The organism is Bifidobacterium tsurumiense, assembly GCF_000741765.1.
GTDB lineage: Bacteria > Actinomycetota > Actinomycetes > Actinomycetales > Bifidobacteriaceae > Bifidobacterium > Bifidobacterium tsurumiense.
Window position 1 is genome coordinate 1 of record NZ_JGZU01000005.1, and the last position, 57671, is coordinate 57671.

Here is a 57671-nt window from a genome sequence, read left to right on the forward strand (position 1 = left end):
CGGAGGTCTTCCCGTTCTTCTTCATCGTTCCGTGGCATTCGGGGCAAAGTGGGGTTCTCATACCATTCAGACAACCACATTCAAACGGCTCCCAGGCCTTGCCCCGCAACGCGCCACGTCCCGTTCCGGACACACATTCTGGCCGACCTCGAAAGTCCCCACCGCCACATTCAAACACCTCTCAGACCTTGCAGCACAAGGCATGAGAGGCGATTTCAGACACACATTCTGGCCAATAACCCTAATGCGGCGTGTCAAAGTGGCCGTCCCGTCCATCCTTTACTGGTGCCGAAACCGCCCTCCTATGCATCGACCTCTGGCACGGGCCGTTGCGCATCCGTCCGGTTCGCGTCTGCGTGGACAACGGGAGGCCGCGCAGCCGGGGGTGTTCGCCACCATAGGTCGGGGGTGACGAACCGTTCCTGCCTCGGGTCAGCGGTCTTCATGTAGAGCACCCATTCGCAGCAGCGTCTCATGCCCTCCTCGCCAAGCCCGCGATGCGAGTGCAGGATCCGCTTGATGTCGGCGTTGACGCCCCCCCCAGAGCACACATTCGTCGTGGTCGGTGCGTCGCTGTGTTCCACGTACGCGAACAGGGGTCCCCTGCCTGTTCAGCCTTGCCAAACGGAAGTAGGTATATCCACATGGACACTGCAACACTCACCGGGAGCAAGATCCCAGACCAATTCCGCGGCCTGTTCACACTCGGGCTAACCACTCTCATGTCGATGCTGGGCGACGGCATCGTTACCCAGCCCGGCGGGGATTATAGTTAGGCTGCACTCCCCCCCCCCCAGGCCTGCTCGCCAGCTTCGGCGTTGCCCAAGGCATCTACGGCCTGCTCAAGCCCGCCGTTCCCGGCACACCACAGATCGATGTCAATGGTCTCATCAAACAGGTCGAAATATCAGCTGCCTCGGTCAAAGCCATTACGACCACGACTCCCGTACAATCCACTCCTACCACAGGCAAGCAGGCCGCCAGCGAGGTCAAGGCCAACACGGCCACCGCCTGATCGATTGATGCTATCCGCTGTTCCTGCGGGAAATTTTGCAACCAGATATTAACTCCGCATTCTACTTGATATTTATATCATTACGCATGGCTTTTAAGAACAAGCTTCTTTGTTTGTTTAAGCGATGCTGCAAGTTATTCCACTTGACTGATTTGAACTTGCCTTCATTTTCGTTCATTACCTTATTGAAGAAATCTTCAATAGTGCGCTGGTACTGTCTAGGAGCATCCGAAACGTTTGGATCTGCAACCAAATCCATTCGAAGAGCTTCTTCGTTCAACGACGTTCTGGTATGTACGATCATGTCTATCACCTTGACTCCGAACTGATCCTTCTCTTGAGCAGATGATGCGGAATCTTCCTTGGTGATAATAGCTTGTGGCAACTTACGCAAATTATCGTCGATCATGTTAGTTATACGGATTACTTGGAAATATTCATTTCTACGTACAATCCGGAGTTCGTCCGACTTGCTCAAGGATCTCTGCAATATCACACTCACAACGTTGGCAACAATGGCTATGAGCGCACCCAATATCGTTCCCATAGACCCAGACATATTATTTAAAGCATTCAAGAGTCCCACGATTCCAATCCTTTATAAACCGTGAATACATAGCGAATCCTAGCGAATCAATTATTGCCATCATCGTTTCATGAATCCCGATGACATCACCCAGCGCCCCACTACTCACCCCGGCGAGGGCCAAACTACGAGAGCACGCACCTAGACCCGCATCCTCCTCGAGAAACGCAAGGGCCCGCTATTGGATGCGATGAGCCAGGGCACTCCAGTATTCCGCCGCCGCGCACCACTGCTCACCGAAATCAAGACCGACATAGCCGCAATCTACATGAGCAGCGACCTGTATCTGATTGATAAGATATGCAAGATATGGGAGAAAAGGGAATAAACTACCCCTTCCACTCGATCCGCTGGAGGTCAAGAGGTTTTCCATTGTCTCCATCGCATGCATCAGTTCCGTTGTATTGATGTGCCGGTAGTGTTCGACCATGGCTATGCTGCTATGGCCTACTATCTGCTGGATGATCGAGTGATCCACTCCCATCAACGACAGTTGCGATACGGTGCCGTGCCGAGTTCCATTGCCGAATCGCTCCCGTGAATTTTCTATACCAACCGATTTCACGAGGTCTCGAAACCCCTGTCCGTCGTCAACCGGGCCGATGGGGTTGTACTCTGGAGTGTGAAAGATCAGCCAATATGGGTTCGGCTGCCCCTCGGTCACTTCCAGATACCGTTTTATTACCTTTGTCAATAGTGGGCTGATGGGGACGACCCTGCTGGTCTTGGATTTCGGCCTAGTCAGGCACCACATGCCGGTCAAGTGCGTCATGTCATAGCCCTCTGGCACGCGCACCACAGATAGCCTGTGGAAAGTACGCGCTACGCTGCTTGCTGCACGGGTATTTGCCGTTGACCGGTTTTGCCGTAACCGTGGTCACGTGGCACATAGGGATTGGCTGTGGTTGTTTGGACGGTCCGATGAGGGACTGTTCTACGAGATTGGAGACCCGCGATGGCCGATCCGAATCATCCGCGTCATTTCGAGGAATCGTTCAAGAGGCAGATCGTGCGGCTGTACGGGGCGGGCAAGCCCGCCCGCGAGATCAGGGCGGGATGCGACATCTGCCATTCCACGCCGCGCCGGTGGGTGCAGGGAATCTGCAACGGCGGCTCCACCAGGGCCGAGGACAACCGCACGCCCGAGCAGAACGAGCTGATCGAACCGGGGAAGCTCAACAGACAGCGGGATGGAGGTCGACGTTTAAAACAAGCGGCGCCGGTATTCGCATGAAAGCAGGCGTGATACGGGCCAACGCCGGCCACTGCCCGGTATCGGCGCAATGCAGGATACTGGGCGTTCCCCGTTCCACCTACTACTGGATGGTGGAACATCCGGAAACGGAGAGGGTCGATCCGATCGCGGATGACGTGCGGGCGGCCTGGCGCGACAGCCGCGAACGCCATGGGGTCAGGAAGACCGAGGCCGCTCTGGCCGGAAGGGGCGTGGTCGCCTCCAGGCGCAGGATCGGCAACATCATGAAACGGCACGGCATGGCAAGCGCCTACGCGCGCAGGACATCGTTCAGGCCATGCAAACAGGATGTCAACGAGGCGGGGCTGGCGAACCTCCTGGACCGAGAGTTCTCGGGCTACCGGCCGCATACCCATCTGGCGAGCGGACCTGACGTACGTGGAGGGTCGGGGGCGGATGGGGCGTACGTGTGCCTGCCCATGGACCTGGCGAACCGGGCGATCGCGGGCCATTGCACGGGAACGAACCGTACCGCGGACCTGGTGCTGGCCGCGTTCGCCACGCTCGAATTTCCCCTGACGGATGTGGAGGTCTTCCACACCGACAGGGCAGCGAGTTCGACAACGCCAGGATCGACGAACTGCTCGAACGTTCGACATACGACGCTCCCTGTCCCGCAAGGGGAACCCTACGACAACGCCGTGGTCGAAACGACCAACCGGCTCCTGAAAAAGGAACTCATATACCGAAACCACTACTCCACGATCGAACGGCTGAGAAGCGACCCCGACGGCTACGTGTGGTGGTTCAACAACCAACGGCTCCACTCCACCCTCGGATACCGGAGCCCCAACGAATTCACGCAACAAGGACTCGTCCTCCAAGAAACCGTCCAACACACCGTTGCCAATCCAAGTCGTACACACCACCCTTCGCGGACGGACTGCAGAGCGAGCTGGAGAAGGACGGCATCAGATTCGGTATCCTCACCCTAGAGTCGTTCACTAACCTGCGTATAGTGGAGAATGGCGAGACCGCCGAAAAGCTGTTTGGTTTCGCGAACTCCCAAACCCAGTACGAGCATCTCGCGGCGAACAAGCTCGTGGATGACAAGAGCTCGATCCAACCCGAACTCAAACGTCAGGTGGAGACGCACGAACTTGAGCTGCCCGAAGACTTTGAGGTCATCGCCCACAAGGCCGTGAATCTGCAGATCAAGGACAAGGCCGACAAGGTGGAAGTGCGACTCAATCCGGACGCCGCGCAGAACGAAACATTCAAGAAACTATGGAGGCGCATCAGGCCGCGCACCAAGTTCGAGCTGCATGTGGACAGTGACAAACTCGTGGAGGAATCCATCAGGTTCATCGGCGAGATGGAGCGGATACGCCCCATCGAGATTCACGGTTACCGCGCCGGACTGAACATCGACGAGTCAGGCATTTCTGATGGTGACGAGCATATGTCCGTAGTCGGAACCTCACGGGTATAAGGTACGATCTGCCGGATCCGATCGCAGAGCTGCAGGACGTGGTCGGCTTGACACATGACACACTGAAGCGCATCCTCGAGGACTGCGGCAGACTGGATGAGTTCACGGTCGATCCGGCTGCCTTCATCTCGCAGGTAGCTGCCTGCATCCAGAAAGTGAAGCGCATTGTTCCTGCCCAAGGTACCACCTATACCATGCTGCCTGAGGCGGAGTGGTACAAGACCAGTATGCTGTCGCCACACAGCATGAAGGGATACAGGGGTTAGAATGCCTTCCAGCCCAGCCATCTGGAGAAATAGCTCTACGATTACGTGATATACAATTCAACGACTGTGGAACGGCCGTACGCCAGACAACTCGACCGTTCCTGCGGTGTGCTGTTCTGTGCCAAGTTGCCCGACAGCTTCGTCATAGACACTTCCCTCGGCTCGTACAATCCAGACTGGGCATACGTGGAGGACCAAGACAATGGCGAGCAGCGCGTAAACTTTCGTGGTGGAGACTAAGGACAGCAAGAACGGTCTAGCCAACACACGTCACGAGGAACAGTCGAAGATCGATTGTGCAAAGATCCACTTCGCCGAGTTCTCCAAGGAGTTCCCCGACCTTGACTGCGAGGTCGGTACCGTGTATGACAAGGTGATGGGATGGTAGCTGAGAGCGGCAATACTCTTGAGCCGGGTACCACTCGTGTCGGCACGTTATATACGGAAGATGAAAAAGTTCCTGAGGTCGAAGCCCAACTTGCTTTGTCCGATAATGGTATTGAAGTAACAGTGGCTTGGAGTAAAGGACTCTTCTCTCCATTGGGGCGGTGGTTTGCTGGATCTGGAGGTGTGTATCATGACGACCCTGATCGCACAAAGTACAGGTACAACCCGCCCTTTCAGATGTGGTTTTCGGATCCAAACGGAATAATCGAATTATTGGGTTGCCGCGCAGGAAGATAAAAGTCTCTTGTCCCAAGCAAACCTCCGAGCAAAAAGCATGCTGGAAGAATTCGTGAAGAGCGTATGCAAAGAGATCGGTGAGGACAATGTGATTGTTGAATACGAGGATGTGTAGGCATTGCGCTGCTGCTGACTGAAATTTACGCAATCTGTGTCGACTCAAGCCCGGAATTCTTTTGGATTCCGGGCTCCCTGATTTTTGGCGATAGCTAAGAAAAGGTGATGTAGTAGCGATATTTGACCCATGACCCCGATATTTGGTAATTGAATATTAAGAAGCGAGATCGAGAAAGGCGCTGACTTTGAAAAGCCGAAATATAACCATCAGAACCGCCACGCTAGCGGACCTCGATGTGGTTGCCGCAGTCGAAGCCCAATGTTTCCCAAACGCAGAAGCCGCAACCCGTGAGGAATTTCAAGATCGCATCAACCATTATGGCTATCATTTCTGGTTGATGTTTGACGAAGATCGACTCATAGCTTTTGTTGATGGCTTGGTCACCGATGAGCCGGATCTCACTGACCTTATGTACGAAGATGCGGCCATGCATAACGAAAACGGCGCGTGGCAGATGATTTTCGGTGTGAATACCATACCCGATTACCGCAAACACGGGTATGCAGGGCAACTCCTGAATCGAGCTATCGAGGATGCAAAGCGGCAGGGGAGGAAAGGGCTCGTGCTCACCTGCAAAGATGCATTAGTTCATTACTATGCGAAATTCGGGTTCAAAGACGAAGGCATCACCTCGAAATCCACGCATGGCAACGTCCAATGGCATCAGATGCGCCTCGTATTCGAAAACACGATCATGTGACCCAAGTCACTTGTTTCGCCGCCCGTTCACCTGCTTGACCCCTCAGATACCCCAACCGTTCACTTTGCAACCGTATTGTCCACAGTGGTGCATCGCGCAATGAGAGAGCGCGAACACTTCTATTGCCAGGGTGCAGAGGAACGGAGAAGACATGGGTAGTCGTATGCGCGGCAGAATCGTGGCCGGCGTAATTTCAAGTATCGCATTATGCGCGATGGCATCAACCATTGCGCTACCGGCAGCGAGCGCTGCGGAAGGCACATATTACAGCAGCAAACAACCATATCGTGAGCCATCACAGCAAGTCCTGCAATCATATTCTGCAGCTCCGCAAGGTTATGAAACCATCTCCACGCAAGTTGTTGCACGGCACGGATCCCGCGGTCTTTCGAGCTATAAATATGACGCACTCCTGTTGAAGATGGGCGAAACAGCCCAGGCAGAAGGCGGTTTTGTCAGTGATGAGATCGGCGAGGAATTCATGGCGAATATTCGCGCCATAATCGCCGCCAATGTGGAAAACGGCTATGGCATGCTCACCGGTCAGGGAGCAACCCAGCATCAGGGCATCGGCGAGCGTGCCTATGAGCGCAATAAGGCTTATTCGACAGCGCAGCTGCTCAAGGCCAGTCAATCGCATACGAGAGCTCAGGCGAATCACGTGCCACGGAATCGGGAGAGAACTTCAAGCTTGGTTTCGATAGCGCATCGGGCAATGCTCTCGCAAATTCGGTACTGAAAGCAAACAATCCTGCTGGCTCTGGCGCCGCTTCCGTATTTGAAAAATCCCCTGACACGCTGTATTTCCATAAGGTGAAGAACCCTGATGGGAGTACCAAACACGGCCTGGTCTACGATATCGCCCAGCAATACACGGATTTCATCGACGGTGCCGATGGTGAGGGAAATGCCATCATCGGCGCAGCGATGGATTACATCGAAAGCAAGGGCGAGGACGTTTCCAGAGCATTGCTCAGTCAGATTTTCACTACCGAATTCCTGGACAATATCGGTAAGGACAAGGGCCAGTACTCTTGGTACAACACCTCTGACGGCAAGAAGCACGCCGACAAGGACGGCGACGGACTTGACGACAAGAGTGGACAGGATATCAACCTATTCTGGAATGATGCACCTGGTGCAGATATTTCGAAGGACAAGAACGCCCGCGGTGATATGGGCAAGAAGATCACCTCTGAAGTCGATGCAGCCATGGATCTCTACAACCTGTACATCATCGCTGCAGATATGCAGGAGGAAAACACTGGGTCCCACACCTTCGACTTTGATCAGTATTTCGAGCATCTCGATGCCAATACGGCGAATGTGTTTGCATGGATTCTCGACGCCGAGGACTTCTATGAAAAGGGTCCCGGATATGAGGGCCAGAGCCAAACCTATTCCATAGCTCAACCGCTTTTGGACGATTTCTTCGCGTCCATAGATGAGCGCGTGGCAGGCGGCACCACGGCGGCCACATTCAGATTCGCCCATGCCGAAACCATAATGCCATTTGCTGCCTTGATCAAGCAGCCGGTTCGGAGCAGCAAGCACCTGCCGTCGCCGATCCGCAAAGCGACAACGATGTGTTCACCTATCAGAACAATGCATGGCGCGGCGAGAATGTCACGCCTATGGCAGCCAACATCCAATGGGATGTCGCGGCACGTTCAGGAACCGATCCGAGCACCGGAAAAGCGTATACACCGGTGGTTCGCATGCTCTACAACGAGCAGGAAATCACCTTCCATGACGGTTGCGTGCCTGTTGCCGACGGTTCCTACTGGTACAAGGAAAGCGAACTCAAGCGTTGCCTCGGCATGAACTCGGTGAGCACATCCGAAGATCCACGCATAGTCGTGGACACCAATATCGATAACGGCCAAGGCCAGAACAACTCCGAAAATGACGGACAGACTACGCAGGGCAATGCGTCGAACACGACTGCTTCGGATGCAAAAGCAGGGCAGCATAAAGGCCGCCCAAGCTCGCGCCTTGCTGATACGGGAGCTGCGGTTTCCATCATGGTCAGCATTCTCGTCACCGCATGCATCGCTGGGGCTATGCTTATGGCTGTGCAGTGTCGGGTTCATGGCAGCGAATCAACAAGGCATTGATTACTGATGCTTGGTATGTAGCGCGAATCAACGATTTGCAGCAATCAAAGGGTATGCATCGCTCAGGTGATGCATACCCTTCTCGTATGCTTGAAAACCGCCACAGCCCGTAGCGACCAAAGTCACTCAGGCGAGGCGTATCTTCCTCGTAAGCTTGAGTATTCCGGCAAGACCTAGGACTTGCTGGTTTTCGTGTGGTTTCGTAACGGTGATGCGCAGATGCGCCATGCTGACATGTCGAATAACCGGATTGATGGGTTAGACTGGTGGAATATTCCCGTCAGAAAGGTTTGGGACATTGTCTCAGGTGAACAGCACTCAAGATGTGTTCGAACATTCGGCAGACAAGATGCGCGAGCACGGTCTGAGTGAAGTGGCAATAACGCAGTTCCGCAGATTGTATGATGTGTGGCGCAACGAAGAGGCGAGTAGCTGGATTCGTGAGGATGCCATAGAACCGGTCACTGATGTTCCAAGCTTCCATGAAGTGTATGAAACGATCGATCATGATGAGGCAGTCGGCGCATTCGCCAAAACCGCGTTCCTGAAGCTCAATGGCGGATTGGGCACGTCGATGGGATTGGAACAGGCCAAATCGCTGCTCATGGTTCGTCGCCATAAGGCGAGGAAAATGCGCTTTCTGGACATCATCATCGGGCAGGTGCTCACCGCTCGAACCCGTCTTGGCGTTCCGCTGCCTCTGACCTTCATGAATTCCTTCCGCACTGCTGACGATACGATGCGCGTGCTGCATCAGAACCGTCATTTCAAGCAGGAAGAGATTCCGACCCAAATAATCCAACACCAAGAGCCGAAGATCGTTGAGTCCACAGGCGAGCCAGTCTCGTATCCGAAAAATACTGCATTGGAATGGTGTCCACCAGGGCATGGCGATCTGTTCTCTACGATCTGGGAATCGGGTTTGCTGGACAAGCTGAGCGAACGCGGCTTTGAATACCTGTTCATATCGAATTCGGATAATCTTGGTGCCCGCCCTTCCCGAACCCTGGCACAGCATTTTGAAAATACCGGTGCACCCTTCATGGCAGAAGTCGCCACACGAACCTATGCGGATCGCAAAGGCGGCCATATCGTTCGTGACACGGCTACCGGAAGGCTGATGCTGCGCGAGATGAGCCAGGTGCATCCCGATGACAAGTCTGCCGCGCAGAGCATCACGCGTCATCCATACTTCAATACCAACAGCATCTGGATTCGCATCGACGCACTGCGTGAGAAGCTGCAGCAATATGACGGCGTGCTGCCTTTGCCGGTGATTCGCAACCGCAAAACCGTCGATCCAACCGATCCGGAGACGGAACACGTCGTGCAATTGGAAACGGCCATGGGCGCTGCAATCGGTCTATTCGATGGCGCGATATGCGTTCAGGTCGACCGCATGCGATTCCTGCCGGTGAAAACCACCAATGATCTGTTCATCATGCGATCTGATCGCTTCCATCTGACGGATTCCTATGAGATGGAAGATGGCAATTACATTTTCCCCGATGTTGATTTGGATCCTCGATATTATCGTAATATCAACGATTTCAATGAGCGTTTCCCATATTCTGTGCCGTCTTTGGCAGCTGCAAAATCGGTGACGATTCGAGGAGATTGGACTTTTGGTCAAAATACGGCCATGTTCGCGGATGCCGTATTGGAAGATCAAGGGGAGCCGAGTTATGTGCCAAACGGCGAATTCATAGGCCCTCAGGGGGTCGAACCAGACGGGTGGTTGTGAGCGCAAGTTTCAGCCATACAGGAAAAACAGGCGCTTTTTCGGGAAAACGGGCACGAGCGTGCCAAAAAAGCTCTAGGATATAATGAGCATGTGTGTGGATTGATGCACACTTATGAGTAACGGTAATGATACGTGAGGACTAATGGCAGAAGGAAGCAACGGTAGGCGGCGTTTTTCCGACAAATGGGGCAAGCACGAGCTGGATGTGTTGGCTGTATTGTCATCCGCATTCCCGCAATGGCTCACTTCACGTCAGATCGCACAACGTGTGAAAGCGTATGCCGATTCCTATGGCGAGCTTGCGGATCAGGCGGCCAAGGCGGCATTTGCAAAGCAATTCCAACGTGATCGCGCCAAGTTGGCGGCGATGGGCATTGCCATCGAATCAAGGCAACCTGAATATTCATCCAAGTCTGAGGGACAGGATTTTGCATCCTACAGACTTCAGCTTGGAGACGAACCTCGAGTGCGACTTCGTTTTGAACAAGAGGATCTTCCCGTTTTGGCCACTGCCAACTATTTGGCACGGTCTATGTCGATTTCCTCTTCTTCTCAGCAGCAGGTTCAGCAGACTTCTCGTACGGCACCTCGCGTGCCGCAGACTCCGATTCCGGGACTTGGCTTGGATTCGATCGCCCCGGGTTTGGGAACGCAGACCATCCCTGACAATTTGGTCAAGGTGATTGATTCGCGTAGGTTTGCCGCCACGGTGGACGTCGATGGCGAGCATATCAACGTGGCATACACCGATTCGGATGATTTGGCCATGTTCGTTCTCGAGCATCCAGGCGCGACCATTGTCAGCCCTCAGGAAGCGGTGGATGCCTTCCATCGTCGTTTGGATGCCGCGACACGATTTGTCTTGGCGGACTCTTCGCGCAATGATGTCGATCAGAATGAGCAGAGTGAGCAAGGCGATCAGCCCAGCGAACCGGGAGATCCCGAATTCCTTGACTCCCAGCAGAAGAAGCCTTCGGCATTCCAGACCGGCAGTGAGGTTGACCGTCGTCTCCGATTGATGCTGTTCCTTTCTGCACATCTCGGCGAGGAATTCTCCTTGGCTGAGTTGGCCGAGCGTTTCATAGGCCACGCCAAGTCAGAGGACGAGCTGAAGAAGTACGTCACGGTGATTCACAAGGACATCAACACCTTGACCACGGTGTCGGATGACGGTGAGATGGCGGGAAGCCAGTTCTTCGATATCGATTGGTCGCTTTTGGATGCCGAGGGCATTGTTTCGGCGACCAATTCGCTTGGATTGGAACGCTTGGCAGGTATCTCACAGCAATATCTGAGCATGCTCACCGCTTCGATGAGCTATTTGGCTCATGCTCCATTGCTGCCAGACAAGGAACGCTCGCAGGCCCAGTCGCTGTATCTGCGTCTACGTCAGCATGTGAAGCCGGGGGAGACCCCTTGGCTGAGCTTGACTGGTTATGAAACCGAACCACGCAGTTTCTCAGTGGTGCGTCGTGCCATTTCCACCTCTTCGCTTTTGGATATGGAATACACGGATGGCGCAGGTCGGACACGTCGCAAGCTTGTGGCTCCTGCGAAGATTTTCGTGGATGAGGGTGTCTACTACGTTGCCGTATGGACCGATGTGGAATCGGCTGCACCTGAGGATCTGGCTCGTTTTGTGGCCAAGGATACGACCATCAACAAGGCCACTGGCAAGCCGAGGATTTGGCAGGTACTGCGCCTGGCTCGCATTGAGCATGCGGATTTGGTCGAGCCCACGAACCCTGTCGAGATTCCGGATGCTCCAGTCAGCGAATTGCGCCAGTGGAGTTTTGACAATGGAACCGCCGCGGTATTCATCACTGACCAAGAGGATCTGAATTTTGTCAAGGCATTGCAGGGAGCCAAAGTGGAGCCTTGCGGTGAGGGCGAAAAGGTTCATCTCACCGTGGTCTCTGACTCGTGGTTCGTGGCCTTCTGCATTGCCCACGCACGTCATATCACAGCTGTCGCACCAGAAACCTTGCGTTCCATGATTACCGTGAGAGCGGAGCGCGAGCTCAGCTTGGGGCACGACAACGTAGAGGACTGAAAGAGAGGAAACCCATGCCTTGGTGGATTTGGCTGGTCTTGACCATAGCCATGATTGCCTCGCTAGCCGCAGGCACCGTGTATGCCATCAAGCATGGGCTTCGGGCTCTGCACACCGTCGGCAAAGTGAGCGCTCAGTTCAGCAAGAGGTTCGAGGCCATGGCGGAGCCTGTCGAATCGGATCCTGACCAGCCGGCCGTATTTACGCAACCCTTGCGTGTTGCGGCCCAGCGATATAGCGATGCCCATGTGGATGTGATCAAGCGCGACAATCGCAAGCGGAATCGTCATGTCCGCCAGTGGGCTCGCTGGGATAGATTCAATAATCCCGAGGTTCCCGCACAGGAGTGAATCTGCTCGGCCAGGAAACCATGGCTGCAAAGCTTGGCATATCGCCATGTATCCCAAATGTGAGCCGGCTCATTATGAGCGGCTATGAATACCAGCTCAGTCAAGCTCAGATATACGCCGGCAGCGTGGTATGGCTGGTTGACTTTGTAGGATGGGGACAGGTCTCCAACTGATGGTAAATAGGAAGAGAGACTGTGTCTTCATCATCTGGCAAACGCCGTGCACAACGTCACAGCGACCAAGCAAATGAATCATTGTCGCCGGCTCAACGATACGCAGCATTCAAAAAACAGAAGGCATATCGTGCAACAGCGGCCTCACAATTCGCTCAATCACTTCCATTCGAGCTTGATGATTTCCAGAAACAGGCCATCGATGCGCTTGAAAATGGAAACAACGTTTTGGTCGCGGCACCGACAGGGGCGGGCAAAACCGTCATCGCCGATTTTGCCATGTTCTTGGCGCAAAATCGCAATGTCAAGGCCTTTTACACCACCCCGATCAAAGCGTTGAGCAACCAGAAATACCATGATTTGGTCGATCTCTACGGCTCGGATCGAGTGGGTCTGCTTACAGGCGATATATCAGTGAATTCAGAGGCTGATATCGTGGTGATGACCACAGAGGTGCTGCGCAATATGCTGTATGAGCACTCTTCGACTCTGAATGCTCTTCGATACGTGATACTTGATGAAGTTCATTATCTTGCTGATCGATTCCGTGGACCAGTATGGGAGGAGGTCATCATTCATCTGCCGTCGTCGGTGCGTATCGTGGGCCTTTCCGCAACGGTTTCCAATGTCGAGGATTTCTCTCAATGGATCGCCTCCGTTCGCGGTGATACCAAATTGGTTGTCTCCGAGCATCGACCGGTGCCCTTGGAACAGCATGTTTTGGTGCAGGCCGATGAGAATAGCGAGCCTGAACTCTATGACCTCTATCGTCATGACAACAACGGCAAGCAGACCGATAAGCTGAATGCGCATTTGGCTAGCAGGCTTGATCAGCTGGATAGGCAGGCTTTGAGGCGACGAGGACAGCATGCCTCCTCATATGGCAGAAAGTCCGGCAAACGGCATGTCGAGCGTCAGCATCCTGTGAGGTATATGCCACGGCGTTGGGCGGTCGTTGATGAGCTGCAATATCTGGATATGCTGCCGGGGATTTTCTTCATATTTTCCCGCAATGGCTGCGATCAGGCCGTGGAACAGTGCATCAACGCGGGTCTTGAGCTCACCAGTCATGAAGAGTCACTGAAGATCCGCCAGATTGTCGACGAAATGGTTGAAGGGCAAATGTCGAAGGATGATCTGAAGGCTTTGCACTTCAGCCAGTTCCGCTTTGCCCTCGAAGAGGGGTTCGCGGCCCACCATGCCGGCATGGTCGCTTTGTATCGCCATATCGTGGAGCGTCTGTTCTCCGAAGGCTTGGTCAAGGTGGTTTTCGCCACGGAGACATTGGCCTTGGGCATCAATATGCCTGCGCGAAGTGTCGTTGTGGAAAAACTCGAGAAATATGACGGCACAGGTCATGTGGGACTGACCCCAGGCGAATTCACCCAGCTGACCGGTCGAGCCGGGAGGCGTGGCATCGATAGCATTGGCCATGCGGTGGTCGTGGATCACCGCGATTTTGTGCCAGCGACTGCTGCTGCTCTGTCAAGCAAGCGCGTATACCCTCTGCATTCAAGTTTCAGACCGACTTTCAATATGGCCGTGAATCTGTTGAATTCCAGCGATTATGAAACGGCTCGTATCACATTGGACCATTCATTCGCGCAGTGGGAGGCAAACGCCTCTGCATGGCAACTCGAGTCGCAAATGACGACTCTGGAGCAGGCATTGCAGGGCTATGAGCAGGCCTTCGCATGTGAATACGGGGATTTTGCGCAATTGCTCAAGATTCGCATGGAGCTGAGCGAAGCTCAAAAGGATGAGCGCAAACGCATCAAGCACCGCGTATTCGCCACGGAGTCCGAGCGTAAACGGGCCTTCAAGGAGCTCGATGAGCGGATCGCACGTCTTCGCGAACAGGATGCCAACCATCCCTGCAGGCAATGCCCTGATTTGCAACAGCATATGGTGTGGGGACACAGATGGACCCGCGAATATAAGGAGTTGAGACGAATTCGGCATCGTTTCGATTCGCGTACGGGATCCGTGGCACGGCAATTCGACGGTATTTGCGGAATTTTGCATGATTTCGGTTACTTGTCGATCTCTGCACAGAACAAAGCATCCGAGAAGCCGGAATCTCATGGAAGAGCCTCAGAGCTTGGAAATATCGCAGAACGCCGCCAATCCAAGGATTATCAACTGACCGAGCACGGACAGCTGCTGCGCAGACTCTACAGCGAACAGGATCTTGTGCTTGCTCAGGCAATATACAGCGGTGTTTTGGATGAGTTGACGCCTGTGCAACTGGCTTCGACACTGAGCACTCTGGTGGTGGAGTCACGCAGGGGAGGCGGGGGAGAGCCACGCCATTACCCCGGTGGCCCTGAAGGCGCTGTGGCGGTTGCCGCCCAGCAGATGCGGCGGATCCATACGCAAGTCAATGTGCTTCGCGATGATGCCGGCCTGGAAGAATTGATGCCACTGGATGTGTCTTTGGTCGATGTGTTCTATGACTGGGCATGCGGGGACGACCTCTCCAGCGTGCTGCGCAATACTGAGCTGACAGGCGGCGATTTTGTGCGCAATGCCAAGCGTTTGGCCGATGTATTGCAGCAAATCGCTGTGGCCAAGCCATATCTTGGCGATCATGCTCAATTGGCAGAGGTCGCACATGAGGCTGAGTCATTGATCAATCGTGGTGTGATCGCATATACAGGAATCGATATCGAACAGGATTGAATGAGCGGGTGGTACGTAGTCCATCAGCCTGTGAAGAATTACGGGAATATGGGGCACGTCCTAACTGTTTTGTAGCTTGGATGATAGTGAGCCAATAAGGAGGCAAAGGTAATGGCAGAACGCAGTCTGCGAGGCATGAGCATCGGTGCAAAGTCTTTGGAGTCTGATGACAACGTGGATTTCGCCGCGCGCAATGATGTGGCATACATCTGCCCGAAGGGTCATCGCACCATCCTGCCATTTGCTGAGGGTGCAGAAGTCCCGGATGAATGGGAATGCCGTTGCGGCCTTGTGGCACGACGTGAGGGCGAGCAGGATCAGGAAGGCGATGAAATCACCAAGCCTACCCGCACACACTGGGATATGCTGCTTGAACGCCGTAGCGAAGATGAGCTGAAGACGCTGCTTGACAAGCGTCTGGAAATGCACCGCGAAGGTTGGATTCCTGATTACGAATAATCGTAATCGGCATAATCGTTGCATAACAATAGGAAATTGGGGGAGAGGCGTGCCTGCCATGAAAGGCAAGCCCTCCCCATATTTATGGCAACCATATTGATGGCATGAGTAGAGGAAGTAATATGGCGGAAGCAAAACGTGTTGTTCTTTTGGACCTTGATGGCACTCTGACCGATTCTGCTGCGGGTATTATTGCATCCATCCGCAAGACCTACGAAGAGATGCAGATCCCTGAGCCAGATGATGCTGAATTGCGTCGCTTTGTGGGACCTGCAATCAGCACTTCCTTGCGTCGTAATAATGTGCCTGAAGAACGTATCGAAGAAGGCGTTCAGATCTATCGGAAGTATTATTCCCAGCGCGCTGAATTTGACGATCCCAACCAGCCTGGCAACAAGGTTCCTGGCAATCTGTACAACAGTGTTTTTGAAGGTATTCCGCAGCAGCTGGCTCAGCTTCGCGAAGCCGGATTCCTGCTGATGGTTGCCACGTGCAAGCCGGAATATCAAGCCAAACCCATTTGCGAACACTTCGGACTGACCGATATGGTCGACGGTATTTATGGTGCCAGCAAGGATAACACGCGGCTGACCAAGGAACAGGTCATCCGATATGCCTTCGAGAGCTTTGGATTTGACGCCGAGGCCGGCGACCGTGCGCTTATGGTTGGAGATCGCTGGACCGATGCGGATGGTGCCGTTGCGTGTGGTCTGGATTGCCTTGGTTGCGGCTGGGGCTATGCAGAGCCTGGCGAATTGACCGAACACGGTGCTTATCGCATCATCCAGAATGTCTCTGAACTCAATGATGCCGTTCAGGAGTATTTCGCCTCATAAATAATCCTTGGCATTCAAGGTTGAGTGGATTGCTGTCCAATGGATGATTTCTATCCATTGGACAGTTTTGTATGGTGGCAATTGAGACAGCTCTGGTCAGTTATTCATATTCATGCAGTTTGTATTCCGCTGGTGTGCAAATCGAACTGAATTGGTGAATGTGTTCTTGCCGTCAAGCGATTCCATGCATTCAATGACAAAGACAACGACAAGGGCTTGTGGATTCGGTAGCCATCGTCTCCTGCGTAATAATAGTATATATTATCCGATAATGTACGTTATGTCAGATTAATGATATTGGTTTCAGAATACGGATGACCAAATTCCTGGATACGACTACCCTATATCCAATGGATTGAAATCGTTTCCTGCCTCTGCACTGACGATGTAACCGCAACAACCTATCCACAGCGTTGTGTTCGGTTAGTGATTGAGTGGTTATTATTGCGTGCGCACACTGCGATGAATCAACATGCACACGCAATGCTTGTATCAACTATTTACAATGCAGCCCAATATGCAGCCATATACCGACGGCAATACTCGCAAAGTCCTTAGTCCAGCTGATACGAATCCTCGAAGAACCGACGTTCCAGATGGACCATTGTCCGAAATACCTCGGCCTCAGGACCATTCACGGAGCAATATTCATTGACCAAAGCGATGAGATTGCCAACCCAGGCACGGAACAGTTCACCTTCGTGCAAATCCACCCAGCCTTTATGCGCAGGAATCTGTTGGACAACACTGGCATCAACAGTGCGCTTGGCCCAGGCGAGATACACCCATTCCATGCAGCACATTGCGGCAACAAGCACTGGCCAGCCCTTGTCGGCCAAGGATTCAAGATATTCTCCATACTCCTTATTGGCAGGTGTCTGTTCTGTCTCGTCATATTCTTGCTGGCTGATGTTGTATGCCTTGATGAAATGCTCGAAATACGTGGTTTCATTGTCTTCGAACCATTGTGCCTGCTTGCTGAGCATATCCTTGGTTTCTTGGCGCGGAGCCAGTTTGATCAGTCTGCCCATCATGCCGTTGTCATAGAATTTAAAATCCTGGATCAGATACGCCTTCAAAACCTCCTCAGGGAGTTCATCATTCAGCAATTCGTTGACGAAACGGGAATTAATCGCCTCAACCCAATCTTCGGTATTCAACATATACATGTGATCAGCCACTGAGCCGGCTTCGGCCCCGAGCCATGCATAATCGCCGCTTGCTGGTTGCTTTGCCAGAGGAACATTCTTTGTCATAATTACCCTTTCCGAACGGTATGCAATGAACTTGAGCCATCGCATACCGCCATATTGATTTGGATGGTCGCTCGTCGTTGTGACGCACCAGTCTCCCCTGTTGATTTGCAACCCACAGGATGTACCTGAGTAAAGAGACGAATTATGATCATTAACAACGAGTGCTTTACGGTTATTGAAGGCATCTATGCATTCATATTGCGACTGGCAACACCGAGACAGAATCTCAATTGTTTCGTGCGATAGCCAATAATCATATCGATGCCTTTCATGTCGTAAAGGCACAGGAAAGAGAGACGTCCGTGCGCCGGCATTACCCGGTATACGTTCTTGCGGTTGAAGCGTCAGCTTCCTCTCAGCCTTTCGGCCCCCGTGTCCGTATTCGATATTACACGAGAGGATTCAGGGACGGCCGCTCGTGATTCTTCTCGTGTCGCTTCCCTCAAAATGCCTCATCGCACATTGATGCGAACATATGTTCGAAGGATTGGTTATTATCGTTTGAGCGTTCTGTTCAGTTTGGCATCCATGGTTGAATGCCATGAACGCCGGGCCTGCCTGTACATAAGCGCCAATTGGGCGGCAATGGTCAGGACCAGAATGATGGCAGATGGCCATCCAAGACGCACATACCACAAGTCGGAAGGTATGTCTCCGTCAACATTCAGCATCAGATACACACCATAGGCTGCAGCGCCACAGAGCACACTCATGATATGCAACCATAATATGACACTGCTCACGGGTGGGATGACATGTGTTGAGGAGATCTGCGCAGAGACGCCCTTGGTTGCACGGATACATGCGATGCAAATACCAATGCCGATAAGCATGGCAATACACCACAGGAATACTGGAACAACAATCACAGTGCGCTCTCCCCTATTTCTATTGCCAATTCATCAATTGTTGAATGACAGCAGCATTCGAACTGAACTCCATCTTCGAAAGACTTGTATTCATGGCGAACGATTTGATTGGCTTCGAGCCTCATGTCCAATCCTAGGCTGTGTGCCGTGAGGCTCGTTGTGCGGCCAATTTCTTACGCATACGCATGGCGGTGAGTTCGTCAATGGGACGTACAGATGAGGAATGCGACGGCACCTTGGTCAAATCCACGAAATCCTCCTGCGCGAGATTCGCCTCGACCTGATTCCAAAGCGAACCAACGGAAACCGCGAACATCGCCTTGCCGCTTTGCAACAGAGTCATCATCTCATCGCTTGTGGTGCATTCATGAACATGCTCGCCGTCACACATTATCGTGACCCGCTCCAACTGGGCGGTTGTGCGTTGTGTGAGGAATCCGATGGCCGCTGTCACATTCTGAAGGTTGACGCCGGCATCAAGCAAACGCTTGGAAACAGCCAGGATAACCACATCCTTAAAGGAGTACAGTCGCCTGGATCCCGATCCGCGAGATGGAGTGATAGAAGGTTCGACTATTTGCTTGCGAGCCCAGTAATCCAGCTGACGGTAGGTGATACCGGCAACTTTGGACGCCACTGTGCCTCGGTATCCACGCGTGTTCTGCTCGTCATCGTCAGTAGAAAACAGTTCACCCTGAATCGCCTGGACGGGCAAGGTATCCCCTGTCTCCTGGTCATCGAAGAATCCAGGAGATTCCTGCCTACCATCGCGTGACACCATTACAGCCGCCCTACCAGCAGATTCAGGCCACCACGGCTGACTTGGTGAAGAAGACCAGACGGAACTTTCCGATCATAATCTCGTCGCCGTTCTTCAATACCGCCTGATCCACACGCTGACGGTTCACATAGGTGCCATTCAAGCTGCCCGCGTCAACAACCGTGAATTGATTGCCATCACGACGGAACACGGCATGTGCACGCGAAACCGTGGAATCATCGAGCAAGATATCGGCGCGAGGATCTCTGCCCACACTCACTTCATCTTCATCGAGTAGATACCGTGAACCGGATACCGCGCCACGCGTGGAAATCAGCAATGCCGTACCAGAAGGCAGCTTGGTTATCGTATCGAGATCGTCCTGAGTCAATGGACGGTCACCGGTTGCGGTAACAGGGATATTGATGGCGGGCAGACCGATAATGGTCGTCTCGCCTGCGCTTGGGATAGGATCAGTCATAATCGTTATTCTACAATCTTTGCATACGTATACTTGCTGGCGACATGCACTTCGTCTATTGTCACCTTATCCGAGGTGGCGACATCCACGGTGGCGCCAAACTTCACTTTCAGCCTCGAGCCTACACCGCCTGCGATATTCACGGCATTTTGGAGATTCTGAGGATCGCCTATGGCCTTGACAATATACGGTGATTCAAGCAGGATGCCGTCGCATTCCAGACCGTTGTCGGTGTCGCTTATGTAGGTCGAAGTCACGATACGCACGCTGTTGATCGCCATGACCTCAACGCCGGCATTACGGAGTTCTTCGATGAGCTGGAACATGGTCGATGCGTCGATGGTCGATTTCGTGCCCTGGGAAATGGTGATAATCACACCTTTGCCTTCAGCGGGTAACCTACCGGAGAGTAAGCCACTGGTTTCCTCGTTCTGCTCGGCGATGCGTTTTGCCTCTTCCTGCTTATCGGCCGCAGCTTGCAGAGCGTTGAGCTGACCACTCAACTCGCTTTTGCGTTGTTCAAGATTCTGCACTTGGGAGCTGGTTTCGCTTATCAGACGAGTCAGTTCCTCTTCGCTCATCGTTTCATATGTCGACGTGGTGTTACTGAGCTGAATCGCATAGCCAAATCCGAGAAATGCGCACATGATGATGATCAAAATGCTGGTTATCAGACGGCTACGAGTCGGATTGGCATCAAGGGAACGGCGTCGACGATCCGGCTTTTTGCGCACCACGGGGAATGCGCCGGTATCCATGCGGTCGTTTTCTTTATCCTGAGCATGTTGCGTATGCATCCTGCTCAAAACATCATTCGGTTCACGTTGTTTGGCCATGCGGCATCACCCACGGAAGATAAAGCGTCTGATAGCAGAAACATTCGAGAATATGCGAATGCCCAAAACGACGATCACAGCAGTCTGCAATTGGGAGCCGACGCCAAGCTGATTGCCAAGAAGCACCAGCAAGGCAGCTGTCACCACATTGGAAATAAACGAAATGACGAACACCTTATCGGAGAAGCTACGCTCATAGTATGCGCGTGCTGCTCCCAGCAAGGCATCCAAAGCAGCCACAACCATAATGGGCAGATATGGTTGAAGCACGATGGGAATATCCGGCCTGACGAAAATGCCGACGACTATTCCAATAATCAACCCCAAAACGGCCGCCACTACTCTGCCCTCCTCGCATAGGTCACATCCGATGGATCTGCGGCGTTCAATGTCAAGTCATCAGACTTAGACACCTGCGGGTAGATACCCGCCTCAGCGAAGGAATCATAAAGAGATTGCTGCTGAGAGGCACTGAGTGCGGATGCCAACGCGTTTTTATCTCCAATAGCTTCTATGGTATATGGGCTTTGAATTTGTTTGACCCCAACCAAAATGGTTTCTCCGGCCGTGCGCACCGAAGTCTGGACCCCTAGCCTATTGCCGTTGATGGAAATAGCCTCCGCACCTGAACGCCATAACAAAGAAACCCATATCTGCAGATCGGCATCGGTGACGACTCGAATTCGTCCTGAGGAATTCTCACGCGGCAACGAGCCGGAATTGTCATTGCTTGCAGCGATGGGATCGGCCAAAGTCAAGGTGATTCCGCTGCCTTGCACAGCGACGCTACCCATGGTCAACTCGTCATTGAGAGCCGTGGAACTGGTGGTATTGTCGGTCAGGCCTTGAGATTCCTGTTCAATCTGAGAACGCAGATCGGAGACGTCTTTCGATGTCGATTGCAACTGATCGGTAAGCTGAGTCAACTCATTCGCAAGGCTCGTCCTCACGGCTTTGCGAGGATCGGCTTGTAATTGTTGGACGAAAAGAGATCCCAGGAAGCCCACTGCGATGCAGATGATGAACACGATAATGCGCGTTGACCATATCGAGAATGCTGATGGATGGTGCTGAATAAGGCGGGCATCCGAAAACAGCGGGTCCACAGGGCGATTGGTGAGATCGTCAATCAGGCGCAGGGAATCATCGCCCAATTTGCGGCGTCTATTGGAAATTCCAACGCCTGACATTCCTTCACGTTGCACATGGTGTGACTGCAAACCGGCGTTGTTTTTGGAGAACAGCGCACGCCTGCGAACCGGTGCATGTTCATCAGGCACCGGAAACGAAGGGAGCTGGTGAGGACGGTTACTGGACATTATTGACGCTCGCTGCGAATTAATTGCACGCCCTGACGAAGGTATATGTAACCGGCCAGCCAGTACAGAGCAATGCCCCATAAACCGCCTGCGATGGCACACAGATGCAGGATATCAGCGACCGGATGTGTCCAAGCATCCGCAATAATCAATGCGACAATGGACATCATCAATAGCGCAGTACCGGCCTTGCCGACGAAATGGACCGGCAACGGACCGTAATCGTACTGAGCAAGGACCAATACCAATATGGTCATCATCACATCTCGTAGGCCAACAAGGATGAGCATCCACCAAGGGATGATGTCGGCCAATCCCAATGCCAGAATACTGAAGAAGATGAGCAATCTGTCTGCCAGAGGGTCAAGGCTCTGCCCGATTTTGCTCACCTGGTTCAAGGTTCTTGCAAGGAAACCATCGATGCCATCCGAAATCGCGGAGATGGCCAGCACAATCAATGCCGGTACCATCTCATGGCGCGAAACCAACCATGCTATGAATGGGATGGAGAGAATGCGCAGCACGCTGATCAGATTCGGAATGGTGAAATAAATATCACGCGCTTCCGGACTGTATCTTTGCTCTTCGGGTTTCAGTTCGCTCATATGAGTCGAATTAGATCCTGGAAGCCTGCAATGCGGTGACGATTATGCCACGAGCGCCGACATCATAGAGTCGATCCATGAGGTTATTCACCTTTTCGCGTGGGACCATGACTCGAACTGCGGCCCATTGCTTGTCGTGAAGCGGCGAAATGGTGGGGCTTTCGAAACCTGGTGTGACATCCACCGCTGCAGCGACCTTGGAAACGGGGATATCGTAATCCATAAGCACATAGCGCTGTGCTGTGAGAACGCCCTGCAAACGGCGTTGCAGCACAGTGAGACGCTCGTCATTCTCCTCAAGGCGTGGGGAACGTATAAGCACGGCTTCGGAATGAAGGATAGGCTCTTCGAAAATTCTCAGACCTGCATTGCGCAAGGTGGTTCCCGTTGAAACAACATCCGCGATCAGGTCAGCGACCCCGAGCTGCACAGAGGATTCGACGGCACCATCAAGGTGGATGATATCGGCCTCGATTCCGCGTTCATGCAGGTAATCGCCAACGAGTTTGTCGTATGAACTTGCCACGCGTTTGCCATCGATGTCCTCAAGGGTGGAAATGCTGGACTCATTAGGAGCAGCGAATCTGAATGTGGAGGCGCCGAAGCCCAAAGGCAGATGCTCGACTGCTTGGGTATCCGAATTCAGCAAGAGATCACGACCGGTGATACCCACATCGATGGTTCCTCGACCAACGTATACGGCGATATCCAAAGGTCGCAGATAGAACAATTCGATATCGTTATCATGGTCTTCGACGATGAGCTGACGTGGATTGCTACGCAGGCGATAGCCGGCTTCCGACAGCATATTCCAAGCGGGTTCTGAGAGCATACCCTTGTTGGGCACAGCGATTCTCAGCATAATTCCTCCCTCACAGCCGCTTTGCGGCGTGCTCTCACAAATTCTTGTATATGTCTTCCAGCGTGATGCCACGGTCAATCATCATGACCTGCAAATGGTAGATGAGCTGGCTCATTTCTTCGGCGGTTCGATCCGCACCTTCATATTCTGCGGCAATCCAGGTTTCGCCGGCCTCTTCGACAATCTTTTTGCCGATGAAATGCGTGCCTTTGTCAAGCTCGGCGACGGTGAGAGAGCCTTCTTGACGTGACTGAGCCTTTGAGCTGAGTTCTTCGAATAGTGATTCAAACGTCTTCATTCCGTATTTCCTTCAATTAGTCGCGGAAGGCTGCGGTAGCCTGGTCACGAATATCGTTGATGGCCTTGGTGCGGTCTTCGGCGCCATACACCGCAGATCCTGCGACCAGTACGTCTGCGCCTGCTTCGGCCACGATATGAGCGGTTGAAGGGCTCACGCCGCCATCGACCTGAATAAGCGTATAAAGGCCGCGGCGAGTAATTTCGTCACGCAGACGACGAACCTTGTTCATCTGGTTATCCAGGAACTTCTGTCCACCGAAACCTGGCTCGACGGTCATGACCAGCACCATGTCAAACTCTTCGAGAATATCGAATATGGGCTCGACAGGTTCCGCTGGGCGCACAGCGAAGGACGCCTTGCAACCCATCTCTCGAAGCTGGCGTGCCAGACGCACTGGAGCATGAGTTGCACCCATGTGGAAAGTGACGGAAGCCGCACCCAGTCGGGCATATTCAGGGGCCCAACGATCAGGATCCTCAATCATCAAATGAACATCCACAGGCAGATCGGTGACTTCGCAAATGCGCTTGACAATGGGTTCGCCCAGAGTCAGATTCGGCACGAAATGATGATCCATAACATCGACGTGGACCATGTCGGCAGCTTCGATTGCATGCAGGTCACGTTCAAGGTTGCAAAAATCAGCGGAAAGAATGCTGGGTGCGATTTGAATGCTCATGATTCCTCATTCTATGGTCAGTGAACGACGAGCGCCATTCGGTATTAATTCTGAGTATCAAGCGTTGTGTTGTCTTCTTTCTGCATGCCTCTCAGCGGTCTGTTCATCCTCAACTGCTTCAAGGTGTTCGGAACTTGCATCGCTCGGTGCTGCAGTCTGGGATTGCCGCGGTGTAGCTTGCTCGGCCTGACGCTGAATCTCAGCGGAGGTCACAGCCACCAGACGTCGTTGCAATTCCGCACGCGATTGGTTGGAACGCTGCAACACGATGAACGCGATGGCACCTAGGACGAATACGCCCATAGAGACCCACACATTGATACGCACGCCCAGGAATTGATGCGCGTAGTCGATGCGCAGTGCCTCAATCCAGGTTCGACCGGCTGTGTACCACATGATATAGATGGTGAATAGTGAGCCCGGAGCCAATCGCTGCAAGGCCTTGTTGCCTATCCACACGATCAGCGCGGCGCCGATGAGATTCCACAACAATTCATAAAGGAACGTCGGATGATAGAGCACGCCGCTGTCATCCACGGACAAGCCCCAAGGCGAGGTGGTTGCCGATCCATAGAGTTCCTTGTTGAACCAATTGCCCAATCGGCCCACCGCTTGGGCGACCAGAAGAGCCGGAGCTATGGCGTCGGCCAATAATGCCATGGGATAATGCTTGAATCTGCACCAAGCCCATGCGGCCAAGGCTCCGAACAGCACACCGCCCCAAATGCCGAGTCCACCATTCCAGATGCGGAACATTTCCGTCCAGTCCCCTTGAGGGCCGAAAAAACGCTCGGGAGTGGTGATGATGTGATACAACCTGGCCCCGATGATGCCAGCAGGCACACTGCATAGTGTGATATCAAGCACCTGATCGAAGCTGCCGCCCATTCTCTTCCAACGACGCGTAGCGATCCACACAGCCAAAGCAATGCCTGTAAGAATGCACAGCGCGTAGAAGCGAATGGTGAACGGACCTATGGAAAAGGATGAGATCGACGGTGATGGGATGGAACTCAAAGTCATCATATTTTCGAATGGTAATGTGCACTGAAGATATCGGAACCGAAGCGCGCCTCCTCGACGTTATGTCGTGGCTGTGACGCGCTTCGATCTCAATATTTCAGACTCGTGCGTTATGAATGCCCTCTGCCAGCTCCTCTGTCTTTGCCGCCAACATGGCCAGACCTTCATCGCTGTTGCGTGCGGCCTTGCCGGATTCGTCAAGCAAGGTGTGCACCAGCGCGGATCCCACGATGACGCCATCGGCGTACTTGCCGACTGCAGAGCCCTGTTCGGCTGTGGAGACACCGATGCCGACGCAGACGCGATTCGCGCCGGCTTTTCGCGTTCTATCCACAAGAACCTCCGGTGAAGTGCCGATGGTTGCGCGTTCTCCGGTAACGCCCATTCGTGAGGCGGCATACACGAAACCACGTGCATTACGAGACACCAACGCCAGTCGTTCATCGGAAGTGTCTGGCGAGACCAGGAAGATTCGATCCAGACCATAGCGATCGGAGGTCTCGATCCACTCCCCTGCTTCATCGGGAATCAGATCCGGAGTGATCAGACCCGCTCCACCGGCTTGTGCGAAGTCAGCGGCGAAGCGATCCACACCATAATGGAAGATCAGATTCCAATAGCTCATGATCAGGGGTACACCACCGGCATTCGCCACCGCCTCCACTGCGCGGAACACGTCAGCGATGCGTTCACCTGCTTGCAAAGCGATCTGCGATGCCGACTGGATCACAGGACCATCCATAACGGGATCCGAATACGGCAGACCGATTTCCACCGCATCGACACCATGTTCAACCATGGTGCGTACGGCCTGTATGGAAAGGTCAGGGGTCGGGAAGCCAAAAGGCAAATAACCGATGAATGCAGGCCTGTTTCGTTCGTCAAGTGCGGCGAACATGGATTCTGTCGGACTCGGCCTGTGATTGATTCCCAGAGGTTGGCCTGATGGGGTTGAATTGGTATTTGTCATTGCACTGTGCCTTCTTACTCGCTTATTCGGTTACGCTGCTACCGTGTGCGCCATTGGCATCCAAGGCTTTGCTCTGGTCATCGGTGAGATATCCGAACCAGCGACCAGCAGTGGCCACATCCTTGTCACCACGTCCGGAGACATTGACGATGATCACCGGATCGGTGTAACCCTTGGCCTTGAGATCCTCAGCGGCCTTGAAAGCGCCGGCCAAAGCGTGCGAGCTTTCAATTGCAGGGATGATTCCTTCGGTTTCGCACAATGCCTTGAATGCGTCCATCGCCTCGTCATCAGTGGCATAGCTGTAGTTCACGCGGCCGATCTCCTTAAGCCATGCATGCTCGGGACCGACTGAAGCATAATCCAATCCTGCGGAGATGGAATATGTGTCCAAAGTCTGTCCTTCTTCGTCTTCGAGAAGATAGGACTGCGTCCCTTGGAAGACGCCGAGCTGACCGGTGCCATCGGTCAGGCGGATCGCGTGCTCACCGGATTCAGGACCGTGTCCGCCGGCTTCATAGCCATAGAGATTGACTCGCGGATCATCGAGGAATGCATTCATGATGCCGATCGCATTGGAACCTCCACCGACGCATGCGCAGATGGCGTCAGGATGATCGATGCCATAATCCTCGCGCAACTGGCTTTGCGCCTCTTCACCGATAAGCTTTTGGAAATCACGAACCATGGATGGGAAGGGATGCGGTCCTGCGGCGGTACCAAGCAGATAATGCGTGGTTTCCACATTGGTCACCCAATCTCGCAAGGCTTCGTTGATGGCATCCTTCAAAATCTTGGAACCCAGGGTCACTTCCACGACTTCGGCTCCAAGCAAGCGCATGCGAGCCACATTGAGTGCCTGACGTCGTGCGTCGATCTGGCCCATATATATGCGGCATTTCAGGCCGAGCAAAGCGCATACCGTCGCCGTTGCCACGCCATGCTGGCCGGCTCCGGTTTCTGCGATGACGCGGGTTTTCCCCATTCGCTTGACCAATAAGGCTTGCCCGAGCGCATTGTTGATCTTATGCGCACCAGTATGGTTCAGATCCTCTCGCTTGAGGAATACGCGCGCATTGAGTCCAGTGGCGTCATTGATGCGTTGTGCAAATCGAGGCGCCTCCGTCAGTGGTGAAGGACGGCCGACATAATACTTGTGCAGTCTTGCCAATTCCTCTACGAATGCGGGGTCGTTTTTCGCCTCGTCATACACCTGTTCGAGTTCGTCCAACGCGTGAATCAGAGCTTCGGGGACATGTCTGCCTCCAAAGCGACCGAAATATGGACCTTCATGCGTACTTAACGGGGTTGATTGTGATGACTTCACTCTTGCTCCTGCCTCTACCAAACGTTCTACGGCCAGTTGATGGTCGTCTGCAGTGGCCACTGCCTCACCGACGAGGACGGCATCCGCACCGGCCCTGGAGTATTCTTCAACTTCAACGCTGCCGAATATGCCGGATTCAGCGACCTTGATCACGTTCTGCGGCAGGTTTTCCGCCAGTTCGCGATACACGCTGACATCCACGCGTAAATTCTTCAGGTTTCGCGCATTGATACCGATAATCTGAGCACCGGCGGCTATGGCCCTATCGATCTCCTCACGGGTATGCGTTTCGACCAACGCATGCATTCCCAAGCTGTGCGCGAGCTCCAGCAAGTGTGCAAGCGTCTCATCATCGAGTGCGGCCACGATGAGCAAAATCAGGTCAGCGCCATGTGCCCGGGCTTCCCAAATCTGGTATTCCGTGACGATGAAATCCTTGCGCAATACGGGAATGCGGACCGCATGGCGAACCTGGTCGAAATCATCGAGGCTGCCGAGAAACACACGCCCTTCGGTGAGCACGGAAATCGCGCTGGCACCACCTTCGGCATATTCCCGAGCAAGCGATGCAGGATCAGGGATATCGCTTAAATGACCTTTTGAAGGAGAAGCACGTTTGATTTCCGCGATAACGGGTATTCCGTCATCGCGGCGAAGCCATCGCTTGACGTCCAAGGCAGCCGGCGCCTCCTGCGCCTGCTTCTTGAGTTCTTCCATCGAGACCAGCTGCTCGCGTTTGCGTTGATCTTCGACGGCACCTGCCACTAGGTCGTCAAGTACAGACATCATGCCTCCTATTTGTGGGTATGCCAACACTGTATCGATGCGGCTGCGACAAATAGTGCCGTATCTTGGCATATGACATTCTTGGCGGGTTTACAGCTCGGCTTGGCTAGAGCTCCTTCAATTGTGCTGCGATTTGGATGGCTGCCACACTCGCCTGTGCCTTGTTGCGAGTCTCCTGCCACTCGTTGATCGGCACCGAATCCAAAACGATTCCCGCGCCTGCCTGAACCGACGCCTTATGATCCCGCAGGAATGCGGTACGAATGGCGATGGCCATATCCATATTGCCGGAAAAATCGAAGTAGCCAACGGTGCCGCCATAGATTCCTCGGTCTGCGACTTCCAGCTCGTCGATGATTTCCACTGCGCGAGGTTTGGGAGCGCCAGATAACGTTCCTGCAGGGAATGCGGATTTAAACACGTCAAATGTGCCTAGTTCAGGTTTCACCATTCCGGTGACCGTCGAGCAGATATGCATGATATGGCTGAAACGCTTGATGTCCATCAAGGAGACGACTTCGACCGATTCGGGCTTGCAGACGCGGCTCAAATCGTTGCGAGCTAAGTCGACCAGCATAATATGTTCGCTGCGTTCCTTGGGATCAGCCAATAATTCCTTGGCGAGTGCCTCATCCTCCTCCGGATTGGCTCCGCGAGGACGGGATCCGGCGATCGGGAAGGTCATGGCATGTCCATTGTCGACCTTGATCAAGGTTTCAGGGCTTGACCCGATCACATTGAAATCGCATCCCTGTGCATCGGTGAGCGCAAAGAAATACATGTAGGGACTGGGATTGAGCGTACGCAATACGCGGTAGACGTCGAATGGATCGGCAGGCGAATCGATATCAAGACGTTGGGAAATGACCACTTGGAAGACATCGCCGTCAACGATATGCTGTTTGGCAAGATCTACGGCTCGCTCATAATCCGCCTGCTTCGTGCGGAAGCGCAGTTCCGGTTGTTCAACGCTCGAATCGAGAACATTGACTCGGCTTTCACCGCTCACAGGTGTCACTGCATCGCGTTGCATGGTATCCAAGCGTTGCAGTGCATTGTCATAGGCTTCATCCGCACGGGTCGGCGCATCGTTGATATTGACTGCATTGGCGATGAGCCAAACAGAGCCATTGGCATGATCCACCACTGCGATATCGGTGGCAAGAGCCAGCACCAATTCGGGCTGACCGGTTTCATCAGGTGCCTGGGCGCGCAGCGTGGGCTCCCAATGGCGGATGGCATCCCAGCCAACAGACCCGACGAGTCCGCTTGTGAGATTGGGAAGACCGTCCACGCGGGGTGCACGCAGAGCCGCCAGAGTGGCTTGTGCCACGTGCATAACATCTCCATGCTCAGGCACGCCGGCAGGAACTTGCCCCATCCAATGAGCTTGGCCGTGATCGGACTGCAATTGCGCCAGAGAATGGATACCTATGAAGCTGTATCGACTCCAAGTGCCGCCGAATTCCGCGGATTCCAGAATAAAAGTACCGCTGCGTCCCTGGGCCATGCGCTCATACAATCCAACGGGAGTGAGCGAATCCGCAAGGAGTCTGCGGACGATGGGGATGACACGATAGCCTTGATCCGCGAGCTTATGGAATTCTTCCCTGCTCGGCCAAGTGCCGCCCCAGGCGATATCTCGTACGCTGCACATATCGTCGTTGCTCTTGTTCATTGCACTTGTCCTTTCTCGCGCTCTCCTTGGACCACTGGCAAAGGGCCGCCTTCATCGAAGCAGGAACGTTTGCCGGTATGGCATGCGGCACCGACCTGATCGACCTGGACGAGCAAAGCATCGCCGTCGCAATCCAATGAGACGGCTTTGACATATTGGACGTGTCCGGAGGTGTCTCCCTTACGCCAGTATTCCTGACGCGATCTTGACCAGAACGTCACTCTGCCTTCGGTCAATGTTCGTCGTAGGGCTTCGTCATTCATATATCCGACCATCAGAACCTGTTTGGAATCGAATTGCTGAATGACTGCGGCGACCAGACCATGATCATCGCGTTTGAGTCTGCTGGCGATCCGAGGATCAAGCGTGGTCTGGTTGCTGTTGTCGGAAACTGTGTGCTCCATATTATGTCCCTGTATCAATGTGATTGCTTACTCAGTCATGCATGCATGTGATGCCGTTCATGATTCATCTCGTCGAGGATGAGCGATTCACGGCTACCGAACCGTGTATCCCGCTTCTCGCAAAGCCTGCTTGACTTCGGCTATGGTTATTTTTCCATAATGGAATACCGAAGCTGCCAGAACGGCGTTTGCGCCGGCTTCTATTGCCGGTGGGAAATGCTCAACCAGTCCGGCACCGCCTGAGGCGATAATAGGAATGTCGACTTCCTGGCGAACGGCTGAGATCATTTCGAGATCAAATCCTTGTTCGGTGCCATCCGCATCCATGGAATTCAGAAGAATCTCTCCAGCGCCCAGTTCCGCGGCTCGCTTCGCCCACCATACGGCGTCAATGCCGGTGGATTTGCGACCGCCCATGGTGGTGACCTCAAATCCTGATTGTGTATGCTGCTCACCCTGTTCACGACGTGCGTCAACGGAAAGCACAAGTACCTGGTTGCCAAAACGATCCGCGATTCTGCTGATAAGCGATGGGTCGTTTATTGCTGCTGTGTTGACGCCCACCTTGTCCGCACCGCAGCGAAGCAGGGAATCAACATCTTCAGGGGAACGCACTCCCCCGCCGACAGTCAAGGGAATGAACAATTCCTCGGCAGTGCGTTGCACAACGTCATATGTGGTTTGACGACGCCCACTGGATGCGGTGACATCCAGGAACGTCAATTCATCTGCACCCTGCCGGTAGTATTCAGCGGCTAATTCGACAGGATCGCCCGCATCGCGCAGATTTTCAAAGTGCACACCCTTGACCACTCGTCCAGCATCCACATCCAGACAGGGAATCACTCGCACGGCCAAGGACATACCTACCCCTATGGGAAAAATCATGTAACTGAGGCAACAGCCTAGCGGTTGCGATACACCGATAGGCCGTTTGTCTCATGATAGCGTTTTTGCTTTTGCTGCCAGCTGCCCGCAGGCTCCGTCAATATCCTGCCCGCGCGTATCGCGAAGCGTGGCAGTAATGCCGGCTCGGTGCAGAATATCAAGGAACTGCTGTTCATCCTCGGGCTTGGAAGCGGTCCACCGGGAACCTTCGATGGGATTCAAGGGAATCGGATTGACATGTGCCCAGTCGTCGCCATAATGGTTCAATCGTTTGGCCAAAAGTCGTGCATGCTCAGCTTGGTCGTTGATGTCACGCATAAGTGCGTACTCGATGCTGACACGCTTCTTGGAAGCCAGGTAGTAATCGTGCGCTGCGTCCAAAACCTGTGTGGTATTGAAACGTTTGTTCATAGGTACTAATTCATCGCGTAATTCGTCGCTAGGAGCATGCAGCGAGACCGCCAGGCGGACCGGAATGCCTTCAGCGGTGAGTTTTTTGATGCCGGGGACCACGCCAACGGTGGACACGGTGATATTGCGTGCGGAGATGCCGAAGCCTTCGGGTGGCAAAGAGCTGATCTGTCGGACTGCGCTCATTACGGAACGGTAATTACCCATAGGCTCGCCCATTCCCATGAATACGACATTGCTCAGGCGTCCAGGTCCTCCGGCCACTTCCCCGTCGCGCATTGCCTTGGCAGCAACGCGAACCTGCTCAAGGATCTCCCCGGTGGACATATTTCGAGTCAGACCAAGTTGCCCGGTTGCACAGAACGGGCAACCCATACCGCATCCCACCTGGCTTGATATGCATAGCGTCGTCCTTGTGGGATAACGCATCAACACGGATTCGATGCGGGCGCCATCAAAGAGCTTCCATAGGGTTTTCACCGTGGTTCCCTCATCCGCAACCTGACGGGTGACTTCTTCGATAAGTGTCGGGAAGAAGTTCTGAGCAGCCTCATGCCTCATCGAGGCCGGAAAATCGCTGAATCCTTCGGCATCGACATCGAAATGCGAGAAATAATGATTGGCGAGCTGATTGACTCTGAATTTTGGCAATCCAAGTGCTGCGGCACGTTCAATGCGCTGGTCCTTGTCCATATCGACCAAATGCACCGGAGGCTTGCCTCGCCGGGCGTGATCCTTGGCGAGAACATCACGGAATGCGCCTTTGGTACCGCCTTCAGTGATGCCGGATTCAGGTATTTCATTGTGCTGCGGGTTCACACGCTCTCCTTGAAGATGATATGTGAAAGAACTGAAGTTTGAGGAGGATTGGGCAGCTGGCATTACATGCCGGTGACCCAAAGCAATGCAGTCAGGAATGGTGCTGTCAGAAGAATCGAGTCAACACGATCAATGACTCCGCCATGGCCTTCGAGCAAATGTCCCATATCTTTGATGCCGATATCGCGTTTGAGCATCGAGGCGCATAGATCGCCAAAAGTGCCGACGACACCTACCAATATGCCGGTGAGAATAGGCACCCACCACAACGTCGACCAACGGTCCGAATATGTGACGGCAAAGACTGCGAACGCTCCTGCCATGGCGAATAGCATGGAACCGATCAGACCTTCGACCGACTTCTTGGGGGAAATTCTCGGTGAAAGCTTATGCCTGCCAAGCCATGCTCCGGCGAGGAGGCCGCCGGTATCGCTGAGTGCCGGCAAGAACACCAAGGTGATGGCATGCGCCACGGGATGATTGTTGAATGTCAGCGATATGACAATGCAGGAAGCCAGCAGAGGGATGTACAGCACGGTGAATACCGAAACCGCCACATGGCTGAATCGGCTGTGGAAGTGTTCTGCACGGTCATGGTTGAATGATGATTCCAGACGAGCCTTGGCATCGGTATTTGCCACTTTATTGGCCACAGCCATCGAAACTCTGGTTCCGAAATTCAACTTCAGGGTTGCGAACAGCACAACGAGGACGAGAGAAATCATGATGCACAGTGCCGCGGTGACCAGATGCCAATGGGCATAATAGGTCGCCAGCAAGGTGACCGTGGAGCAGATCCAGAGCAATACCACGGGAATATGCAAACCTACTGTTGCAAAGTCCACGCGCAACTCCCATAATGCCAATGACATAAAGGCGATTATGAGAACGATAAACGCATCGATGCTGATAAGCAGACATGCAACGATAACCGCGATCAATATCACAGAGGTCGCAATCGCCTGCGGCATATTACGGCCGGTCCTCTTGTTGATCTGTGCGAGTGTATCCTCTGTCTGGTGCTGCTGTGCGGTACTCATGATTCCTCTCCTCGTGTGAACGGTTCAACCAGGTGAGGCTCAGACCTCCATGATCTCCTTCTGCTTGCCTTCAAGCAGGGTGTCCAGCTCCTCGGTGATTTGCTTGGTGACCTTGTCGAGTTCCTTGAGCAGACGATCGCCTTCGTCCTCGCCCATATCGCCATCCTTGACGGACTTATCGATGCTTTCCTTGGTCTTGCGGCGGATATTGCGCACAGCGACCTTGCCATCTTCGGCCTTGCCCTTGGCCAGCTTGACGTATTCCTTGCGGCGCTCTTCGGTAAGCTCAGGCATGGTAATGCGGATGACATTGCCGTCACGACGGGGGCTCACACCGAGGTCGGAATCACGCAGGGCCTTTTCGACCGCATTGGCCTGTGATGCATCAAATGGCGTTACGGAGAGTGTGCGAGGTTCTGGCACACCGATGGATGCCACTGCCTTAAGAGGTGTGGGAGCGCCGTAATAGTCGACTGTTATGCCGTTCAGCAGTGCTGGATTGGCGCGACCGGTGCGGATGCCGGAGAAGTTTTCCTTGGTTGCCTCAACGGACTTGCCCATTTGTTCCTTGGCCTGATCAATCAGAGATGCCATGTGTGCTCCTTTGAATTGTGCGTGTTGTTTTGTGTTTCGATTATTCTGCGTGTTTGACTTTGCCGCGAAGACTATTTTGCGATGGCCGAGTGTGCCGTGGACACCAGGGTTCCAATGTTCTCGCCCACCAAGGCAGCGGTCACATCGCCACTTCCCTCAAGCCCGAACACACGGATGCGCTGCTGATTGTCTCGTGCCATGGAAAGTGCGGACGCATCCATAACCGCAAGGTTGTCAACCAGTGCGCGATGATAGCTGAGTGTGGCATAGCGCTGTGCACTGGCGTCTTTGCGAGGATCGGCGGTATACACGCCGTCCACGCCGTTCTTGCCCATAAGAACTTCATCGCAATGGATCTCCAACGAGCGTTGGATGGAAACCGTGTCGGTAGAGAAATACGGCATACCTGCACCGGCGCCGAAGATGACCACACGACCCTTTTCCAAATGTCTGATCGCCTTCAAAGGGATGTATGGCTCAGCAACCTGACCCATGGTTATCGCGGTCTGCACGCGAGTCGCCTGGCCAGCCTGCTCGAGAAAGTCCTGCAAAGCCAAGCAATTCATGACTGTGCCGAGCATACCCATGTAATCACCGCGGCTGCGATCGATGCCTGCCTGCTGCAATTCCGCACCGCGGAAGAAATTGCCTCCGCCGACAACTATGGCCACCTGGACACCTTGGCGAACGGCTTCTACGATTTCCCCTGCTATGCGCCGAACCACGTGTGTGTCAATACCGACGGCACCGCCACCGAAGGCCTCTCCTGAGAGTTTCAACAACACTCTGCGAGGCTTGTCCTCTGCATCCTTGCCAGCCATAGTCAGCCTTTCTTTGCCTTATGACATTGCCAAAATTACCGTATTCAAGCCTATCGGCAAATACCGACACTGTTTTCAAGAAGTCTGCGGTGTTCCGCGAATAATACGTAATTTGCTTTGTGGTATGCGCTTGATGAGAACGACCTATAGGCATCACCAGTTTCCGGAATGGATGACGTGCAGCATTGATGGCAATCACTGTCTGGGAAGATGCTGCACTCATGCATATGGTGAATATGCAAGATGCGGTGCCTGTGAACCCACAGACACCGCATCATAATGGCCCGTCAGTCAACTGCTTGAATTGACCTCAAGACTCATGCATCTTATTCGGCGGAACCCTTGCCGACTTCGATACGAGCGAAGGCCACGGCCTTGCCGCCGACTTCCTTGAACAGGTCGCCTACGGTCTTGGAAGGATCCTTGACATAGGACTGCTCCAGAAGCACGGTCTCCTTGAAGAATGCGTTCAGACGGCCTTCGACGATCTTAGGAACGATCTTCTCAGGCTTGCCCTCGGCGAGGGACTTCTCGGTGGCAACGCGGCGTTCGGACTCAACGATGTCAGAAGGAACGTCTTCACGGCTCAGCCACTGAGCACCCATTGCGGAAATCTGCAATGCGGCTTCGTGAGCCACTGCAGCACCGGCTTCATCAGTAGCGATCATGGCCACGATGCTCGGAGGCAGTTCCACAGACTTCTTGTGTGCATACACTTCAACATGAGGTCCGCTGATCTGAGCGAACTGACCGATCTTGACGTGCTCGCCGAACAGTGCTGCCGCCTCTTCCACGGCTTCCTTCACGGTACCGTTCTCAGCTGCTGCACCCAATACGTCGTCCACGCTGTTGGCGTTTGCTGCGATTGCATAATCCAACACCTGGTCGGTGAATTCAACGAACTTCGGGGTCTTGGCAACGAAGTCAGTCTCAGAATTGAGCTCCAAAGCGTATCCGGTCTGCTCGCCATTGGCGTCGACGACCTTGGATGCAATGGTGCCTTCCTGAGCCTTGCGGCCTTCGCGCTTGCCAGCGGCCTGAATGCCCTTTGCACGGATGATTTCCTTGGCGCGAGCCACGTCGCCTTCGGCTTCGGTGAGCGCCTTCTTGACGTCCATCATGCCTGCGCCGGTCTCTTCACGCACCTGCTTGATCAACGCTGCGGTAATTGCTGCCATTTATGTGTCTCCTCTTAGTTAGGAATAACCATTGGCCGGTCACTTCCGTGGCCGGCCAACAGGAATATCAGGCCTGTGCCTCTTCGGTGGACTGCTCGGCCTTTGCTTCGCCTTCGGCCTCAGCTGCAGGAGCTTCCTGAGTCAGGAGTTCCTTCTCCCAAGCTGCCATTGGCTGCTCAGCTTCGCCTTCGCTCTTGTTTGCGGAAGCCTTGCCGGAACGCTCCAGCAAACCTTCGGCAACTGCGTCGGCCATAAGGCTGGTCAGCAGCTCGATGCCGCGGATGGCGTCATCATTGGCTGCGATCGGGTAGTCGACGGACTCCGGATCGGTGTTGGTGTCGACAAGTGCGATTACCGGAATGCCCAGCTTGTGAGCTTCTTCGACGGCAAGCGCTTCCTTGTTGATATCAACCACGAACATTGCGGAAGGAGTGCGGTTCATGTTGCGGATACCGCCAAGCTGCTTGTTGAGCTTGTCCTTCTCGCGCTCGAGCAGCAGCAGTTCCTTCTTGGTCAGACCGGAACCACGCACATCGGAGAAGTCCATCTCCTCGAGTTCCTTCAAACGGTTCACGCGCTTCGAGACGGTCTGGAAGTTGGTCAGCATGCCGCCGAGCCAACGCTCAGAGACATACGGCATATTCACACGGGTTGCCTGTGCAGAGATTGCCTCTTGTGACTGCTTCTTGGTGCCGACGAAGAGAACGGTGCCATTGTGAGCGACGGTGGCCTTGATGAAGTCATAGGCCTTGTCGATCATTTCAAGCGACTTGAACAGGTTGATGATGTGAATGCCGTTGCGCTGGGTCAGGATGTACTGCTTCATCTTTGGATCCCAGCGACGGGTCTGATGGCCGAAGTGCAGACCGGCCTTCAGCATTTCGCTCATAGTAATTTGAGCCATGGTAATTCTACCTTTCTGTCGGTTATTGCCTGGCCATGCGTTCCTGCGTGCAGAAAGCCCGAAAGCATTTCCGACCGACACAGGCCGTCGCGGACATGGCGCGAATTCGTGCGTCTGATTGGGAATAATAGGTGGATTTCCTCGCCTCACGACTGCGGGGGAACCCGGTTGACGCACCTGCATCACAATATCATGAGATATGAATAAACCGCCCGATATGAGGCGGTCTATTCAACAGTATTCTGGGCAATGCCGAAATCCCCGCAATGCCCAGAATCACTCAGGATCTTTGATTGCGCAAATATCGCATTGCCTCGCGACGCTCCTCGCGTTCAAGGCGATCGAGATAGACATGGCCATCGAGATGATCGCATTCATGCTGCAACATGCGCCCCATGATCCCGCTGCCTTCCAAGGTGACAGGATTGCCGTCCAAGTCGATGCCGGTCACGCGAGCATAGTCCGAGCGACGTGTTTTGTACCACAATCCAGGCACAGAAAGACATCCTTCATCCCCGTATTGCTCACCGCTTGTTTCGACGAGCACGGGATTGAGAATGTATCCGACCTTGCCATCGATATTGTACGAGAACGCCCTCAGACCGACGCCGATTTGGTTAGCCGACAGTCCCGCTCGGCCAGGATCGTCCACGGTATCAAGCAGATCCTGCACCAAACGATGCACAGCCGGGGTGATGGAAGTAATTTCATCACAGGGCGTACGCAGTACCGGATCGGGAATCACTCGTATGTCGCGTATGGTCAACGCTCATCTCCTTCTGATGCAGTCAAGTCTCACGAATGTGCACTGTAGCGTAATGTGGCTACCTTAATCACTGGGCGCGATTCTCGCGTCCGCCTTCCTGCGATGATTCGCCGCTTTGCCTCTTCATGCGTTCAGCCACCTCATTGCGCGCTTGGTCAAATGCCTGCCGCACGCGAGGTGTCATCTCCTCTGTGGCCTGCTTGACGCTTTCCGAAGCCTGTTTCACCGTCTCGGTCGTCCGATCCAGCAGTTTAGCAGTGGCGGAAGGCTCCTTGGTGGTTTCCCTTGGCGCATACAGATCTTCTTCAATCACTTGGCTGTAATGCTGAAGAACCTTTGGCCGAACCACCTTCATGCTCGGGGTCAGCGTTCCTGAATCCTGACTGAAGTCTTCGTCGAGAATCACGAATTTGCGTACGGATTCCGCACGGGAAACACTGCTATTGGCCTTGTCGATATATTGCTGGACGCATGCACGGACAGCATCGTTCTTAGCGGCTTCTTCCATGCTCATATTGGCATCCATGCCCTGGCTCTCCAACCAGGAACGCAGCATATCAGGATCGAGCGTTATCAAGGCGGCGACGAATGGCTTACCGTCACCCACCACAACGGCATGCGATACAATCGGGCATGTTCCAATGGTGTCTTCCATTGGCGCAGGGCTGATATTCTTGCCGCCGGCGGTTATGATGATGTCCTTCTTGCGGCCTGTTATGAACAGGAATCCGCGGTCATCGATCATTCCCAGATCGCCGCTGTGCAGCCAGCCGTCTTCGCCTATGGTCTCGGCGGTGAGTTCGGGCTGCTTGTAATACCCCTTGAACACGTTGGGGCCCTTGATGAGCACTTCGTCATCGTCGGCGAGTTTGATGGTGATACCGGGGCCGGGCCTGCCGACCGATCCCACGGTATTGGCATCCTCGAAATTCACCACGCAAGGCGCAGCGGTTTCGGTCATGCCATAGCCCTGGATAAAGGTAATGCCGTCCAAACCGTTGAAGAAATGAGCCAAGTCAGCATTCATCGGGGCGCCGCCGCAGGCCAGGTATTTCAGATTCGGGCCCAATGCGGAACGAATCGACGAACCTACGGTGCTCATATAGAAGGAATGCTGCAAACGGGCGAAAATGGAATGCTTGCCATCTTCGGTTTCCTTCTTCGACCACTGCACGAAATGCCTGAAAGCCTTGGCGAAGATACGGCCTTTCAGTCCGGCTCCGGCCTTCTGAGAAGCGGCATTGAACACTTTTTCGAACACACGAGGAACGCCCAAAAGGTATGTGGGTTTGAAACTACGCAGATCTGCAAGCAAATGCTTGGCGTCCGGGACATAACCGACAACCCCATTGGCGCCGATGGCGACATATTGGATGTATCGGGCAAAGCAATGCGCCAACGGCAGGAACAGGAGCAGACGTGTTGGCTGATACAGCATTTCATCAAGCACTTCATATCCTGCATACACAATATGCGTGAAGTTGCGGTTGGTCAGCATTGCACCCTTGGGTTTTCCTGTGGAACCCGATGTGTACACGATGGTTGCGAGGTCATCAGCCTTGACCCGCTCGATGATGCGGTCAAGTTCTGAGTCCTGAATGCCTGTGCCGAAATCTGCTACGGCATCAAGACCGTCCGCTTCAAAGTTGAACACATACTTCAGATCATCATGCTGCTGGCGCACACGTTCCAGGATCTGGGCATGCTGATAATCGCCTGCGAACGCGATAACAGGCGACACATCCTGTGTGATGGTTGAGGCCTGCTGTTCAGAATCGGTTTCATAAATAGGTACGCTCACGGCGCCGATTGCCGCACATGCGAAATCCACGACTCCCCATGAATAACATGTCGAGGAATAGATGACCACCTTGGATCCGGGCCTTACCCCAAGACCGACAAGCCCTTTGGCGACCTCTCGCACGCGGGATAGCATCTGCCCCGCCGTCACATCATTCCATTGCCGCGACCGCTCATCCTGCCATTGGGCGATGACGTCCTCGGGATTACGCTCAGCACGGCGACGAAGCAGTGCAAAAATGGTGTCCTTGTCTGTAGTGGGATGGAGGTTTTCCACGCTAAATTCACGCAACATACCCTCCACTATAACGCGGCGCAAGTCCGATATGGCGTTATCGCTGGCTCACAGTGAAGATACACACAATACCAATAGATATTTTGATATTGCGCTCGGATGGTGTGCTCAGTGTACCCATGGAAACACAGGAAACGACTGTGTTATGTATGAGAGAGTATGTGCCCAGTACCTTATGGAGAAACTCTGGCACGAATCGGAACTGTGTTATGCAATGAAGGAGCTCGTTCAACATCAATTCTTGGATACGTTGGTCTAAGACCGTTACTCTAACCAAGATCGGCAGTTGTGCAAATCCATCGGCTTCCTGAATATCGCAGAACCAATGTCGCCCAATATCTTAACTTGCCTATTGTGAGATGTACTGCGAATTCCACGGTTATGGGACTGATGAGCATGCCGTTGAGCCAATGCGGAATGGCTGGAAGATAACATAATTGCGCTCGCAGGTCTTCGTGGGTATTCATATGGTTATCCATCAGATAGGCCATGGTTTCCAATCGCTGAAGGCATGTCGGACTCAGATTGCGTTGCAAAACCGACGCGGAGAGTCGCCCCCGAATCACATCTGCGCTCATGCAGGCGATTCTGCAGGCAGTGAGCATCAGGGCGTTGCAGTTGGTATCGGTGGGCTCTCCTATGAAGCAGCGCGAAATATGGTATCGGATTGGCTGTGAGGTGGGATTGATGACAATGGTGCCATCGTGACTGGGCAGAACTCGACGCTCGGTTGGCGGAAATATATGAGAGGTTGGCACATCAAGAACATGTGCAGGTTGCGTTTTGCCGTTCACCATGGTGGCCCCCTTCAGCCAGATGACATCGCGTTTCAATCCCCTGTGACCGTTGCTGATGTCATATGAAAGTACAGCAAGTACAACATAACAATCCCGCCAAGTCAAACCGACTCGGCGGGATTGTGGATAAGTGGAATTCTTCAGTTGATGATTGTTTCAATCAACCGCGGTTGAACGGATTGACGACTATGCCGCAACGCTGGAAGGCTTTGAGATCCACATAGCCGGTTGATGCCATCGCCCTGCGCAACGCACCGATGAAATTGGTGGTGCCATCGGCTTGGTGACTTGGTCCGTAGAGTACCTGTTCCAGGCTGCCGACAGTGCCGACCTTGCTGCGGCGTCCACGTGGCAGTGTCTGATGGCGTGCTTCAGCTCCCCAATGCGTGCCGTGACCAGGAGCTTCTGTCGCACGTGCCAGAGGGGCTCCAAGCATAACGGCATCGGCGCCGAGCGCAAAAGCCTTGACAAAATTGCCTGAGGTTCCCATGCCGCCGTCTGCGATAAGCTGCACATACCGGCCACCGGACTCGTCCATATAGTCTCGTCGCGCCTCGGCAACGTCGGCGATAGCCGTGGCCATAGGAGCCTGCACACCAATGGTGCTTAAGGTGGCTGAAACCGCACCCCCGCCGAAGCCAACCAATACGCCGGCAGCACCGGTCCTCATCAGATGCAGTGCCGCTGTGTAATTGGTGGCACCTCCGACGATTACAGGAACGTCGAGATCGTAGATAAACTTCTTCAGATTCAAAGGCTCATGATCGCTGGAAACGTGCTCTGCGGAAACCACGGTTCCTCGGATGACAAACAGATCGACGCCCGCGTCCACAACGGTGGAATAGAACTGTTGCGTCAGCTGAGGAGACAGCGCTCCTGCGACAGTGACGCCTGCATTGCGTATTTCATGAAGTCTTTGCGCAATGAGTTCAGGACGAATTGGTGCTGAATATATCTTCTGAATACGCGCAGTTGCCACATCGTCAGGCAATTGTGCGATCTCTTGCAGATACGGTTCCGGATCGTCGTAGCGCGTCCACAAGCCTTCAAGATCCAAAACGCCAAGGGCACCCATTTTGCCCATGGCTATGGCCGTGGCAGGGCTGGTCACGGAATCCATGGGTGCGCCGATTACAGGCACATCGAATTCGTAAGCATCAACCTGCCAGGCGGTGGAAACATCCTGCGGATCGCGAGTACGTCGGGAAGGCACGATGGAGACATCGTCAAGGGTGTACGACAGGCGGCCTTTTTTGCCAAGACCAATTTCAATTTCCTGAGACATGCTTTACAGGCTAATCCCCGAGGGTGACGAGAAGCGGGCTTGCGTGCCCGTTGGCATACATAAAACAGTCGAGTGGAATACTTGCAACCGAGTACTGGGATTATTCATACATTCGTGACAAATATGCACTATGACATATGGAGATGCCATACCGTAATGATAGGAGGATAGGCATGGCCAAAATCAAAGTGGAAGGCACTGTCGTAGAGCTTGACGGCGATGAAATGACCAGAGTTATCTGGAAAGATATCAAGGATCGTCTTATTCTCCCCTATTTGGATATCAATCTCGACTATTACGATTTGGGAATCGAACATCGTGACGCAACCGATGACCAGGTGACCATAGATGCTGCCGAGGCCATAAAACGTGAACATGTCGGCGTCAAATGCGCCACTATCACTCCTGACGAAGCACGAGTCGAAGAGTTCGGACTCAAGAAAATGTGGAAGTCCCCCAATGGGACCATCCGCAATATTCTGGGCGGAACGATCTTCCGTGAGCCGATCGTGATTCGCAATGTGCCTCGACTGGTTCCGGGGTGGACGAAACCCATTGTCGTTGCCAGGCACGCTTTTGGCGATCAATACAAAGCCACGGATTTTCTGGTGAACGGCCCTGGCCGACTCACCGTGACCTTCACTCCCGAAGATGGCAGCGAACCCATTGAACATGTGGTATTTGATTATCCGGGTTCAGGTGTGGCTCAGGTGCAATACAATCTTGACGAGTCAATCAGAGGATTTGCACGGGCTTGCTTCAATTACGGTTTGATGCGCAAATACCCTGTGTATCTGTCAACGAAGAACACCATCCTCAAGGCATATGACGGTCGTTTCAAGGATATTTTCGCCCAAGTGTACGAAGAGGAATATCGCAAGACTTACGAAGAACAGGGATTGAGCTACGAGCACCGCCTTATTGACGATATGGTTGCCAGCTCCCTGAAATGGCACGGTGGCTATGTGTGGGCGTGCAAGAATTACGACGGCGACGTTCAGTCCGATACCGTTGCTCAGGGATTCGGTTCGCTTGGCCTGATGACCTCTGTTCTGATGACGCCCGACGGACGGACTGTCGAAGCGGAAGCCGCTCATGGCACTGTGACACGTCATTATCGTCGTTGGGTCAAGGGCGAGAAGACCTCCACCAATCCCATCGCTTCGATTTACGCCTGGACGGGCGGTCTGAAGCACCGTGCAAAACTGGATGGCACTCCTCAGGTCGCCCACTTTGCGGAAACACTCGAACATGTGATTATCAATACGGTGGAATCCGGCCAAATGACCAAGGATCTTGCCATGTTGATCGGCTCGGACCAGCCGTGGTTGGATACCGATGGATTCATGGACGCGCTCAGCGAAGGTCTTGACAAAGCTTTGCACGCACAGGATTGAGGTGCGCTGAAGATGCGGTTCGTTTCATTAGCGGCCGCTATCAGTGGACAATGAACGGGCATATTGCTCTGGAAAGCCCCCGGATTCGTCGATTGTGTGAATCTCAATGGCGAATTCGGGGCTTTTCCGTTGCGGCATTAGAATCGGACGAAGTGGTTTTCTTGGATCGGAAGGATTGCAATGGCTTTGCTGGATCTACGTGCTGTGCGTAAAACAGTTGCGGTAACGGCATCATTGGTATTGTTGGCGGGACTGACTGCATGTGGTCAGTCTTCAACGACACCATCGGCCAGCGAATCCGCAACCACGCAGGCGGCATTGGGATCCGTGGAGATATTCACTCCTTCCGATGGCATCACATTGTCGCAAAGAACACCCTTGAATACCTGGGGGAAATTAGTCCCAGAAATCACATCCTCATTGCGTGAACAAGGCTATGAAGCCGACGATATCGATGCTCATACGGCAGACAGTTTGGATAAGCAAAGCCGCGATATCCAGGACTATGTGGTATCGCAGGTTTCTGGTTCTTCTTCGTCGTCTTCATCCTCTGCGACACCAACGGATTCGTCTTCTCAAGATTCATCTTCGTCGCAGGCTTCTTCATCTCAGTCTTCCTCGGCTTCTGCTTCCTCATCAACAGATAGCACCACAGCCCAATCGACGTTGATCATTGCTCCTGTTGTTTCCCATAGCACCATTTCCCATCAATATGGTGATTTGGTGGAGCACGATATCACGGAAACCACGACCGATGCCTCAGATACGACTTCAAGCAGCGATGACGCTTCTGCTTCAGCGTCCTCGGATGCGTCTTCCAGTGCCTCAGGCGATGAAGATTCGTCATCGCAGAGCTCCGATTCTTCATCTGACTCGCAAAATAGTGAATACAATGAAGCCGTCCAACGTCTGCGATCTGCATTGCAGCTGGCACAATCCTCAGGAATGCACGTTATTCTTCTTTCCAGCACAATCGAAGGTTTCACCCCTGATGCCTTGGTGCGTATGTCTACGGCACGCGTAATCGGCAGCGTCCAGGCGCAACAGCTGGTGTCAAAATTGGCCTTGGACAAGGCGACATCAGATAATCCCAAGGCCGTCGAAGTGCTTCTCCCCTACGATTCTTCGTCTGCCACATCAAATGATGAAAGTTTTGCGAAGAATGCTTTTGCCGGGATTTGGGAAGTCTTGCAGCCGTATTTCACGAAAGGTGTGGTCACCAGTCCTTCCGGAAAGCTCAGCAAGGATACGACCGAAGATGACTGGGAATCGTTGACTATCGATGCAACGAGTGATCAAAGCATTGGTGAAGCCGTTTCGGATCGCCTGGATATGACCAGTGCGAACGGTTCGCATACTGGAATTGACGGAATTATCGCCTTGAACGACTATGTGGCCTCAGGAGTCATAAAACAGCTGGAAGATCTCGGCTACACTGGCTCATCGGCTGATATCAATCCTTCTATTTCGATTTCGGGAATCGTCAATAACATCACAGGCAAGCATGATTTGTCGAAAGAGGCCGTGCCTGAGCCGACGAAAAAACCGGAAAGCGAATCCTCTGGAGAGGATGCCGTCGAGGCCGTCAATAGCAGATGGCCTATTGTCACTGGCTATGGTGCCTATGTTGAACTCATGCCGCATATTGTTGATGGCAAACTGTGGATGACCGCTCTGGAAAATCGTCAGACCTATGCAAGCGATATCGCTGCAGTCACCAAACAATTGAGCGTTGGCGGATCACTTACTGATTTCAAACACGTTTCAGAGGAAACGATAAACGAAGCACAGGTGCCGGTGATTCAAGAAGATCTGCTCGCCGTGAGCGCATCCAATCTCAAATCTACATTGATTGATACAGGTTATATCTCCCTGGCGGATGCTGGATTGTGATATAAAACCAGCGCGACAAGTCGCAAACCTTTCATTGTGAGCTCACAAACGAGTGGATAAGGAAAGTTGTGGGTCCCCACCATTGATCGGCAGGGACCCACAATGCGGATGAAACTGCTATGCATGATTCATTGGCTAGGAGTCGTACCGCTCATCAGACATAATGGTCAGATCACTGCTGATGGTGAATCTGGAATGCCAACTCTGCCAAGTGCACTCCATTGGTGAGGAATGCATGGGTGCGGCAGTCCACACCGTATTGCTCGCCCAAACGCGCAATATAACCGTTGATGTAATCCACTTCGGTTTTTCTGCCGTGAATCATATCCTGATACATCGAGGGGTAATGCAATGGATTGCCGACGCGGCTTGCGTATTCGATGGACTCCACCTCTTCGTCAACCGTATTGATCATCGGGATTCCTGCGGCATCGCATGCCGCATAGGCTTCTGATACGAGCTGCTTGGTCATATCATGGGCGCCATCGAATTCCATGAACTGTCCCATGGTGATCTGATACATCGTGCATAAGGTGTTCACGACGGAATTGAACACGATTTTCGCCATACATGTGCCTTTGAAATCCGTCGTAATTTCAGGATTCATATTGGCAGCGGCGAAATCATGAGCAATGGCCTTTTCGATGTCGGTGACCTTTTCATTCATGGCGCACATATGCATCGAACCGGTGCCGGGCTTGCCGATGAAATCGACATCTCCTGGGCCGTTCAACACGGTTGCGATGATTGCCGTGCCGCCGTAGATGCGGTCTTCAGAGAAGTATTGGTTGATCTTTTCGAAGTGTCCCCAACCGTTCATTGCCGAGAATGCCACCTGATGGTCTTTGAACAGCTGTGAGCAGCGTTTAAGCATGTCTTCAAGCTGCATTTGCTTCATGAATATGATCCATACATCCGGATCGCCAGCATATTCTTCAGGGGTATACAGATTGACGGGAACTAGATGACGTCCCTCGTGATCTCGACTGACCCAGACGCCGCCCTGTTCTTTTACGGCCTGAATATTGGGTTCCCAAGCATCGATGAAGTCGACATTGAAACCGGCATTTTGCAGCAGAATGCCATAGCGATAGCCCATAGCACCTGCACCAATCACTGCATACTTCAGTTCGTTCATATTCCCCTCGTTTGTCATATGCGATTCATGCGTATTCAATCAGCATTACCGAAGCGCCACTTGGCATCGGCTCTGTCGTCCTGTGATCCAAGTCGCATTTCTGATAATGGCAACGCCTGGACGGTTCGATGAGCCGTCCAGGCGCATATGCATGACACTATGATGCAATCTCAACGACGATGAACGGATATGTCCACAATGTGATTGAGATCAATCGATGAATCAATTACTGCTTGCGAGGCTTGTAAATCACGTTGTTGATCAGATCGCGATAGTGCTCGGTCACTGCCTGCCTGCGCGCTTTGAGGCTTGGCGTCACCAATCCATTGGCTTCAGAGAATTCCTCTGGAACGATTTCGAATTTTCTAATGGATTCTGCACGAGAAACCAGCTCATTGGCTTTATTGACAGCACGGTCCACTTCGGCGCGGACGATCGGGCTGACACTTGCCTGCTTCAAGTCGGCGACGGGTTGTGCTCCGTTTGACTGGAGCCACAGATTGGTCTCTTGCAGATCCAAGGCAATAATGGCGGCAATAAAAGGTTTTCTATCGCCTATGACCACACATTGGCTCACTACCGGAGATGTCATAATGGAGGCTTCCATCTCATTGGGTGACACGTTCTTGCCGCCTGCGGTAATGATGAGATCCTTTTTCCGACCGACGATGCTGACGAAACCGTCTTCGTCAATGGAGCCCAGATCGCCTGTATGCAGCCAGCCGTCCACGATTTGCTCTCGGGTGATTTCAGGGTGATTGTGATATCCCATGCATACCGCACGGCTTTTTACACACAGCTCTCCGTCATCATCAACTCCCATCGAAACCCCTTGCAGAGGAAGTCCGATCGTGCCGATTTTGTATCCAACGGTAGGATTCACACTTGATGGAGCGCATGTTTCGGTCATGCCGTATCCCTCCAAAAGTGGAAGTCCAACACCATTGAAGAAATGAGCAATTGAAGCATCAAGAGGAGCGCCACCGGAGACGGCATATTCGACCGAACCGCCGAAGACTTCCATAATCGTGGAATACACCAACTTTGCATACAGTGCATGGCGCATACGCAGCAGGATCGGGATCGGCTCGCCGGATTGCTGTGCTTGAGACCAATCGCGTGCCGTTTGGGCCGCTCTGGAGAAGATTCTTCCAGCGAGGCCGGTGCCAGCCTTTTGCGAAGCTGCGTTATAGATCTTTTCGAAAATACGCGGCACAGCAAGGATGAATGTTGGCTTGAAAGCCTTGAAATCTGCCAAAATTGTTTTGAGATTGCTGGAAAGTCCCAAAGTGACGTTTCCTGCAAAGCAGAAGAATTGCATATAACGGGCAAACACGTGTGCAAGCGGTAGGAACAACAGCAAACGGCGATTTGGCTTCAAAGCGATATCGGGCATCGACTGCACGCCTGAATAGGTGATGAATACGAAATTCGAATGCGATAATTCAATGCCCTTAGGCGTTCCTGTGGAACCTGAAGTGTACACAATGGTCGCCAAGTCATCTCCGCGAACCAGCAACACACGTTCGTTGAACTTCTCCTGGCTTACAGATTTGCCGTATTCCTCGAGAGTTTCGATGGCGTCATTTGAGAAGACATACACATCCCGCAGAGTCTTGCAATCATTGCGCACCGATTCGATTTTATCTCTCTGTGCATCGTCTTCTGCAAAAGCAAGCGTCACCTGAGAATCGTTGAAAATCATGCGAACTTGGGCCGCAGAATTGGTTTCATACACAGGAACGGTTACGGCTCCGATGGACATGATAGCCATGTCCATGACCGTCCATTGCCATGAGGTGTGTGCGATTATTGCAACCGAATCTCCGGGCATGACTCCTCTGGAAATCAGGCCTTTGGCAACGGAGATCACCTTGTCGCGGAATTGTTCGGCTGTGAAGGATTGCCATTCGCCATCGGCATCCACATATTCCACTAATGAATCATGCGGAGCCCGATCGACTCGTTCTTGCAGTATCGAAAATACATTGGCGTCGCTGTCAATATCACGTTCAAGAGGTCTGGTGTATTCGCGCTTCATATCTCTCCCTGCTATTCATGGTCTTTTACCTATTGTAATCACCTGTACATGTCATTGCGCATAGTCGACACTCGAATCAGGGGTCTATGCTTTTCGGCGAGTTGCCGCTTGATCGCTTCATTTGTGCAGTTTTTTCGACTGGCCGTGTTTGCGTGCTGAAAAGAAGCTGGATATGCTAGCGGCAGCAGTGAGGTTCCCGTGCGGCAAGGAGGCCGCTCCCCCACTGGACTGGCCTGTCTCAGGAGGACAACATGTCAGATATCACCAATAATGCGCCGCCGCCTGCGGGAGAAGATACGGGCCTGAAGCGCAGTCTTAAGCTCGTGTTTGTATACACGGTCGCCACAGGATCCATATTCACCTATGTCAGCTATTGGGATTCGGTATTCTTCGGATACACCGGTTCGGGCACATTCCTTGCCTTCGCATTGATGACATTGGCCATCTTGCCCGTGGCTCTGGTGTACAGCGAAATCTCCCCGCTTTTCAAAACCGCTGGCGGTGAATTGATCTACAACACGGTTGGCATCAACAAACATTTCGGCTTCTTTGCATCATGGCTGATCATGGCTGCATGGATTTCAGTTCCACCAGCCGTTGTTATGGCAGTGGCCACATTCATCAGTAAGCAATTCAATCTGAATCTGAGCTTCCAAACCACCATTCTCATTGGTGTGGTGATTCTGCTTTTGGTGTTCTTCATGAGTCTGCAGGATATTCAGTTCCTCGTCAAGGCGCAGGCCACCTGCTTATTCGCCAATATTGCCACGACGTTGATCACTGCTGTGCTCATTCTGACTTCCGGTCATTGGAGCTTTGATAATGTGATCGGATCCTTCTCCTTCAGCGCCTTGGATGGCACTTTCGGCATTCCGGGTTGGGTAATCGGCATGGCTTTGCTGATTACGCCGTATTTCGGATTCGAAACCGTGCCGCAGATGGTAGAGGAAGGCGATTTCCCGATCAATAATACGAAGAAGGCCATCTGCGGTTCTGTGATCACGTGCGGCGCGATCTATTCCATTTTCTTCTTCTGTGTCGCAGGCCTCGCACCGGTTAAGGACCTGCTTGCCGGTGATGCTGCGAATGGGTTCATGACGATCACCGCAATGCAGAATATTCTCGGATGGAAGTTCTGGCCGGTTGTCTACGGTTTCGTCTCGATTCTCATGGGTATGACCGCTTCGATTCTGGGATTCTGGATGTCGACTGTGCGCATGCTGTATTCGATGGGAACCAAGAACTTCCTGCCATCTGCGTTCACCAAGGTCAACAAGCACCAGCAGCCTATTTTGCCGAATATCTTCCTGCTGGTCGTGAGCATCACCTTCATCCTTCTGATGAATGCAGGCACCTTTATGAATGATTTCTTCAATCTCATGTCATTCGGATGCGCATGCGCCTATGCATTGACGATGATTTCGGCGGTTCGTATGCGTCACAAGCATCCGGATTGGTATAAGGGCAATAAGAATGTGGTCAAGGGGCGGCGATGCGATGCGCATTCTCGCATGGTGATCATGATTGCGATTGCCTTCTTCTGCACACTCGGTCAGGGAGTCGGCTCTTGGATTTCCTTCGCAGTGTATTTGGGCATAGGCGTGGTCATTTGGCTGTGGATGCTGCTCGTGCGTTGGAAGAAGACGCCTGTAGTCATCGAAACACCTGATGGCGAACAAACATTCTAAGAACAATCAAACAAACACCAAACATAAACCAACTGATTATTTCAACCAAAGGAGTTCATTATGGCAAAGCTCGACGGAAAAACAGCATTGATCACCGGTGCCGCTGCAGGACTTGGCGAGGGTATCGCAGAAGTGTATGCAAAGTATGGCGCGAATATCTGCATGGTGGATCTGGATCCGTCAGTGGAAGAGACTGCTGAGCGTATTCGCGGCCTATATCCCGATGCCCGCATTATTACCCAGGTCGCCAATGTGGCGGATCGTGCGCAGATGGATGCAGCAGCTGCCCGCACCGTTGAAGAATTCGGCACTATCGATGTTGCGTGCGCCAATGCCGGCGTGTGTCGTCTGGCGCCATTCGAGGAGATGACGGACGAAACCCGTGACTTCCACATTGATGTGAATATCAAGGGCGCGTGGAATACCTGCAAGGCGGTTATTCCAGCGATGCTGAAGGCCGGCAAAGGCGCGATCGTCATAGCAAGCTCGGTGACCGGCGACATTGTCGCTGATGCCGGTGAGGCTGCATATGCCATGAGCAAGGCCGCTTTGGTGGGCTTGACGAAGTGTCTTGCCGTCGAATATGCAGACCGTCATATCCGTGTGAACTGCTCGCAGCTTGGCTATGCACGCACGCCGATGGTGGAAAAGATGGCCTTGGAATCCAATCCGGACAATCCTGAGGAGGCAATCAACGATATCGCAGTAGGCGTGCCTATGAAGCGTTTGGCAAAGCCGACCGAGGTTGGTGAACTCTTCGCCTTCCTTGGCAGTGACGAAGCCAGCTACATCACCGGTGAGCAAGTGGTTATCGACGGCGGAAGCACACTGCCGGAGACCATGAGCATGGGTACGAACTGATTGCCGCATCGTTGAGCAATCATCGGTGGTTTTGCCGCCGGTAGGAACGCGCAACTCAATCTCGGATAGCAAGGGTGCCGCTGTTCTGGGCTGTGAAGCTCGGGCAGCGGCACCCTTTTGGTCGTGCGAAAGATGTCATTTTGTTTATTTGGCTTGGTGTCAGCGGCAGTTTGTGCTTTGAAACCAAGCCGATATTGTGTGGCATTTTGACTTGGTTTGTACGCTCTGCATAGGTTGCTGTTCACACGATATCTATCGCAGGAACTCATAAAAAACCACATTGGGTTTCTTTTCAAGAAATACCCTGTACCGAGGTTGCATTTCGCTAAATGTATTGCTTAAAGAAGCGAGAGATATCAGTCGCTGCTTGTTGCGCTTCCGTTGCGGCAGGGTCTCCTGCTTGAGTGATACCAAACACATGGCCTAGCGCGCGTTCATTGCCTTTGGGGCAAATGTGCAATGGGTGATTTTTATGCCGATATTGCAGTATCCGTGCAAGTTCCAACGAGTTGTCTGCCAGAGAATCTTCGAAGCTGGTTATCAATAGCATAGGTGGAATGTTGCCATCCACCACCAGTCTATCCAGATCGAGATAAGGGTTTATCATGATTCTGTCATGTGGTGTCTGGAAATAGCCCCGTTCATAGTATGACAACGCCGTTGCGTGCACACCTCCTTCTACGCGATACATTCCTGAAGTGCCTGCAAGGGGCATGCACTGTGAGTCCTGACGGCTGCAGACCAAGCCTGGCAGCAAGTTCTGGAGAGCCGTTGGCGGCGCATGCGTATAAGGTAAGGACTGCCCCGCGGAATCACCGGTCATGCACACGCGCTGTGCATCAAGGCCATATTCGGCTCCGTGATTGCGAATCCATGATAAAACAGATATTGCATCAGATAGTTGCTGTGGGAAAGACACTTGCGGTACAAGCCTGTAATTCGCGTTGACAACGGCGAAACCCTGTGATGCGAGTATCATGTCACGGCACAGATTATTTTCTTTAGAGCCGTAATATAAGCCCCCGCCATGGAAATCAACGATAACTGGCAGCAGGCTCTCACCCGTTTTCTCGGGCTTATAGATATCCAGCAAATTACCGGTTTCAGGCGAAGCGTCCTTGCCATCCTTATACAGAATATCCTTGATTTGGTTCACTCCCTTAGGCAATACCTGCGTTTTAAGATGTTGTGCATCGCCGCGTGCCATATTCGCGGCATTGGTGGAAAATAATTCTATTGTCTCGTTATCTAGCGTATTCATCCTCGCTGTGAATTCGACTGCAAAGCATTCTTATTTCATTGTTTTGCTACGCGTACGGGCAAAACGATTGCAGATGGTGTCGTTTCTCCTGTATGGATAGTTTGGTGAGCCACGACCGTTTCTTTCTGTTCGCACCATGGATCCGCAGTGTTTGCATGAACGGAATACTGCGGGAAATCACTTGAAGAGATATCGCAACGGAGGCGAGCGCCAACAGGTATTTCCCAACAGATATCCCACATCTCGATTTCAACTTTACGGATTTCTCCAGGTATATATGGTTTCTCATCATGCCCATCCAAAACCATTGTTGTTATGGACGAACGGTAATTCCGTGTTGTGCCATCAGGGTCAACACACATCAGTTTGGCCGTGAACGCGGTGTCAGGTGCGCTGGAGGAAACATATAAATCGATATGTATGCGCCCTTGAATCACTGGATCTTGAGTAAAGATATCAGAAACGAAATTTATGACATCATCCCTCCAGCCAGGTTCAGGCTGGATCAAAGCGCCAATTTGATCCATCGAAGTAAGTAGCGCCTCTCCTCCGTGGGTTGGAACCGGATTATTCGGATCATAATCATATTTGATGTCATTCATGCGATCCGGTGTTTGAGACAGTGTCCGTGCTTCGTCGTTTTGTATATCTTCATTAGTATCCGAAGAAAGATAGAACACAGACTGTGCGGATCTTTCAAGAGGCAAAGGCCAGGAGCTGGCAGTATGCAATGTGTCGCTGCCAATCTCGTAATACTCGATGCGCCTATCTGGTGTGATGCCTTGACGTAGCGTTATGTCGAACCATTCAAGAGCAGCTGGCAACTCGCTTGCCTCGAGTTGAGACGGTTCGATTCCTTCAAGTGGATTGAGGAAATAATGATTCCAGCATCCGATTCGCAGCCATGAATGCTGTTTGATTGTCTCCGGCAATGTTTCATATCCGGTTAATGCACTACCCAAATGATGGTCGAACCACCCTTCGTGTATGAGCATTGGCACTTTGGCATGTGATGGAATGTTTTTGAGCATGCCCCAAAAAACCAGTATCCCAATATGGACAGTCCCTTTCGGATGGCTGATCCAATCTCGGTACCATTCCAAACGCCCTCCCCATAGATCTTCATCAACATTGATTTGGGGTCTGTATTGAGCGGATGTCAGATAATCCGCGTTCACAGGATGCCCCGCGTTTTGCATTGCCCATGCGTTGAACACATCGCAGCGGAATGAACCATTCTGCCATGCAGAGGAAAAACGATCGGTGCCATAGCGATTGGCACATATGGATTTCACCTTGGGAGTGGTGATGTCGGCCAGCACCCAACATGTCAGGGAAAGGTATGACGCCCCCCACAGTCAGATCGGCCCCACCCAATCCTGAGCTTCGAGCCATTCCAGCAGATCGGCTCCGTCAGGTCGTTCGTTCACATCGGGCTCCCAGATGCCTTCTGATGTGCGGGTGCCTCGACACCATTGACATACCAGGGCGTACCCACGTTGTGTCAATTCGCTGCCATGAAGTTGCCAAAGCGGAACTTGTTGAGGATATGGGCATCTGACAACAATGGTGAGCCAGGGCCCTTCGCCTTCCGGTGTATATATTTCGGTGGTGAGTTTGACGCCATCAAAGCATGTTACGGATGTACTCCTTGTTTCCGCAGAAGAGTGCGTACGTGGATATGGAGATGCGTCATATCGTGCTTTGATGCCGTTGAGGTAACTCTTCAAAAAATCGTCTTGAGATGTCATGTTATGCCTCCAGATTTTCGGTTTGCTTCAGTGGACGAAGTCGGTACGCCATCACCGCTGCTACAGCGGCTATTACGTATAGCACTACATTGCCGATCGGGGACGGGATGTATAAGCCTGTGATGTCATAAACAGCACCATGTGCAGTAACGGCAATTGCTGATGCGACTCCGCCGAATATGCTGACGATTGGAAGAATTTCACTGTAATCACGTTGTCCAAAAGATGATCGAATAAGCCAAGGAAGAGCAACGAGAACCACACCTTGGCCCAATCCTGCCAGGAATCCCGAAACGGTGGCAAGTGCAGGTGAACTGGCAAACGACATAAGAGCCCAGCCTGAAAGACCGATACATGCATATGAAAGTATGGCGACTTCGGTTTTTACCCGGTCGAGCAGAATGCCGATTGTAGACTTCCCGGCGAAAGCTCCGAACATGATTCCCGAGACGACCATTGCGCCTTGGCTGAGGGTCAGGCCGCGGGACAACTCATAGCCGGAGACATGCTGGACGATACCTGCAACTATTTGAAGAAGTACTGAGACTACGACCAAGAGGGCAAAGGATGGAGTTCTAAATGCCTTGGAGGAAGCAATGCCAGGTAATTCACCATTTGTTGATGCATTGGTTTCTGCTTCATGGCTGACATGTCCATATGCCTGTTCCCCCTTTGTTGAATCAGGGCGGAACTTAAAAACCAGTAACGAGAATGGCAAGATGCAAATCACAATGATCGCAGCGGTGATTTGATACGAAGTGCGCCAGCCCAAATTAGTGATGAAACTTGAAACAATCGGATTAAAAACAGTTCCTCCGATGCCACTGAGACCGAGCGCAATGCCCATGACCATGCCAAGCTTGTCTTCGAACCAGTTGGATGGCTGAACGGGGCTTCTATGGCACTACGGTGCAGGAAGTTGCGGATCGCGTCGGACTGAGCCAAGCTGGTTTGCTGAAATATGTGAAAAACAAAAGCGGCCTCTTATCGCTTGCTCTCAAATACTACGATGGTTCATCTTCAGCCCAAGAATATGTTGACAAGCATCTTCAGATGTCAGAGGCAGAGCTCCACGAAGACCCTCTGCTCTTGCCAAGGTGGTATCGCATAATAGCCGAAGATAATGTGAAATCTCCAAAATTGACTCAGATGTATTTGGTGCTCCGCGCAGAAGCAATAGATACGTCTCATCCTGCGCATACGTATTTCTCTGAGCGCGGTACGCGACTGCGCTCGCAAATCGGAAAACTGCCATGGAAACTGCCGTCGGAATTCGATACCGAGGAGAAAATCGGCATGTTATCCATGGCCGTTGGTTCGGCGATGGAGGGCTTGGAACTACGGTGGCTCGGTGAACCTAATATTGATCTGCTGAGCAACTGGTCGTATTACGAGGATATTCTCTTCCCACTGCCTCATTGGGAAGGGTACAGATAACGATTGGCCCAATGGGCCAATAGGTCCAAAAACTCGAACCGAAATGATGCTATGAAAAACAAAACCCCCGGGGACCGGGGGTGAAAGCTCCTGCGGCTGGGCTTGAACCAGCGACCGTCCGGTAAGCAATCCTCCGACTCGATTGTATCAATAGATCTACACATGCTTTTCGTTGCAGCATGGGCCATTTGGGGAGTTTCGTTGAAATCCCCGATTCTCGACAAATAACGAAATCCAGTCGGATAGTTTTCCTTTGGGAGGCAGATGGTCTGCCTCCTTTTTCTATACGCAAAGAAGATTCAGAGGAGAACAAGGAGATGCAATGAAATGCTGGAACGAGAAACGACGAAACTGTCCGCATTCGGAACCGCTGGACGGATGGGGGCCCTCGGTCGAGCAATGGATCGACTACCTCGACGTCATCGGACGCAGCAGGGAAACACTGAGGACGCGATGGTATCAGATCAGCGAGTTCTCACGATTCGTCGGCAAGGAGATCCCTGACGTCACCGAGGACGATCTGGTCATGTGCATGGCACGCTTGAACACCGAATCCAGAAAGGGCATGAGAAGTTGCGTCAAGACGTTCTACGACTGGTGCATCAAACACGACCTCGCAGCCGACAATCCAGCCGCGGAGATCCCCGCCGTGAAGACCGATGTCAAAGGAGGTCTGATCTGTCCCGAGGAGGCCGTGGCGCGAGGCCTGTCCGACCAGGACGAGAACGCGAGCATCGCGGTCATGCTCGGCGCGTTCTGCGGGCTCCGGAGAATCGAGATGACCCGAATCAACACCAGATCCGACCTTGAGGAGACACCCAACGGTCTGGTGATCCTTATCCACGGCAAAGGCAACAAGGAACGCAAACTCCCCGTCCCCGAAAGACTCGCCGGCAAGCTCCGCGACCGGCCGACGGGATGGCTGTTCCCCGGAGACGTACAAGGCCACTGCGGCGTCGATTTCGTCGCCAAACGCATCAAGAAGGCAACCGGATTCCCATCTCACGCGCTACGCAGACGATTCGCCACCGTGGCATACTATCGCTCCGGATGCAACATCATCCTCGTCTCGAAAATGCTCGGCCACTCGAACATCGTCACGACCATGCGCTACATCGGCCTCATGCAGGACGAGATGCGCAACGCCGTCGAGGCCACGACACGCACGGATCCGGGAATCGTGCTCTCGCCGACCGCGTTCACGGGACGTACCGACGTTTTCGACGTCCCCTACGACCTGACCACGGCCCGAATCTAAATGGACCGTAGCGGTATCTCGGCAAGACGTTCGGCTCGACGTATTCGGGACGCGAACGAAACCGGTGATCGCGGATCAGATGGTCCTGAACCCGACGCCGGGAACGTTCCCGTCCATGGTCAGCGGATCGGCGGGATCCGCGACGGCGTGGACGGGTGACAGGAAAAGGGACTCCACGGTTCTGGCGGCGGCCTGTCTCCATAAGGCATCGCCCACCGTCCGGTCGTACACCCGTGGTTCAAGGAACCGGTGCATCTCCGCGGCGAACCCGTCGCCTTCCATGATTCCGCCGACGGCCCCGGCCCTGCCCTCGAATCCGTTCCATTCGTCCGCTTCGTCATAGTCGACGGCCTTCCGCGCCGCCATATCCCACGCCGAGCCGACGTCGACGCCTCTGGGCAGCAGCCAATTCACATCCCACAGGTCACGGTATCTCGGATGACCGGCACAGACATAGGAGACCATCTTGTCCGCCAATATCTCGCCCAGACTCTCCACCCGCACGGGAATCTGATCGAAAAGACCGGAAAGCTGCGGATAGTTCACATTGACCAGACCTGCGACCGGCTCATACGAGGGGACGGCAGCCACCTCCAGCTTCACGATCTGGCTCGGAAGATCGCGGCGCTGCCCGGACACCCGGATACGGATACGCCACCTGCTCACCGTGGATCCGTCATCCTTCGGCTCACGCACCTTCACCTCGATCTCCGGATCGACCG

General features: G+C 53.1%; 54 protein-coding genes and 2 pseudogenes (1 of these 56 running past the window's edge). 21 read left to right on the forward strand and 35 right to left on the reverse strand.

Annotation, left to right across the window (positions count from 1 at the left end; all coding sequences use genetic code 11):
- Positions 1 to 1076: 1076 nt before the first annotated feature.
- Together BITS_RS03045 and BITS_RS03050 are read right to left on the reverse strand one after the other, a co-directional pair.
- Positions 1077 to 1601, reverse strand: coding sequence for a hypothetical protein (locus tag BITS_RS03045; protein ID WP_152571212.1), 525 nt, complete (start codon positions 1599 to 1601; stop codon positions 1077 to 1079).
- A 178-nt stretch (positions 1602 to 1779) separates the two neighbouring features.
- Entirely contained in the window at positions 1780 to 2373 is a 594-nt protein-coding gene (locus BITS_RS03050) for a tyrosine-type recombinase/integrase (protein WP_154568112.1), read from the reverse strand.
- A gap of 183 nt (positions 2374 to 2556) precedes the next feature.
- On the opposite strand from BITS_RS03050, the gene BITS_RS09345 reads away from it, so the two are divergent.
- From BITS_RS09345 to BITS_RS03110, 15 genes and pseudogenes are all read left to right on the forward strand, one after another.
- Positions 2557 to 2835, forward strand: a complete 279-nt coding sequence (locus BITS_RS09345; RefSeq protein ID WP_044259350.1) for an IS3 family transposase — start codon at positions 2557 to 2559, stop codon at positions 2833 to 2835.
- Positions 2832 to 3791 (forward strand): IS3 family transposase, encoded by a 960-nt coding sequence (locus BITS_RS03060; protein WP_202961120.1) that lies wholly within the window; start codon positions 2832 to 2834, stop codon positions 3789 to 3791. Before BITS_RS09345 ends, BITS_RS03060 begins: the two co-directional genes overlap by 4 nt.
- Before the next feature lie 23 nt (positions 3792 to 3814).
- Positions 3815 to 4288: a hypothetical protein gene (locus tag BITS_RS08680; protein ID WP_026642249.1), complete on the forward strand. Its 474-nt coding sequence runs from the start codon at positions 3815 to 3817 to the stop codon at positions 4286 to 4288.
- A 47-nt stretch (positions 4289 to 4335) separates the two neighbouring features.
- Positions 4336 to 4554: a hypothetical protein gene (locus BITS_RS08685; protein ID WP_152571209.1), complete on the forward strand. Its 219-nt coding sequence runs from the start codon at positions 4336 to 4338 to the stop codon at positions 4552 to 4554.
- A 45-nt stretch (positions 4555 to 4599) separates the two neighbouring features.
- On the forward strand, positions 4600 to 4794 hold the full coding sequence (locus BITS_RS09675) for a restriction endonuclease (RefSeq protein WP_407712226.1): 195 nt from the start codon (positions 4600 to 4602) through the stop codon (positions 4792 to 4794).
- Positions 4784 to 4942 (forward strand): hypothetical protein, encoded by a 159-nt coding sequence (locus tag BITS_RS09600; RefSeq protein WP_154568111.1) that lies wholly within the window; start codon positions 4784 to 4786, stop codon positions 4940 to 4942. Before BITS_RS09675 ends, BITS_RS09600 begins: the two co-directional genes overlap by 11 nt.
- On the forward strand, positions 4936 to 5238 hold the full coding sequence (locus tag BITS_RS03070; RefSeq protein WP_026642247.1) for a hypothetical protein: 303 nt from the start codon (positions 4936 to 4938) through the stop codon (positions 5236 to 5238). The genes BITS_RS09600 and BITS_RS03070 overlap by 7 nt, the downstream gene beginning before the upstream one ends.
- 302 nt (positions 5239 to 5540) lie before the next feature.
- Positions 5541 to 6056, forward strand: a complete 516-nt coding sequence (locus BITS_RS03075) for a GNAT family N-acetyltransferase (RefSeq protein ID WP_154568110.1) — start codon at positions 5541 to 5543, stop codon at positions 6054 to 6056.
- 151 nt (positions 6057 to 6207) lie between these two features.
- Positions 6208 to 8173: pseudogene (locus BITS_RS03080) on the forward strand (histidine-type phosphatase).
- A 349-nt stretch (positions 8174 to 8522) separates the two neighbouring features.
- The gene (locus BITS_RS03085) at positions 8523 to 9917 is read left to right on the forward strand and encodes a UTP--glucose-1-phosphate uridylyltransferase (protein ID WP_044259362.1); all 1395 of its coding nucleotides are present in this window, start codon (positions 8523 to 8525) and stop codon (positions 9915 to 9917) included.
- A 142-nt stretch (positions 9918 to 10059) separates the two neighbouring features.
- Entirely contained in the window at positions 10060 to 11970 is a 1911-nt protein-coding gene (locus BITS_RS03090) for a helix-turn-helix transcriptional regulator (protein WP_026642244.1), read from the forward strand.
- Between the two features lie 14 nt (positions 11971 to 11984).
- A complete protein-coding gene (locus BITS_RS03095) occupies positions 11985 to 12320 on the forward strand; it encodes a hypothetical protein (protein WP_026642243.1) in 336 nt (111 codons plus the stop codon).
- Positions 12321 to 12514: 194 nt separating this feature from the next.
- A complete protein-coding gene (locus BITS_RS03100; RefSeq protein WP_081693536.1) occupies positions 12515 to 15175 on the forward strand; it encodes a DEAD/DEAH box helicase in 2661 nt (886 codons plus the stop codon).
- A gap of 111 nt (positions 15176 to 15286) precedes the next feature.
- Positions 15287 to 15634 (forward strand): RNA polymerase-binding protein RbpA, encoded by a 348-nt coding sequence (locus BITS_RS03105; RefSeq protein WP_026642242.1) that lies wholly within the window; start codon positions 15287 to 15289, stop codon positions 15632 to 15634.
- A 122-nt stretch (positions 15635 to 15756) separates the two neighbouring features.
- Complete coding sequence (locus BITS_RS03110) at positions 15757 to 16470, forward strand: HAD hydrolase-like protein (RefSeq protein ID WP_026642241.1); 714 nt, start codon at positions 15757 to 15759, stop codon at positions 16468 to 16470.
- Positions 16471 to 17024: 554 nt separating this feature from the next.
- Here the strand turns inward: BITS_RS03110 and BITS_RS03115 are convergent.
- The 27 genes from BITS_RS03115 to BITS_RS03245 form a co-directional block, all read right to left on the reverse strand.
- Positions 17025 to 17726 (reverse strand): TenA family protein, encoded by a 702-nt coding sequence (locus tag BITS_RS03115; protein ID WP_026642240.1) that lies wholly within the window; start codon positions 17724 to 17726, stop codon positions 17025 to 17027.
- A gap of 494 nt (positions 17727 to 18220) precedes the next feature.
- A complete protein-coding gene (locus tag BITS_RS03120; RefSeq protein ID WP_051264356.1) occupies positions 18221 to 18595 on the reverse strand; it encodes a hypothetical protein in 375 nt (124 codons plus the stop codon).
- Between the two features lie 133 nt (positions 18596 to 18728).
- Positions 18729 to 19376, reverse strand: coding sequence for a MerR family transcriptional regulator (locus BITS_RS03125; protein ID WP_081693535.1), 648 nt, complete (start codon positions 19374 to 19376; stop codon positions 18729 to 18731).
- A gap of 22 nt (positions 19377 to 19398) precedes the next feature.
- Positions 19399 to 19836 (reverse strand): FHA domain-containing protein, encoded by a 438-nt coding sequence (locus BITS_RS03130; protein ID WP_026642239.1) that lies wholly within the window; start codon positions 19834 to 19836, stop codon positions 19399 to 19401.
- A gap of 5 nt (positions 19837 to 19841) precedes the next feature.
- Positions 19842 to 20672: a DUF881 domain-containing protein gene (locus BITS_RS03135; RefSeq protein ID WP_026642238.1), complete on the reverse strand. Its 831-nt coding sequence runs from the start codon at positions 20670 to 20672 to the stop codon at positions 19842 to 19844.
- A gap of 6 nt (positions 20673 to 20678) precedes the next feature.
- A complete protein-coding gene (locus BITS_RS03140) occupies positions 20679 to 21011 on the reverse strand; it encodes a small basic family protein (protein WP_026642237.1) in 333 nt (110 codons plus the stop codon).
- Positions 21011 to 21991: a DUF881 domain-containing protein gene (locus BITS_RS03145; RefSeq protein ID WP_026642236.1), complete on the reverse strand. Its 981-nt coding sequence runs from the start codon at positions 21989 to 21991 to the stop codon at positions 21011 to 21013. Before BITS_RS03145 ends, BITS_RS03140 begins: the two co-directional genes overlap by 1 nt.
- Positions 21991 to 22596: a CDP-alcohol phosphatidyltransferase family protein gene (locus BITS_RS03150; protein ID WP_026642235.1), complete on the reverse strand. Its 606-nt coding sequence runs from the start codon at positions 22594 to 22596 to the stop codon at positions 21991 to 21993. Before BITS_RS03150 ends, BITS_RS03145 begins: the two co-directional genes overlap by 1 nt.
- 10 nt (positions 22597 to 22606) lie before the next feature.
- A complete protein-coding gene (hisG, locus tag BITS_RS03155) occupies positions 22607 to 23458 on the reverse strand; it encodes an ATP phosphoribosyltransferase (RefSeq protein ID WP_026642234.1) in 852 nt (283 codons plus the stop codon).
- A 34-nt stretch (positions 23459 to 23492) separates the two neighbouring features.
- On the reverse strand, positions 23493 to 23756 hold the full coding sequence (locus BITS_RS03160) for a phosphoribosyl-ATP diphosphatase (RefSeq protein ID WP_026642233.1): 264 nt from the start codon (positions 23754 to 23756) through the stop codon (positions 23493 to 23495).
- A 16-nt stretch (positions 23757 to 23772) separates the two neighbouring features.
- Positions 23773 to 24441: a ribulose-phosphate 3-epimerase gene (gene rpe, locus BITS_RS03165; protein WP_026642232.1), complete on the reverse strand. Its 669-nt coding sequence runs from the start codon at positions 24439 to 24441 to the stop codon at positions 23773 to 23775.
- A 54-nt stretch (positions 24442 to 24495) separates the two neighbouring features.
- Positions 24496 to 25461, reverse strand: coding sequence for a prolipoprotein diacylglyceryl transferase (gene lgt, locus BITS_RS03170; protein WP_081693534.1), 966 nt, complete (start codon positions 25459 to 25461; stop codon positions 24496 to 24498).
- Positions 25462 to 25558: 97 nt separating this feature from the next.
- Positions 25559 to 26431 carry a tryptophan synthase subunit alpha gene (gene trpA / locus BITS_RS03175; protein WP_026642231.1) on the reverse strand — a complete coding sequence of 291 codons (873 nt, stop codon included), beginning with the start codon at positions 26429 to 26431 and terminating at the stop codon, positions 25559 to 25561.
- 22 nt (positions 26432 to 26453) lie between these two features.
- The gene (locus BITS_RS03180) at positions 26454 to 28544 is read right to left on the reverse strand and encodes a bifunctional indole-3-glycerol phosphate synthase/tryptophan synthase subunit beta (protein ID WP_026642230.1); all 2091 of its coding nucleotides are present in this window, start codon (positions 28542 to 28544) and stop codon (positions 26454 to 26456) included.
- Between the two features lie 106 nt (positions 28545 to 28650).
- The gene (trpE, locus tag BITS_RS03185) at positions 28651 to 30222 is read right to left on the reverse strand and encodes an anthranilate synthase component I (protein ID WP_026642229.1); all 1572 of its coding nucleotides are present in this window, start codon (positions 30220 to 30222) and stop codon (positions 28651 to 28653) included.
- Positions 30219 to 30626: a phosphoribosyl-AMP cyclohydrolase gene (hisI, locus tag BITS_RS03190; protein WP_026642228.1), complete on the reverse strand. Its 408-nt coding sequence runs from the start codon at positions 30624 to 30626 to the stop codon at positions 30219 to 30221. The genes trpE and hisI overlap by 4 nt, the downstream gene beginning before the upstream one ends.
- A 93-nt stretch (positions 30627 to 30719) precedes the next feature.
- Positions 30720 to 31490 (reverse strand): imidazole glycerol phosphate synthase subunit HisF, encoded by a 771-nt coding sequence (gene hisF / locus BITS_RS03195; RefSeq protein WP_026642227.1) that lies wholly within the window; start codon positions 31488 to 31490, stop codon positions 30720 to 30722.
- A 75-nt stretch (positions 31491 to 31565) separates the two neighbouring features.
- The gene (gene rlmN, locus BITS_RS03200; RefSeq protein WP_026642226.1) at positions 31566 to 32744 is read right to left on the reverse strand and encodes a dual-specificity RNA methyltransferase RlmN; all 1179 of its coding nucleotides are present in this window, start codon (positions 32742 to 32744) and stop codon (positions 31566 to 31568) included.
- Positions 32745 to 32806: 62 nt separating this feature from the next.
- Positions 32807 to 33787, reverse strand: a complete 981-nt coding sequence (locus tag BITS_RS03205; protein ID WP_407712205.1) for a phosphatidate cytidylyltransferase — start codon at positions 33785 to 33787, stop codon at positions 32807 to 32809.
- 36 nt (positions 33788 to 33823) lie between these two features.
- A complete protein-coding gene (gene frr / locus BITS_RS03210; RefSeq protein WP_026642224.1) occupies positions 33824 to 34378 on the reverse strand; it encodes a ribosome recycling factor in 555 nt (184 codons plus the stop codon).
- A gap of 71 nt (positions 34379 to 34449) precedes the next feature.
- Complete coding sequence (pyrH, locus tag BITS_RS03215) at positions 34450 to 35199, reverse strand: UMP kinase (protein WP_034533910.1); 750 nt, start codon at positions 35197 to 35199, stop codon at positions 34450 to 34452.
- 326 nt (positions 35200 to 35525) lie between these two features.
- Positions 35526 to 36377 (reverse strand): translation elongation factor Ts, encoded by an 852-nt coding sequence (gene tsf, locus BITS_RS03220; RefSeq protein ID WP_026642222.1) that lies wholly within the window; start codon positions 36375 to 36377, stop codon positions 35526 to 35528.
- A gap of 67 nt (positions 36378 to 36444) precedes the next feature.
- Complete coding sequence (rpsB, locus tag BITS_RS03225) at positions 36445 to 37281, reverse strand: 30S ribosomal protein S2 (protein ID WP_026642221.1); 837 nt, start codon at positions 37279 to 37281, stop codon at positions 36445 to 36447.
- A 280-nt stretch (positions 37282 to 37561) separates the two neighbouring features.
- On the reverse strand, positions 37562 to 38047 hold the full coding sequence (gene def / locus BITS_RS03230; RefSeq protein WP_026642220.1) for a peptide deformylase: 486 nt from the start codon (positions 38045 to 38047) through the stop codon (positions 37562 to 37564).
- 67 nt (positions 38048 to 38114) lie between these two features.
- Entirely contained in the window at positions 38115 to 40142 is a 2028-nt protein-coding gene (locus tag BITS_RS03235) for an AMP-dependent synthetase/ligase (protein ID WP_026642219.1), read from the reverse strand.
- A 269-nt stretch (positions 40143 to 40411) separates the two neighbouring features.
- Entirely contained in the window at positions 40412 to 40939 is a 528-nt protein-coding gene (locus tag BITS_RS09470; RefSeq protein WP_229774813.1) for a hypothetical protein, read from the reverse strand.
- Between the two features lie 160 nt (positions 40940 to 41099).
- Complete coding sequence (locus tag BITS_RS03245) at positions 41100 to 42224, reverse strand: GuaB3 family IMP dehydrogenase-related protein (protein ID WP_026642217.1); 1125 nt, start codon at positions 42222 to 42224, stop codon at positions 41100 to 41102.
- A gap of 173 nt (positions 42225 to 42397) precedes the next feature.
- Between BITS_RS03245 and BITS_RS03250 the strand changes: the two genes are divergently transcribed.
- Together BITS_RS03250 and BITS_RS03255 are read left to right on the forward strand one after the other, a co-directional pair.
- Positions 42398 to 43621: an NADP-dependent isocitrate dehydrogenase gene (locus BITS_RS03250; protein WP_026642216.1), complete on the forward strand. Its 1224-nt coding sequence runs from the start codon at positions 42398 to 42400 to the stop codon at positions 43619 to 43621.
- 180 nt (positions 43622 to 43801) lie between these two features.
- Complete coding sequence (locus BITS_RS03255; protein ID WP_034533908.1) at positions 43802 to 45514, forward strand: type 1 periplasmic-binding domain-containing protein; 1713 nt, start codon at positions 43802 to 43804, stop codon at positions 45512 to 45514.
- A gap of 172 nt (positions 45515 to 45686) precedes the next feature.
- Here the strand turns inward: BITS_RS03255 and BITS_RS03260 are convergent, their stop codons facing one another.
- Both BITS_RS03260 and BITS_RS03265 read right to left on the reverse strand, forming a co-directional pair.
- Entirely contained in the window at positions 45687 to 46652 is a 966-nt protein-coding gene (locus tag BITS_RS03260) for a ketopantoate reductase family protein (RefSeq protein WP_026642214.1), read from the reverse strand.
- Between the two features lie 226 nt (positions 46653 to 46878).
- On the reverse strand, positions 46879 to 48693 hold the full coding sequence (locus tag BITS_RS03265; RefSeq protein WP_026642213.1) for an AMP-dependent synthetase/ligase: 1815 nt from the start codon (positions 48691 to 48693) through the stop codon (positions 46879 to 46881).
- A gap of 251 nt (positions 48694 to 48944) precedes the next feature.
- Between BITS_RS03265 and BITS_RS03270 the strand changes: the two genes are divergently transcribed.
- Together BITS_RS03270 and ucpA are read left to right on the forward strand one after the other, a co-directional pair.
- Positions 48945 to 50381 (forward strand): APC family permease, encoded by a 1437-nt coding sequence (locus BITS_RS03270; protein ID WP_081890976.1) that lies wholly within the window; start codon positions 48945 to 48947, stop codon positions 50379 to 50381.
- Between the two features lie 60 nt (positions 50382 to 50441).
- Positions 50442 to 51242, forward strand: coding sequence for an SDR family oxidoreductase UcpA (ucpA, locus tag BITS_RS03275; RefSeq protein ID WP_026642211.1), 801 nt, complete (start codon positions 50442 to 50444; stop codon positions 51240 to 51242).
- Positions 51243 to 51567: 325 nt separating this feature from the next.
- Here ucpA and BITS_RS03280 read toward each other — a convergent pair whose 3' ends face one another.
- The 3 genes and pseudogenes from BITS_RS03280 to BITS_RS09640 all read right to left on the reverse strand — a co-directional run bounded on the left by BITS_RS03280 (position 51568) and on the right by BITS_RS09640 (position 55107).
- Positions 51568 to 52449 (reverse strand): alpha/beta hydrolase, encoded by an 882-nt coding sequence (locus BITS_RS03280; RefSeq protein WP_044259370.1) that lies wholly within the window; start codon positions 52447 to 52449, stop codon positions 51568 to 51570.
- An 89-nt stretch (positions 52450 to 52538) separates the two neighbouring features.
- Positions 52539 to 54254 (reverse strand): annotated as a pseudogene (locus tag BITS_RS03285) (CocE/NonD family hydrolase).
- Position 54255: 1 nt separating this feature from the next.
- Positions 54256 to 55107 carry an MFS transporter gene (locus tag BITS_RS09640; protein WP_081693531.1) on the reverse strand — a complete coding sequence of 284 codons (852 nt, stop codon included), beginning with the start codon at positions 55105 to 55107 and terminating at the stop codon, positions 54256 to 54258.
- A gap of 26 nt (positions 55108 to 55133) precedes the next feature.
- Between BITS_RS09640 and BITS_RS03295 the strand changes: the two genes are divergently transcribed.
- Complete coding sequence (locus tag BITS_RS03295) at positions 55134 to 55691, forward strand: helix-turn-helix domain-containing protein (RefSeq protein ID WP_044259356.1); 558 nt, start codon at positions 55134 to 55136, stop codon at positions 55689 to 55691.
- Between the two features lie 322 nt (positions 55692 to 56013).
- A complete protein-coding gene (locus BITS_RS03300) occupies positions 56014 to 56949 on the forward strand; it encodes a tyrosine-type recombinase/integrase (protein ID WP_051264355.1) in 936 nt (311 codons plus the stop codon).
- 75 nt (positions 56950 to 57024) lie between these two features.
- Here the strand turns inward: BITS_RS03300 and BITS_RS03305 are convergent, their stop codons facing one another.
- Positions 57025 to 57671, reverse strand: partial view of a nucleotidyl transferase AbiEii/AbiGii toxin family protein gene (locus tag BITS_RS03305; RefSeq protein WP_160249605.1) — the 3' portion only. The gene runs 289 nt beyond the window's last position; 647 of the gene's 936 nt are visible here — the last part of the coding sequence; its start codon lies off the right edge, out of view; its stop codon occupies positions 57025 to 57027.

What these genes read in the sequence shown, in the direction of transcription:
- ucpA (WP_026642211.1), top strand. Translation starts at nt 50,442, where the DNA reads ATGGCAAAGCTCGACGGAAAAACAGCATTGATCACCGGTGCCGCTGCA.
- BITS_RS03180 (WP_026642230.1), bottom strand. Translation starts at nt 28,544, where the DNA reads ATGTCTGTACTTGACGACCTAGTGGCAGGTGCCGTCGAAGATCAACGC.
- rpsB (WP_026642221.1), bottom strand. Translation starts at nt 37,281, where the DNA reads ATGGCTCAAATTACTATGAGCGAAATGCTGAAGGCCGGTCTGCACTTC.
- BITS_RS09640 (WP_081693531.1), bottom strand. Translation starts at nt 55,107, where the DNA reads ATGGTCATGGGCATTGCGCTCGGTCTCAGTGGCATCGGAGGAACTGTT.
- BITS_RS03115 (WP_026642240.1), bottom strand. Translation starts at nt 17,726, where the DNA reads ATGACAAAGAATGTTCCTCTGGCAAAGCAACCAGCAAGCGGCGATTAT.
- BITS_RS03280 (WP_044259370.1), bottom strand. Translation starts at nt 52,449, where the DNA reads ATGGCACGCGGCGATGCACAACATCTTAAAACGCAGGTATTGCCTAAG.
- BITS_RS09345 (WP_044259350.1), top strand. Translation starts at nt 2,557, where the DNA reads ATGGCCGATCCGAATCATCCGCGTCATTTCGAGGAATCGTTCAAGAGG.
- BITS_RS03145 (WP_026642236.1), bottom strand. Translation starts at nt 21,991, where the DNA reads ATGTCCAGTAACCGTCCTCACCAGCTCCCTTCGTTTCCGGTGCCTGAT.
- BITS_RS03295 (WP_044259356.1), top strand. Translation starts at nt 55,134, where the DNA reads ATGGCTGAACGGGGCTTCTATGGCACTACGGTGCAGGAAGTTGCGGAT.
- BITS_RS03085 (WP_044259362.1), top strand. Translation starts at nt 8,523, where the DNA reads ATGCGCGAGCACGGTCTGAGTGAAGTGGCAATAACGCAGTTCCGCAGA.
- BITS_RS03270 (WP_081890976.1), top strand. Translation starts at nt 48,945, where the DNA reads ATGTCAGATATCACCAATAATGCGCCGCCGCCTGCGGGAGAAGATACG.
- frr (WP_026642224.1), bottom strand. Translation starts at nt 34,378, where the DNA reads ATGGCATCTCTGATTGATCAGGCCAAGGAACAAATGGGCAAGTCCGTT.
- BITS_RS03250 (WP_026642216.1), top strand. Translation starts at nt 42,398, where the DNA reads ATGGCCAAAATCAAAGTGGAAGGCACTGTCGTAGAGCTTGACGGCGAT.
- BITS_RS03125 (WP_081693535.1), bottom strand. Translation starts at nt 19,376, where the DNA reads ATGGTGTCACGCGATGGTAGGCAGGAATCTCCTGGATTCTTCGATGAC.
- hisI (WP_026642228.1), bottom strand. Translation starts at nt 30,626, where the DNA reads ATGGAGCACACAGTTTCCGACAACAGCAACCAGACCACGCTTGATCCT.
- trpA (WP_026642231.1), bottom strand. Translation starts at nt 26,431, where the DNA reads ATGACAAATACCAATTCAACCCCATCAGGCCAACCTCTGGGAATCAAT.
- BITS_RS03110 (WP_026642241.1), top strand. Translation starts at nt 15,757, where the DNA reads ATGGCGGAAGCAAAACGTGTTGTTCTTTTGGACCTTGATGGCACTCTG.
- trpE (WP_026642229.1), bottom strand. Translation starts at nt 30,222, where the DNA reads ATGAACAAGAGCAACGACGATATGTGCAGCGTACGAGATATCGCCTGG.
- BITS_RS03090 (WP_026642244.1), top strand. Translation starts at nt 10,060, where the DNA reads ATGGCAGAAGGAAGCAACGGTAGGCGGCGTTTTTCCGACAAATGGGGC.
- BITS_RS03130 (WP_026642239.1), bottom strand. Translation starts at nt 19,836, where the DNA reads ATGACTGATCCTATCCCAAGCGCAGGCGAGACGACCATTATCGGTCTG.
- BITS_RS03235 (WP_026642219.1), bottom strand. Translation starts at nt 40,142, where the DNA reads ATGTTGCGTGAATTTAGCGTGGAAAACCTCCATCCCACTACAGACAAG.
- hisF (WP_026642227.1), bottom strand. Translation starts at nt 31,490, where the DNA reads ATGTCCTTGGCCGTGCGAGTGATTCCCTGTCTGGATGTGGATGCTGGA.
- BITS_RS03070 (WP_026642247.1), top strand. Translation starts at nt 4,936, where the DNA reads ATGGTAGCTGAGAGCGGCAATACTCTTGAGCCGGGTACCACTCGTGTC.
- BITS_RS03260 (WP_026642214.1), bottom strand. Translation starts at nt 46,652, where the DNA reads ATGAACGAACTGAAGTATGCAGTGATTGGTGCAGGTGCTATGGGCTAT.
- pyrH (WP_034533910.1), bottom strand. Translation starts at nt 35,199, where the DNA reads ATGGCTGGCAAGGATGCAGAGGACAAGCCTCGCAGAGTGTTGTTGAAA.
- BITS_RS03060 (WP_202961120.1), top strand. Translation starts at nt 2,832, where the DNA reads ATGAAAGCAGGCGTGATACGGGCCAACGCCGGCCACTGCCCGGTATCG.
- BITS_RS03255 (WP_034533908.1), top strand. Translation starts at nt 43,802, where the DNA reads ATGGCTTTGCTGGATCTACGTGCTGTGCGTAAAACAGTTGCGGTAACG.
- BITS_RS03095 (WP_026642243.1), top strand. Translation starts at nt 11,985, where the DNA reads ATGCCTTGGTGGATTTGGCTGGTCTTGACCATAGCCATGATTGCCTCG.
- BITS_RS03265 (WP_026642213.1), bottom strand. Translation starts at nt 48,693, where the DNA reads ATGAAGCGCGAATACACCAGACCTCTTGAACGTGATATTGACAGCGAC.
- lgt (WP_081693534.1), bottom strand. Translation starts at nt 25,461, where the DNA reads ATGACTTTGAGTTCCATCCCATCACCGTCGATCTCATCCTTTTCCATA.
- hisG (WP_026642234.1), bottom strand. Translation starts at nt 23,458, where the DNA reads ATGCTGAGAATCGCTGTGCCCAACAAGGGTATGCTCTCAGAACCCGCT.
- BITS_RS09470 (WP_229774813.1), bottom strand. Translation starts at nt 40,939, where the DNA reads ATGGTGAACGGCAAAACGCAACCTGCACATGTTCTTGATGTGCCAACC.
- BITS_RS03245 (WP_026642217.1), bottom strand. Translation starts at nt 42,224, where the DNA reads ATGTCTCAGGAAATTGAAATTGGTCTTGGCAAAAAAGGCCGCCTGTCG.
- BITS_RS03300 (WP_051264355.1), top strand. Translation starts at nt 56,014, where the DNA reads ATGAAATGCTGGAACGAGAAACGACGAAACTGTCCGCATTCGGAACCG.
- BITS_RS03150 (WP_026642235.1), bottom strand. Translation starts at nt 22,596, where the DNA reads ATGAGCGAACTGAAACCCGAAGAGCAAAGATACAGTCCGGAAGCGCGT.
- BITS_RS03135 (WP_026642238.1), bottom strand. Translation starts at nt 20,672, where the DNA reads ATGGCCAAACAACGTGAACCGAATGATGTTTTGAGCAGGATGCATACG.
- BITS_RS03105 (WP_026642242.1), top strand. Translation starts at nt 15,287, where the DNA reads ATGGCAGAACGCAGTCTGCGAGGCATGAGCATCGGTGCAAAGTCTTTG.
- tsf (WP_026642222.1), bottom strand. Translation starts at nt 36,377, where the DNA reads ATGGCAGCAATTACCGCAGCGTTGATCAAGCAGGTGCGTGAAGAGACC.
- BITS_RS03050 (WP_154568112.1), bottom strand. Translation starts at nt 2,373, where the DNA reads ATGACGCACTTGACCGGCATGTGGTGCCTGACTAGGCCGAAATCCAAG.
- BITS_RS03160 (WP_026642233.1), bottom strand. Translation starts at nt 23,756, where the DNA reads ATGAAGACGTTTGAATCACTATTCGAAGAACTCAGCTCAAAGGCTCAG.